Origin of the sequence: Bifidobacterium saguinibicoloris, assembly GCF_019331725.1 — a bacterium.
Classification (GTDB): Bacteria; Actinomycetota; Actinomycetes; order Actinomycetales; family Bifidobacteriaceae; genus Bifidobacterium; species Bifidobacterium saguinibicoloris.
Window position 1 is genome coordinate 57,672 of the sequence record NZ_JAHBBF010000005.1, and the last position, 57,671, is coordinate 115,342.

Here is a 57,671-nt window from a genome sequence, read left to right on the forward strand (position 1 = left end):
ATGCGAGGCCGCATCTCGTGCACCGCACCACGGGCATGTGATGCGGTCCGATGGAATCCTCGGCTACAGCACCTCGCCTTGGAACAGTTCGGCGTGTGTGCCGATGCGGACCATGCGAATCACGGTATGACCGGCGCGTTTCCAGTACAGCACCAGCACGTCGATATCACCGGCCAAATGGAACTCCCAATGCCCGTTGTAGTTGCCGCCGGCGTTGCCCAACACGTGCGGACGATACCCCTCGGGTAGTTCGCCGTCCTCACGTAGCATCAGAATGGCGTCGTCCAGATCATCCAGCAGTTCGGGATGAACGCGGCCCAGCCACTCGTAATCCGCATCGAAACGCGAATCGAACTTGATGATGTAACTCATTCGGCATGTCCCCTCAGCTTGCGCAGGTGCTCGCGCACATCATCCTCCGTACGGCATTCCACGGCGTCGTCAGGAATCAGCCCAAGCTCCTTGGCTTCAGCTTCCACCATCGCGCGTCGCGTCTCCTCGGTCGGCGTCAACCGCACGCCCGTATACCGGCGGGGCTTGAACGGCACGCCGTCCTCTTCGAGCGACTGACGCAGGAACATGTTCACCGCAGTGCTCAAGCTCATTCCCATGGACTCGTACAGGGCGGCGGCACGCGTCTTCACATCGTCATCGACATTGGCGATTACTTTACCCATAATAACCTCCCAACGGTAATCAGATGGTATAAATCATATACCAAAAAGGTAAACAAAGAGTATTGCACCGCCCAGCGAAAGCGAGATAATAAATAGCTATTCGGGTGTTTGTGTGGGTGTGAATCACCTGTCTGGCTTACTGCCTATTGGCGTCCAGGGAGTTGGAGGCAAAAGCTGATTGTCAGCTTCCCGTCATCCAAAATCACGCAGACGACAGCACCATCAGATTTTCTCAATGAAGTCTCCGGAACATGACTCCGGAAAGTGCTCGCCGGCCACCGCTCCGGCAAATCCCTCTGTCCTCAATGAAGTCTCCGGAGTATGACTCCGGAGATCGGAAACGGGCCGTCGCACCGCTGCCGCACTATGCGATTCCTCACCGAGACCAGAGTACGCCGAGACGAGCGCGACGATACGTGACACCCATCATCGACCTCCTTGCTGCTGCCTTGTGCGCGGCGTTGGATTCAGTATAAAGATGCCCCAAGCAACCGGTAAATATCTACCGGAAAAGCCCAAACAAAAATCCGGATGCCCTGTCTCCAGGACATCCGGATTTCTCAACATCGGCTCAATCAAGCCAATCTATCGGCGTGTCGCACGTGTCACGCACGCGCTGCGATCATCACCGCAATCGCAAGCCTCACGCCTTCTCGACCTCGGCGGCAAGCTCCTCGCCCGAGACCACGTCGAACGTGTCGGCCTTGGTTTCGGCGGCGATCAGGTCGCGGAACTGCTCGACCTTGGCGACGGCGTCGGCCGGCACGGTGAGCTTCAGCGCGATGCGGTCGGCCACGTCGAAGCCGGCGGACTTGCGGGCGTCCTGCACCACGCGGATCGCGTCGCGGGCGTAGCCTTCGGCCTCGAGCTCCGGCGTCAAGGCGGTGTCGAGGATCACGAAGCCACCGGTCGGCAGCGCGGCGGACACGGACACGGCCTCTTCGGCGGCGTCCTTCTCCTCCACGCGGTTGATGAGCTCGTATTCGCCATCCTCAAGCGCGATATCGCCCGAAGGCGTCTCGACGACGGGAGCGCCGGTCGCCGCATCCACATGCCACGCACCGGACTTGGACGCCTTGATCGCGAACTGGACGTCCTTGCGCAGACGCTTGCCGGCGACGCGCGCGTTGACGCGCAGCTCGTGCACGATCTTGAGCCCCTGCGAGGCGGCGTCCTCGAGCGTGCAGAACTCCACGTCCTTCACGTTGAGCTCGCTCTTGAGCACTTCGGCGTAGGCGCGCACGGCGTCCACGTCCTCCGCCACCACGGTGAGCTTGGACAGCGGCTGGCGCACGCGGATCTTCGCGGCCTTGCGCAGCGAGAGGGTGCCGGAGACGACCTCGCGCACCTTCTCCATCGCGGCGACGAGCGACGGATCGTCGACGAGCACGCGCCCCAGTTCGGTGTCCTCGCCGGTCTTCGCGTCCACCACGAACGGCCAGTCGGCCAGGTGCACGGACTCACCGCCGGTCAGGCCGCGCCACACGGATTCGGCCTCCATCGGGGCGAGCGGCGCGAGCACGCGCATGAACGCCTCGAGCACGGTGTACAGCGTGTTGAACGCGTTCTCATCCTTGGCGAGGAAGCGGTCGCGGCTGTTGCGGATGTACCAGTTGGTGAGCACGTCGATGAAGTCGGAGACGGCATCGCACGCGTCGGAGATCGCGAACTCGTCGAGGGACTTCTCGGCGGCGAGCACGAGACGGCGGGTACGGGCCAGCAGGTAACGGTCCATCTCCTGCAGGGCGGCCACTTCGTCGGCACGCAACTGACGCGCGTCGTAGCCGGCGGCGTTCGCGTACAGGGTGAAGAAGTAGTAGGAGCTCCACACGGGCAGCATGACCTGACGGACCGTGTCGCGGATGCCTTCGGCGGTGACGATGAGGTTGCCGCCGCGCAGGATCGGGGACGACATGAGGAACCAGCGCATCGCGTCGGAACCGTACTTGTCGAACACGCCGTTCACGTCCGGGTAGTTGCGCAGATGCTTGGACATCTTCTGTCCGTCGGAGCCGAGGACGATGCCGTGGCAGATCACGTTCTTGAACGCCGGACGGTCGAACAGCGCGGTCGCCATGACATGCAGCAGGTAGAACCAGCCGCGGGTCTGGCCGATGTATTCGACGATGTAGTCGGCCGGGAAGTGCTGTTCGAACTTCTCCTTGTTCTCGAACGGATAGTGGAACTGCGCGAACGACATGGAGCCGGATTCGAACCAGCAGTCGAGCACGTCGCTGATGCGGTGCATCGTGGACTTGCCGGTCGGGTCGTCCGGGTTCGGACGGGTGAGGTTGTCGATCCACGGACGGTGCATGTTGATGTTGCCGTCCTTGTCGCGCGGGTAGTCGCCGAAGTCACGCTTCAGCTCCTCGAGCGAACCGTACACGTCGACGCGCGGGTGCTTCGGGTCGTCGGACACCCACACCGGGATCGGGGAGCCCCAGAAGCGGTTGCGGGAGATGGACCAGTCGCGCGCGTTGGCGAGCCACTTGCCGAACTGGCCATCCTTCACGTTCTCCGGGATCCAGTTGATCTGCTGGTTGAGTTCGAGCAGACGCGGCTTGATCTTGGTGACGGACACGAACCAGGAGCTCACCGGCTTGTAGATGAGCGGCGTGGCGCAGCGCCAGCAGTGCGGATAGGAGTGGACGTAGCTCTTCTCCTGGAAGAGGATGGCGCGGTGCTCCTCCGGAATCTCGGCGAGCGGGCCGGACTGGTTGCGCAGGTCGCGCAGGATCGGCTTGTTCGCGTCGAACACGAAGAGGCCCTCGTACTCCGGGCACTGCGCGGTGAAGCGGCAGCCTTCGTCGAGCACGTCGGTGCTCTTGATGCCCTTGGCGTTGAGCGTGTTCATATCGTCCTCGCCGTAGGGGGCCTGGTGGACAAGGCCGGTGCCCTCGACGGTGTCGACGTAGTCGGCGGTGAAGATGGTGTAGCCGTTCGGGCCGGGCACGTTGCCTTCGGTCTCGGCCTTCTCGCCGGCGAAGTACGGGAAGACCGGCCAGTAGCGGCGGCCCTCCAGCTCGGAGCCCTTGAGTTCGCGCACGATCTCGTAGTTCTCGCCGAGCTCCTTCTCGTAGTGCGGCAGCAGGGCCTTGCCGAAGTAGAACTTCTTGCCCGCGTACTTGCCTTCGGTGGGCTTGACCTCGACGTAGTCGATGTCTGCGCCGACGACGATGGCGAAGTTGGTGGGCACGGTCCACGGGGTGGTGGTCCAGAACACGGCGTACGCGTCCTCGTCACGCATCTTGACGGCGATGGAGACGGTGGTGTCCTGACGGTCCTGGTACACGTCGGCGTCCATGCGCAGCTCGTGCGCAGAAAGCGGCGTACGGTCCTTCGGGCAGTACGGCAGCACGCGGTAACCCTGGTAGGCGAGGCCCTTGTCGTACAGCTGCTTGAACGCCCACATCACGGATTCCATGTACGGGATGTTCAGCGTCTTGTAGCCGTGCTCGAAGTCGACCCAGCGGGCCTGGCGGTGCACGTAGTCCTGCCATTCGCGCGTGTACTTGAGGACGGAGGCGCGGCAGGCGTCGTTGAACTTGTCGATGCCCATCTTCTCGATCTGGTCGACCGAGTCGATGCCGAGCTCCTTCTGCGCTTCGAGTTCGGCGGGCAGGCCGTGCGTGTCCCAGCCGAACACGCGGTTGACCTTGCGGCCTTTCATGGTCTGGTAGCGCGGGATGACGTCCTTCGCGTAGCCGGTCAACAGGTGGCCGTAGTGCGGCAGGCCGTTCGCGAACGGCGGGCCGTCGAAGAACACGAACTCGTTCTGGCTGTGGTCGCCGGAGGGGTTGCGTTCGACGGACTTGTTGAAGGTGTCGTCCTTGTCCCAGTAGTCCAGGACGGTCTCCTCCATGTGGGGGAAGCTGGGGTTCGGCGCGACGTGCGCGGTTTCGCCGCCCTCGTTCGCCTTCGGGTATACGTTTTCGCTCACCGTTGTTCTCCTCGGTGTTCTGTGTGCTCTGGTCCACCGTGGGCGGCATCGGTCCGTGGACGTCGAAGGCGCGTTCCGCGCGCCGGCCGTGATCGGAGTGGTCTTCCCGCGGCCGGAGCCTTCATGCTCCTTCGGCGCGACGTTCCGTCGTCGCTCCCGGCTACGAGGACGATGCCCGCCTCACGACGTTCCCGTCGTTTCGGCTTGGCACCGCGGTACCACCTCGCTTGTCGCATGCGTCTGGTCTCCCGGACGTGCGACCGCTTGAGTTCGGCTGTGTCGGGCCGATCCCGTCGGTTCTACTGGGTGCGGGACGCATGTGGTTGCGCGTCGCACCGTTCTTCCGAAGGCTCCCCGCTGATGACGGATCGTCGCCTTGACTTCGGTTCGCATCGTAGCACGCCGCATGCCCGGCGCAAGACGCGTCTCAGGCGCGGCACCTCGATTCGCCGGTTGCGCCGGGCGTAACGCCGGACGCAACACCGACGCTCATCCGTGCCGTCCGTCTACCGCTCCCCTGCCGCGACGGTGCCGACGCGCGTTGTGAATTCGTCGAGGAACCGCGGCACGTCCACTCCGACGGCCGCGTCGACGGTCTTTTCGGCGGTGTTGAGCCGGTCGTAGTCGCCGATGGTGCGCCCGCGCGTGGGCCCGTCCAGGTCGACTTTGAGGTTGATGGACAGTGTGGTGACGAGCGTGGGGTCGAGTGCGACGGCCACGGCGAGCGGGTCGTGCAGTCCGCAGCCGCCCATGCCGGGCGCGGTGACCGCGTATGCGCCGATGTAGTAGTCGGTCATGTCGGCGAGGAACCGGCCCGCCGGCGTGCCGGTCTCCCGCCAGCGTGCGGTCTCCCGTTTGGTGAGCAGGGTCTGCATGGTCACGTCGAGTCCGATCATGGTCACGTGCGCTCCGGAGCGGAAAATCCGGTCGGCGGCTTCCGGGTCCTGCGCGATGTTCGCCTCAGTCCACGCGTTCACGTTGCCGGGCACGGTGAGTGCGCCGCCCATCATGACGATGCCGCCGACGACCATGTCCTTGACGCGCGGTTCGCGTTCGAGCACGGCTGCGATGGTGGTCATCGCGCCGGTGGGCACGAGCGTGAGGTCCTCGCCGTATGTTTCGGCCGCGTCGATGATGAAGTCGATGGACGATTCGGTTTCGGCTTCGCGCGTGGGGTCCGGGATGTCGACTTCGCCGATGCCGTTGGTGCCGTGGATGAACGCGGAGCCGCGGCTCACGGTGAATGTGCCGTCGCCGCCGTTCGCCTTGTCGGCGGCGACGGGGTGGTCGACGCCCCGGTACACCTTGATTTCCGGATGTCCGAACAGTTCGGTGACGGCGAGCGCGTTGCGCACGCCCTGTGCGACGGTCACGTTGCCGTAGGTGCCGGTGATGCCGATGAGTTCGGCGTCGGGGCTGCCGAGCGCGTAGGCGATGGCGAGCGTGTCGTCGATGCCGGTGTCGAGGTCGAGGATGAGTTTGCGTGTCATGGCGTGTCCCTTTCCGCCGTCGGTTCCCGTTGCCGGCGTCGGTTTCAGGCTATCACCTCCAATCGGCTCTCCCCGTCCGGGGTGATGCGGCTGACGCTGATGCGTTCGGCGATCTGGTCCTTGAGCCAGTCGACGTGGGAGATGATGCCCACGTCGCGGGTGCGGCTGATGTGGCGCAGCATGTCCATCACGTCGGTGAGGTAGTCCTGCGAGAGGGTGCCGAAGCCTTCGTCGACGAACAGCGTGTCCATGCTGATGCCGCCGTTTTCCGCTTGGATGATGTCGGCGAGCGCGAGGGCGAGCGCGAGGGAGACGAAGAACGTCTCGCCGCCGGAGAGGGTTCCGGGGTTGCGTTCCTGTTCGTTGCGCCGGTCGAACACGGTGATGTCGAGTCCGGTCTTCTTGATGCCGGTGGTGGAGGGAGTGTCCTTGAGCCGCAGTTCGTAGACGCCGCCTTGGATGTCGCTCAGGAGTTCGTTGGCGCGGTCGAGCACGTCGCGGAACCGTTCGGTGACGGCGTAGGTGATGAGCGTGAGCCGGTTGGCTGCGCCCGACGCGCTTTTGTCGCCGTTGGCGAGGGCGGCCATGCGCTCAATGGGCGCGAATCGTGCGGTCTGCTCCGCCCATTGGCCGGCGAGGTGCTCCATCGTCTCGGCTTGTCTCCTCCACCTTTGCGCGAGTTCGGAGAGCGTTCCGACGCGGCGGCCGGTTTCGTCGGCGTGCCGCTGGGCTTCCTGTACGGAGGCCTCCAATGCGGTCATGTCGATGGCGGCGATCGCCTTCCCCAGTGATGTCGGTTCGCCGGCGTCGGTGTATGCCACCGGCATGCCTCGCGGAACGGCTGTGGGAGCCGTCTCCGGTTCTTTCACTGCTTCCGGTCCTTCCGCCGACCGGCTTGGCATGGCCGTGGCCTGCGCCATGGAGCGTGCTCCTGCCATGTCATCGGCGTATCCGGCGAGGCCGAATGCGAACAGATTCTCCTTGTCTGCGCCGGCGATGGTGTCCCGCAGTTCGTCGCGCGATCTGGCGAGGTTGGCCTCGGCTGCGTGCAGCGCATCCTCGTGGCGGCGGATGCGCTGTTGGAGCGTGGCACGCTCCCGTTCGTCCAGTCCGGCTGCGACGGCTTCGTCGATGGCGGTGAAATGCTCGCTCTCGTCGAGGACCTGATCGAGTTTCGCCTTGGATTCGGCGGTGGTGCGCGCCGCAGCGTCCGCTTGGGCTTGGGCTTGCGTGTGACGACGTTCCGTTTCGGCTCGTTCGTCGATGGCTTGCTTGAGGCGTTGCGCCTCCTGCTTCGCCTGCGTGGCCGCGTCCAGCTGTGCTTGGGCGGCGGCGCGCTCCGCCGCCACCGTCGCCGTGGTGTGGCCTTCGGCTTGTGCGGTCGCTTCCTTCGCGTTCCTGCCGGCTTCCTCGGCTTTCGTCTCGGCGACGGCGAGCGCGGCCTGGGTCTGACGCGCAGCCTCCGTGGCGGTGGCGATGCGTTGTTGGATGCCGCGGAGTTCCTCACGTCGTTCGCGCGCCTCGTCAAGTGCTTTGATGGCGGTTTCGAGTTCTGTGATGCGGCTGCGCGCCTGTCCGATGTCGAGGCCTTCGCCACGTTCCCGTTGCGATTCGAGGTCCCGTTCGGCGTCGCGCAATGCGGTTCGCGCCTGCTCCGCCTTGGCTTGCTTGACGGTGACGCGTTGCTTCAGCTCGTCGAGTTCCTTGGCGTCTGCCACGTTGTCGGGTACGGTCGCGGGATGGGGATGGTCGATGCTGCCGCACACCGGACAGGGTTCGCCGTCTTCGAGCGAGGCCGCGTATTGGGCGGCTCCCGATTGTCTGATGGCGGCTTCGGCGTTGTCCAGGGTGCGCTGCGCGGCCTGATGCGCGGCTTCCGCTTCGTCGCGCGAGGTTTCGAGCGCGGACATGCCCGCCGTGAGCCGTTCGGCCTGCTGCACGTGGTCGAGCACCCGCTTGGCATGGTCGAGCTGGGCCGTGAGCCCTTGTTCGCCGCCCAGCTGTTCGGCGAGCCGCTGCAGTTCCTGTTCGACGGATTCCGAATCCGGCAGTGCCTCCATCGTCTGCCGTGCCTGTTCCGCCGTGGCGCGGGCTTCGGCGAGCGTCTGCTTCGCCTGCGCATGCCGTGCCTGTGCCTGTTCGGCGGCGTCGATGAGTTGTTCGTGCGCGTCGGCGCGTTCCATAGCGGCGCGGGCCGCCGCATCACCGGATGCTTCCTTCAGCGCGTGTTCGAGACGGCGTTCGAGTTCGTCCCGGCTGGTCATCCGTTCCAGCTGCCGCTGCAGTTCCTCGGATTGTTCGGCGAGGTTCCGCGCTCTGGCCTGCGCCGACGCGTATTCGTGGTCGAGGTCGATGATCGGCTGCGCTTCGACGGCGCGGGACAGGTTGCGGCGGTCTTGCCCGATGCTCTCCTCATTCGCCTTGATGTTGAGGAGGGCTTGGGTGTCGCGCCGCTCGCGCTCCGCCCCGCCGCGCAATGCCGCGGCGTCCATATGACGTGTCCGCGCCCGGGCGAGTGTCCTCCCGGCCTGCGTGTTCGCCGCTTCGCCGTCATGGATCAGCGTGTCGCATTCGACGTCGACGCCGGTGACGACGCCGCACAGCGCCTCGCGTATCTCATCCGGTTCGCGTGCGGGATAGGCGAGTTTGCGGGCGTCCTCACGGTCCAGTCCCCATCGTGCGTTGGACAGAATCTCCAGATCGTTTCCGTCTGCATGCAGGCCACGTTCCTCGAGGATGCGCGCGGCGGTGGTTCTGGCGTCGGCGATGCCGCCGACGACGCGGATGCCGTCCTGATCCATTCTGGTTTTCATGGCTTTGCGGCGTTCAGCGAGTTCGTTCTGGATGTCCTCGTAGACGGTCGCGCCGAACAGGTTCTCGACGAGTTCGGTGCGTTTCTCGGGGGTCAGCGACAGGAACATGGCGAACTGGCCTTGCGCGAGCATGATGGTGCGCGAAAACTGTTCACGGTTCAATCCGATGATCCGCGTGATCTCCGGGCGTACGTCTCCGGCGCGTGCGATGATCGCCTCGGCGTGCCCGGCGCCTTCCGCATAGGTGAAATAACGTTCCGGATCGTTGGCCGGCTCGTCGATCAATGCGGCGATGCCGCGGTCGATTCTCATGAGCTTGCCGGTGGCGTTGCGCGGCGTGACGCCTTCCCCACGGGCTTTCGGCTGGTCGTATTTCGGCGTGCGGCGCACCTCGTAGTAGTCGTCGCCGGATTGGAAGATCAGGTCGACGTAGGTTTCGGCACGGCTGCCTGCGAGGAACCGGGAGCGGACGCGCTGACCGTCGCCGCCCGCGTCGAGCGTGTCCTTCTCGTTGCCGGAGATGTTGCCGTACAGGGCGAACGTCAGACAGTCGAGGATCGTGGTCTTGCCGGCGCCGGTCTCCCCATCGATGAGGAACATGCCGGAACGGGTCAGCGCAGTGAAATCGATGGCGTATTCGCCTTTGTAGGGTCCGAATCCTTGGAATTTCATGGCAATGAGTTTCATTGTTCAGCCTTCCTTCTCCGCGGCTTCGACGGCGATGCCGACGGCATCGCCTGCACCGTTGCCGCCGGCGTATTCGGCGTGCTTCGTCCGCACGGCGCTCACCGCCGATTCCAACACCTTCCGTTCCTCTTCACTGGGCTCCCGGCCGAGTTGATGCCGCACGAACTGGTCGAGCACGTCCATTTCCGAGGTCGCCTTGCGCAGGTCGACGGCACGCCGCCTGATCGCCTCGTCACGACGCTCGTACTTGATGGTCTTCTCCAGGGCATGCGCGTACCGGTCGTCGATCTTCTGGTAGATCCCTTTGGGGAATTCGGCGACATGCACGGTGGCTGACACCCAGTCGTCGTGATGCCGGTCGGCGAGATCACCCAGGATCTCGTCCACTGTGCCGTCCAGCCGCACGAACGCGGGTTCACCGGATTCCACGTCCACCGTGCGGATGTTCTCCACGCCATGATCGGAGACGTCGAACAGCACCACGCTTTTGCCGTTGCCCTCCACCGGCGGCGTGCGGCTTTCGGAGAACGAATAGGCGAGCAGCGATCCGCTGTAGCGGGCCTGCGGCGTGCGGTCGAAGTGGAACATGGTCTCTTCGGCAGGCGGGTCGGGCACATTCACCCGCTGTGGGCGATGCAGGTGGCCAAGCGCCAGATAATCGAGCCCGCTGTGGGAGAAGATGCCTGCCGGCACGCTGTCGACGCCGCCCACGGCGATGCCGCGTTCGGAATCGCTGGACGCGGCTCCGGAGACGAACGTGTGCGCCATGAGCACGGCGGCGAGGCCCGGAGCGACCGCACGCCGTTCGGCGAGATCGCGGGTGACGAGTTCCAAGGCGGCGCGCATCATGCCCTCATGCGAACGCGGGATGCGATAGTCGACGCCCGCCTGCTTCAGCAGCAGCTGGAGCGCGGGACGCGACGCGTCCGGATCGAGGTACGGGAGCGCGTATACGGCGAGCTCCTCGCCGTCACGCGTGACCATCACCGGTTCCGCGATGGAATCGACCTCACAACGCAGGTGCACGTTCGGACGCATCGCACCGGAGCCGACGCCGAGACGGTCCGCGGAATCATGGTTGCCGGGCGTGACGACGATCTCCAACGGCCGCCCGTCGACTTCAAGCAAGGCGAGCCGGTCGAGCACCGCACCGAACAGACGGACCGACTCGCCGGACGGCGTGGACAGGTCGTACACGTCGCCGGACACGCACAGCACGTCCACATGCTCGCGTTCAATCACGCCGATCAGCCATTCCAACGCCCTGCGCTGGTAGTCGAGCAGACTGACGCCTTTGAATCTGCGCCCGATATGCCAGTCGGAGGTGTGCAGCACTCTCATATCGGCTCCTTTCATTCCACTGGGAGACCACTCGTCACGCCGATGCGCCGAGCGACCACCGTTCCGTTGCTTCATCCACCGTAACCGGACAATCATCGGCCGGTAGATATGTACCGGTTTTTCGCGTCATCGGGTTTCCATCGGACGGCATACGGCGTGTCGCACGTGATGGGAGCAATGTTCCGGATGCTTTTCCACCGAGTCATTCGCCGATGCGTCCCCAATCCTGCAGGGCGAAGCGGGGTGGAATCTCGCCGTTGTTCACGTAACGGTCGATCTCCCACTCCTGCGGGCAGCGGGCCATGACGTCGGCGAGATAGCCGATATTGATCGCGAAGTGGCGCGGACAGTAGTAGAAGGTCTCCACGCTCGTGGCGCCAGGGTCCTTCGAAAGCGCTTTGATATAGTATTCCGGCGTCTCACGGCAGCCGTAGTCACTGTTGCGTTCCGTGTCGTACAGGTCGGCGAAGTCGTCGTCCTCGTCGGTGTAGCCGCCGTACTCGTAGACGCAGTGGGGGCGGCCGTCATCGCCGTCGTCCTCGTCGTCGACGGGTGGCAGACCGATGTCGTCGTGCTTGAACTCGTCGAGTAGATCATCCAGGTACAGCACGCCCGGCAGCAGCAGTCCGGGCTTCGCCGCCATCGGCAGGTTCATCGCCGTCAAGGCGCTCATCGTGGTCATCATCATTCCCTTTTCCATGTCCTTGCCACTTACGATTCATGCGTCTTCGCGGTACGGTTCACGCGTTCCGCCGGTCGTCGTCACGCGTCACCTCGCGCAGGGTTGCGACGGCGGCACGTTCCTTGGCGAACGCAGACGTGTCACGCAGGGCGACGAGCCGTCGCAGTTCCCCGCTCCACGTGTCGATGTCCGCACGCAGTTGCGTGTCGGTGTAGCCGGTCTCGGATTCGTAGCGTTCATGCCCGTTGAGACTGTGGTAGCCGTTTGCGGGGTCATGCTCCACGCCGGTGTCCGCATCGATCGGACGGATGCGGATGGTCATCGCATCCTCCTCTCCCACGATGAGTTCGATGACGGTGCCGACGAATGCGGGCAGCACGATGCCGGTCGTGTGCTCGATGACCGCGAAGCTTCCGCGCAGCGATTCGTCCGGATCGTCGGTGAGCAGGCCGTCGCGGCACGCGACGTCCAGGTCGAGCACGTCCCACAGCTTGTCCGCGTGCGTAGTGACCGGCGAATCCGGCATGCCCGGCATCGCCTCGCGGAAGCCGATCTTCGCCAACGGCGACGTGACGCCGTTGCATAGGCGATACGCGAGGTAGCGCATGTTGAACTGGCCCCGCGCCGGCGTACGATCGTCCGTGACCACGCATCCGAGCGTGTCGGTGATGGTGAACGGTTCGATCCACTTGCCGCACCACTCGCCGTTCCCGTCCTGAGGGAACCGGAAGTAGGCCACGTCGAACCTGAGCGGCGTCTCGCGGACGCGTACCCTGAGCAGTCGCTGCACCTGGAGCGCGTTGCCCGGATAGCAGAGTTTGATGCGCGCCAGCCTGCGGTTCGTCCCTGTGGGAATCGGGTGGAAGTGCTTGTTCTTCGACATGTCCAACAGCATGGTGACCGTTCCTTTCCTACCTACCGGCGATTCGGCTCTTCCGGACCATTCGTGCGTTCTGCACATCTCAACCGGACAAGAGACGAAAACATGCGACACGCCTCGTTCTTCGCTGTTTCTCGAAGAGAACGCACGTTGTCCGGTTGAACTGTGTGTCCGGCGGGAGACGGCGGACGGCGGGATTCGTCACGACGAGCACGACGATGGAAGGTGACGCGATGAGGGAGGCTCCTCAGGCACGACGGGCGGAACGACCGAAGGCGACACGGTTCCTTCCCGACGGCAAGCCACTCATGCGGGCGGTAGACTGGGCGGCAGTCACACCTGTGCAAGGAGGCGGCATGTCCAGGCGGAAGAAGGGCACGGACGACTGGGATAAATCGAAGACCCGTTACTATATCGACGAATATTTCGGAGAGACCCGGCATAAGCCGAAACGCCAGTTCGGGCCGAAAGCGATCGGCTTCATCGCCGCGCGGATTCAGGCAGGGTATAACAAGTACGGTCCCACGCTGCCGGAAGGCGCTCCGACGTCACCCGACGACTGCATGAACGCGTTCTGGGAGAAGAAAGCCGCTTATCTGCACAAGAAGATGCACACCAGCGGGATGAGGAGCGATCAATCGTTCGAATCTTGCGTGACCAAGACCATCAACGGATGGTTCCTCAACCTGTACGCGGAAACCGTTTCCGGCAGAATGCGCGAGGTGGTCCGCGGCCGTCTCAGCAAAGCCAAGGACCGGTTCACCAACGACAATCCCCAACACTACTGGGGCCTGGTCGAAGGACCGGACACCCCGTCCGCAGCACGCGAGATGGACCTGCACAAGGTCGTCTCGCAATATCCCATCGACATCGATCTCGAAAGACTGATGGACCCCAACCGCAAACGCAACGTCAATTATGGCGCAACCGGTCAGATGGAGAATCTGCTGGCGGGCGTGCTCGAAGCCGCCGACGGCACGCTGCCGCTCGATGTGCTGTTCCATCTCGTCCAATACCGTCTGCCGATGCTGGCGGAAACCACACTGGTCGATATCACGGATGAGGACGGCAATCCGATGGACATCGCCGACGACGCCACTTCCGCGGAGGATATCGTCATCGAGGCGTCGGTCGACGACGCACGTGAACGGCAGATCAGGTACATCCTCTCACTCCTCGAAGAACACGAACATGATCGGCAATGGGTACGCCGATACATCAGCAAACACCTGGAAGTACGCAGAATGCTTCTCGACCTCGGCATCGACCCGGACGAACGGAAGGCCTGATTACCATGAACAATGCACAGTCCTTTACCGAGCTGCTCGGCATGTACGACCAGCTGAAAGACACCGACACGGAGCTCATCATGCCCAGCGGCGATGATGTCGACTCCCCCGAACGCATCGAACGCCAACTGGCCGAAGGAGTGAAGCGCGGCCAACTGTGGATCGCCGACCAAGGCGACGATTCCCTGTACGTGCTCGTCGCGGAGGTGAACGACGATCCGCGCATGGCGACCGTCATCCCCCTGTCGAACGATCTGCATAGCGAGACCGACGATTCGCTCGTCGTCGGCAACACGCCGTTGGACATCGAGATGGTCGCTTGGCCCGGTCTGCAGGCCATCATCCCGGTCCGGCTGCTCTACAAACCGTTGAAGGAGTTTCCCGAGAGTGCCGTCAAGGCCATCGAGCACGACGACCTGCGGTTCGCGAAGAAGACCGACGCGATCCGCCGCGGCCACGACAACGAGGAGCGCGACTCCCCGTTCGTGGAGAACCGGGAGGACATCACCGCGATTCTGCTCAAATGGCATGCCATGTGCTTCGATCTGCCGAAACTGCATGAGGAGGATGAGGATGCGGAGGCTTCCATGACCCCGGAACGTGGCACGTATGCCAAGGCGCTGATCACCGTGCTCCAGCTGCCGTTCGATCAGGTGGACGACGTGCTGGACGGCGTGGTCCCGTTGACGGATGAGCAACGTGCCAGTCTTGCCGACGCCGGCGTGCAGGTGCCGGACGCACCGAAACGCACGTTCCATCTGCCCGCCGATCTTCTGGTCGAAGTGGAACAGCCGGCCTGGCGCCGGGATGCGGACGAGTACGCGCATCGCATGGACGGGGACGCCCGCGTCAATCTGGCACAGGACGCGTTCACGCTTGCGGCACGTCCGAATGGTTACGGTCGTGCAGCCTGGCGCGGAGCATTGCAGGATGCCTACCGCAATCGTCTTGCCGAAAACGACGATCTGGACTGACAACAGCCGGAAAGGAGGGGAACGAGCGACATGGCCAAGCTGTCACGGAAGTGGGTCGTCCGGCAGGCGGACCGGATGCTTGCCGTTGCGCACGAAAGGCATCCGGACACCTTCCTCAAGGATTGTCTTCATGATCCGATGAAGGACATACCCCTGCATTGGAGCGATGAAATCACCATCACAACCTCCAAGGCGTCGTCTGAGGAACGGAACAGCACTACCGGCGAATGCGTCTCTGGATTTTGCCTGCCACAGCACAAGACAGCGGACGGCAAGGCCTTCATCGAGGTGCATACCGTTTTCTATCCCAGAGACTGTTTCACCATTCTCCACGAGCTCGGACACCACCTGCAGAACTCGGACATCGATCTCTTCTGCGCCCTACGCGCCCTTGACGACAAGGCGGATCAGAAACGCGCCGAGGAGGCGGCATGCAACATGTTCGCTTCCAAAGCGTTGATGCCCGATTCACTGATTCCGGAATTGGGCACCCACCGTTGGGATGCCACAGCGGTGGACCGCCTCTTCCATCTCGTCAAGGCATCGCGCGCAGCGACGGCGATACGGATCGCCGGCCTGTTGCCGCCGGGCGCGTGGGTCACGTTCATCGACCAATACGGCCGCCCGAAACTGCGCGCGTACTCGGACGGCCACACCGAATACGACGGCATCGAGATCATGCCGGCGGAACAGCTGGTGCTGGATGCGTTCGACGACCGACGTAGGGAACCGTTCAGGAAGTGTCGCCCCGGCGAACACCGTAACGAAATGACCGTTTGCATTACGGACCTCGACAAACCCTGTATCCCGAGCACGCCGCCCGAACACTGCACGCGTATCAGCGTCGCCCTGTCGCCCATGTCGAAAAGCGGCACTTGCACGTTCATCATGGGAGGCCACTGAGGACGGGGCATGCAGCTGCACCGACCCCGCGTCCACGCCACCCACAGACACCACAAATCAACACAAACGCTAGGATGGGTGGGTACGTTTCTTTCCGACGATTCCATCGAACGACGAGGTGACCGATGACCGTTCCGCAGCGTGTGCTCGACATCATGCACTCCCCCGACCTGTACCTGTGCGGGGACCCGGAAATGGACGAGGCACAGCATGAGCAGATGCGTCTGCTGCACCGGCTCAACGCGAGCGAGCCGTGCAGCGAGGAGCGCGACCGGCTGCTGCACGAGTTCTTCGGCGAGGTGGGCGAGGGCGCGTGGATCGAGCTGCCCGTGCACGCGAACTGGGGGTGCAACACGCATTGGGGCGCGCACAGCTATGCGAACTTCAACCTCACGTTGGTGGACGACGGCGAGATCTTCATCGGCGAACATGTGATGATCGGCCCGAACGTGACAATCGCCACCACCGGGCATCCAATCCGCCCGGACCTGCGCGAGCGGGCGGCCCAGTTCTCCGCGCCCGTGCATATCGGACGCAACGCATGGCTGGGCGCGAACGTGACGGTGATGCCGGGTGTGACGATCGGCGAGAACACGGTGGTGGGCGCATGCAGTCTGGTGACTCACGACCTTCCGGCGAACGTGGTGGCGTTCGGCACGCCGTGCCGCGTGGTGAGGGAGATCGGCGAGAAGGACCGCGACTTCTACCGTCCCGGCATGCGCATCCCGGAAGGCGTCTGACGGGCCGTCGGCCGTTTCGGCACGCCGACCCGTCCGACGGCCCCATATCTTGCACTCCGACCCGTCCCGACGCCCTGCCCTACAGGATCGTCTCCATGCCCACCTTGTAGGGCTTCAACCCCATGGCCTCGTAGAACGCCTGTGCGCCGGGGTTGCACGACCACACGTTGAGGGTGACGTTGTAGCAGCCGCTCGCCTTGGCGAAGTCGATGACGTGATGGTAGACGGCGGTGCCCACGTGCTTGCCACGAGCGGCCTCGTCGACGCAGATGTCGTCGATGTACAGAGTCGTGATGTCCGTCAACACATGGTTGCCGGGGTGACGCTGGAACACGCAGAACGCATAGCCGTAGAGGGTCGCGTCATCGGCGTCGGCGAACGCGCCGAAGACCGGGCTTTCGTCGTCGGCGACGATCGACGCGAGCTCGTCGTCGGTGTATTTGGTGGCGTTGGGTTTGAACAGGTCGGGCCTGCCGTTGTGGTGAACGTCGGCGACCTGACGCAGCAGACGGTGGAGTTCAGGGATGTCGCGCTTCTCGGCGCGGCGGATGTGCATGTCGTTCATGGCGTTCACCTGCCTTTCGCCTTCGGGGTCCACGCCAGGTCGTTCAACAGGTCGCTGACCCAGTCCATGACCTGTTCGCCGGGCATGGGCTTGTCGCCGAGGGACCCGGCGAACGGCGTAGGGATGATCATCTGGTGGGTGACCGGACGGTACTGGAATCCCTTGTAGATGCGCGACATGCGCATGAGCATGGATTCCGGCGGGTCGACGCGGCCCACGCGCAGACGATTCGACTGCGCGAGGATCTCGGAGATGCCGAGCTTCCTCGCCTTGAACTTCAGGCGGGCCACGCCGAAGAGCATCTCGAACTCCTCGGGCAACGGGCCGTAACGATCGACGAGCTCCTCGGCGAGGTCCTTGAGGTCCTGCTCGTTCCGCGCGGAGGCGAGCTTGCGGTACGCTTCGAGACGCAGCTTGTCGGAGTCGATGTAGGAGACGGGGATGGACGCCTCGACCGGCAGGTCGATGGACACGTTCACCGGCTCGGCCGCCTTGTCCGGCTCCTTGTAGGCTTCGACGGCCTCGGAGACCATGCGCACGTACAGGTCGAAGCCGACGCCTTCGATGTGTCCGGACTGCTGGTCGCCGAGCAGGTTGCCGGTGCCCCTGAGCTCCAGGTCCTTCATCGCCACGTCGAAGCCGCTACCCAACGCCGTGTTCTGCGCGATGGTGGCGAGCCTGTCGTGCGACTGCTGGGTCATCGTCTTGCTCGGGTCGTACAGGAAGTACGCGTACGCGCGTTCGCGGCCGCGGCCCACGCGTCCGCGCAGCTGGTGGAGCTGCGAGAGGCCGAATCGGTCGGCGTGGTCCACGATGAGCGTGTTGGCGTTGGAGATATCGAGGCCTGTCTCGATGATCGTGGTGCAGACGAGCACATCGATGTCGCGGTGCCAGAAGTCGCGGATGATCTGGTCGAGCTGCTTCTCGCCCATCTTGCCGTGCGCGATGCCGACCTTCGCCTCCGGCACGAGCGTGTGGATCTTCTCGGCGACGCGTGCGATGTCCTCGACGCGGTTGTGCACGTAGAACACCTGTCCTCCGCGCAGCAGTTCGCGGCGTACTGCCGCGGTGACCTGCGCGTCCTCGTACGCGCCCACGTACGTCAGCACCGGCAGGCGGTCCTCCGGGGGCGTGGCGAGCGTGGACATCTCGCGGATGCCGGTCACGGCCATCTCGAGCGTGCGCGGGATCGGCGTGGCGGAGAGGGAGAGCACGTCCACGTTGGTGCGCAGCGCCTTCAGCGTCTCCTTGTGTTCGACGCCGAAACGCTGCTCCTCGTCGATGATGACGAGGCCGAGGTCCTTGAACTTGATCTTCGGGTTGAGAAGCTTGTGCGTGCCGATGACCACGTCGACGCCGCCTGAAGCGAGCCCCTCGATGGTCTCCTTGATCTCCTTGGGCTTCTGGAAGCGGCTCATCGCCTTGACGGTGACGGGGAAGCCCTCGTAGCGTTCGGTGAACGTTTCATAGTGCTGCTGGACGAGCAGCGTGGTGGGCACGAGCACGGCCACCTGCTTGCCGTCCTGGATGGCCTTGAACGCGGCGCGCACCGCGATCTCGGTCTTACCGAAGCCGACGTCGCCGCAGATGAGGCGGTCCATGGGGCGCGGCTGCTCCATGTCGTGCTTGACCTCGTCGATGGTGGTGAGCTGGTCGGGCGTCTCCTGGTACGGGAACGCGTCCTCCAGCTCCTTCTGCCACGGGGTGTCCGGGCTGAACGCGAAACCGGGCGTGCGCTGGCGGGCCGAGTACAGTTTGACCAGGTCGTCGGCGATCTCCTTGACGTGTTTGCGCGCCTTCGCCTTGGTGGCGGCCCAGTCGGAGCCGCCGAGCTTGTTGAGTTTCGGCGCTTCGGCGCCGATGTATTTGCTGACCTGGTCGAGCTGGTCGGTGGGGATGAACAGTTTGTCCGCGGGCGCGCCGCGTTTGCTCGGCGCGTATTCGATGACGAGGTATTCGCGTGTGGTCCGGTTCGCGCCGGTGCCGATGGTGCGTTGGCGCATTTCGACGAAGCGGCCGATGCCGTGCTGTTCGTGCACGACGTAGTCGCCCGCCTTGAGTTCCATCAGGTCGATGGCCTTGCGGCGGCGTTTCGGCGTCTTGACGACGCCGACGGCGGACGTGCGTCCGGTGAGGTCGCGTTCGGTGAGCAGGGCGACGTGCGCGGCCTTGTCGACGAAGCCGTCGATGGCCTGGGAGCGGATGACGTCGAACCGGGTGATGCCTGTCTCGTTGACTGCGCGTTTGAGACGTGCGAGCGTGCCTTTCGCCCCGGCGGTGACGGTCACGTGGTATCCGGCGTCGATGAGGCCTTCGATGCCGGCGGCGGCCTTCGATTCGTCGCCGCGGTATTCGGCCGGGTTCTGCGCGTCGATGCGCACGTGTCCGGGACGGTTTTCGTCCACGGAGAATCCGGTCAGGTCGATGACGTCGTGGCCGGTCAGGTGCAGCGAGCGCACGGTCTCCTCGAAGTCGAGGAAGTTGGCCGTGTCGAAGGTGATGGGGGCGCCGGCGCCGTGTCCGGAGGCGGCGACGTGCCAGCTGGCGGCGAGGAACTCGTTCGCCGTCTTGGCGAGGTCCTCGGCGGAGCGGCGCAGCTTCTCCGGATCGGACAGGAGGATGACGGCGTCCTTCGGCAGCATGGACAAGACGGGTTCCATGTCGTCGATGAGCGCGGGCATGAGGGATTCCATGCCTTCCACAGGGATGGCGTCGGCGATGGAGGCGAGCATGTCCTCGGCGTTGGGGATGGAGCCGATGAGCGACTTGGCGCGGGCGCGGACCTTGTCGGTGAGCTGCAGTTCGCGGCAGGGCGTGGCCCAGATGGTCCGGATGCCGTCGCCGTACGTGCGCTGGTCGGAGGCGTGGAACTCCCTGATCTGGTCGATTTCGTCGCCGAAGAATTCGATGCGCACCGGGTGCGGCGCGGTGGGCGGGAACACGTCGAGGATACCGCCGCGCACCGCGAATTCGCCGCGGTCCATGACGAGGTCGACGCGCGTGTACGCGTTTTCGACGAGTCGTTTCGACGCCTCGTCGAGCGGCAGGTCCTCGCTTTGGGTGAAGACGAGCGGTTCGACGTCCGCGAGGCCGGCGACGACCGGCTGGATGAGGGAGCGCACCGGCATGACGAGCATGCGGATGGGACCGAACATCGGGTCCGTGGCGCTTGGATGCTTCAGTCTCCGGAACACGGCCATGCGGCTGGCGACGGTGTCGGCGCGCGGGCTCAGCCGTTCGTGCGGCAGCGTCTCCCACGCCTCGAGCTGGGCGATGTCGCCCGGATCGCCGTCGTACCAGGAGCGCAGGGCGCCGACGGTCTCCTCGGCCTCGCGGCCGGAGGCGACGACGAGCACGACGGGTCGGGCCGGCTTGCCATCCACACCTTGGGCGATTGCCGCGGCCAAAGCGGGGCGGACGCCTTCGGGCGCGCCGACGACGACGGAGCCGTCGATGTCGTCGGTCTCGTCGACGTCGCCCGTCGCGACCCTACGGAAGGCAGGATCGTGCAGAAGCGCGTCGAGAACGCCGGCGAGCGCGCCGTTCACCGGGTCGGAGCCGGTCGTCTCAGCGGCCATTGAACTTCTCCTGGGTCTTGGCGAGTCCGTTGAAGATGATGTCCTCGGCGGCGTCGGCGCCGTCGGCGAGGAAGTCGGGCAGCTGCTTGCGCTGGTCGGGGCCGAAGCCGCCGAGCACCCAGTTGATGGTGTTGTCGTGCGCGTTGGCGCCGCGGCGCGCATGACCCACGCCCATGCGCACGCGCGCGTACTTGGGTGTGTTCAGGGAGCGGTCGATGGATTTGATGCCGTTGTGGCCGCCGGCGGAGCCGCCCGCCTTGACCTTGATGCGGCCGAAGTCGAGGTCCATGTCGTCGTGGATGACCACGATGTGGTCGGGCTGGATCTGGTAGTAGGCGCTGATGGAGGCGACCGCGTTGCCGGATTCGTTCATGTAGGTGAGCGGCTTGGCGAGGAAGAACTTCACGTTGCGGCTGTTGAGGTTCATCACGCCCTTGCCGAGCATGGCGAGCCCCTTGTGGTCGGCGAAGTGGACCGACCAGCGTTCGGCGAGCACGTCCGCCGTCATGAAGCCCATGTTGTGCCGGGTGTCCTCATACTTCTTGCCGGGGTTGCCGAGGCCCACGATCAGCCAGAAATCCGATGCCATATGCGTTGCTCCTTACTGCGCCTTACTCGTTTTCGACCGAACAGATTGTACCCACCGACGCCGTCAACATCCGTTCCCCGCCGCCTCCGCCGTCTGGGACCTTCACGTCTTCCGCCCTTCGGCAAGCAACGAACGGCATCGCACCGCATCCATCGCCGGCACTTTGGCATGACGGAACGCTGCCGCATCCCTGGTGACGATGACGTCGGCGGCATTGTCCTCGGCGATGGCGCGAACAAGCCCGTCCTCGAAATCCGGTTCATCGGATTCGTAGGACATACGGGCGTGACGCGCCAGCAACGGGCATACGTCGAACAGTTCCATCAGCGTGCCGATGTCCTTGCGGGCGTCCCGTTCGTCACCGTAATGACGCCGCAGCACGTAATAGACGTCGTTGAGCGACGACACCGCGATCAGAAGCTCCACATCGGCCCGGGAAGCGCAATCCAGAAGCAGATCCACGCACTGGCCGTGGAACGGGACTCGGGCGTCGTTGCAGAAGTCCAGCAGCACATTGGTGTCGAGCAGCAGCTTCATGCCGCTCCCTCCCCGAACCTGGCCATACGTTCACGCGCGAGCAGCTCCTCGTCGGAGGTCCCGTCCTTCACCGCCGGCAGATGCCGATTGGCGAAATATTCGATGATCTCCAGTTTCCGCCGACGCTCGCGCTCTTCCATCAGGGCAAGCGTCGCCTTCTCGAACTCGGGCAGCTCACCCGTATCGGCCATATAGTCGGTCAGGTCCCGTATCAGATCCGAATACGTGCGCCCGTTACGCTTCAGCACCTTCTCGGCGTCGCGCTTCCTGTCGGCATCGACACGCGCCGTCACCATCGCCGTGGTCATGCGCATCACCTCCGGAACCAAGTCGTATTACAGTAATACAACTATCGCCGAAGAGCGGGACAGCACATCCCCAGCCTCCCTGATCGCACTCCTCCCCGGAACCCGCTCATCCAATCCTGTATCGCATTCCATGCAGGACTTCTTGGTCACAGGTCCAGATACCAGTAGGACATGTCGTGCATCATGCCGGTCGCGTCGGTGGCGGCGGCGGGCAGAAGGCCGAACCGGCTGAAGCCGAACCGGCGCATCAGGGCCGTGGAGCCGTCGTTGTCGGCGAAGATCACGCCGATGACCTTGCGCATGCCGCGTCCACGCGCCTCGTCGAGAAGCCGACCCAGCAGGAACGTCCCCACTCCCCTGCGACGCCAGGCGGGCGCGATGTAGTACGCGAGGTCGGTCACACCGTCGTATCCGGCACGGTCGTAGAACACGGACAGCGCGCCGAACGCCACCACCTCGCGGACGCCCGCGTCGGACTCGGCTTCGACGACGAACACACCGTACGGAGGCTCATGGGATTCCACCCATGCACGGCGCTGCTCCTGCGTGCGCGGCGTCAGGTCGGCGGTGGATCCGCCCTCCACCACGGACGCGTTGTAGATGTCGGTGATGGCGGGCAGATCCCGCACCCCCGCGGCTCTAAACAGGTAATCGAACATGAAACCAAAGCATATCAACGGTTTTGAACGCCATATAAACAGAAGGTATGCGACGCGCGGCCACGGCGCCTCCATGCCGCTGTACATTCGGGAGCACGACGCGCGGAAGGGCGCGGGCCGAAGCCATCGGCCCGCGGGACGTCGACCGATCGTCCACGCGCGAACCACCCGAACCCACCTGAAAGAAGGCACACGCTATGACCGACACGGCATCCAGCGGCTACGACGAATACCACGATCCGAAATACGCCTACGTACCCGGCGGCGCGTACCCGACGCTCGAGGCGAGGACGCCGGACGACTACCTCGCGTCGGCGCTGCGCGCGGAACGCTACATCGCCTCCCGGCAGTGCGAGGACGCGGACGGACTCCACTGGACGCCGGACGAGGAGGGCGACAACGTCTGCCTCACCCTCTACGCCGGCTCGGCCGGACTGGCGTTCCTCTACAGCCAGCTCGCCCGCATCACCGGGAACGACGACTACCGGGACATCGCCATCCGGGCCGCCAGGCACGTCGCCGCGCACTGGAAGGACATCGTCGGCGTGCACACCCATGTGTTCACGCACGACACCAGCACCATGCCCAGCTACGAGGTGGCCGAGGTGGGCGCCGCCGCCGAGGTGCTGCTCGACCTGGGCGAACGCTATGACGTCCCGGACCTCGTCGAGGCGGCGAAGACCATCGGCCATTGGTACGCGGACACCGCGCAGCGGGACGGGCACGGCGCGTACTGGACCGGCACCACCCCGCTCACCTTCGACGGCGGCGTCATCCTCTATCTCATCCGTCTGGCGCGCAGCGTCCACGAGGAATGGCTGGACACGCTGCTGCGCGACGCCGCCGAATGGTTCCTCGCCCAAGGCGACCCGGCCGGCGAAGACGGGCTTAAGTTCAACGGCTACAAGACGTTCCGCACCTACGAGACGCTGAACTTCGCGTACGGCACGTCCGGCTCCGGCTACCTGCTCACGCTCCTGTACGACGCGCTCGGCGACGAACGCTACCTCGAGGCGGCGAAGGCGTGCGAACGCTACCTCGCCACGCAGTTCATCCCGCAGGAGAAGGGCGCGCTGCTGCCCTACCTGCTGAACGGCGACGAACCCACGTTCTACTATCTGGGCCACTGCCACGGCCCGGCCGGCACGTCGAAGTTCTACTACCGACTGTATGAGGAGACCGGCGACGAACGGTACCTCAAGGTCATCGAGGACATGGTGGACGGCCTGGAATCCTGGGGCGCGCCGGAACACATGTCCAAGGGCCTGTGGAATACGCCGAACCAGTGCTGCGGCGTGGCGGGCCTCGCGCAGTTCTTCATCGGCCTGTACGCGGCGGACGTGAACGGGCACCGCGCACGCTGGAAGAAGCTCGCCGAACGCACCGCGGCCGTGCTGCTCGGCTGGGAGTACCAACGCCCGGACGGCTCCTCCGACTGGCCCGTGGCATGGCGCCGCGTCTGCCCGCAGGACATCGGACCACGCATCGGCCTGATCGACGGCACCGCCGGCGTGGCCGCCGTGCTGCTGCAGCTGTACACGCTCGAGCACGGCGAATACGAGTGGCCGCGCTTCGTCAACGATCCGTTCCCCGCACGCGCCGTCACCACGTTCAAGGAGTAACGTCCGCACGGGTAGGGCGGCCGCGCGGACGGCGGCAGCCCTACCCTACCGCTCGTCCATCGGCACGTAGTCACGTTCCGTGGCACCGGTGTACACCTGACGCGGACGGCCGATCTTCGTGGCCGGATCGGCCAGCATCTCACGGTATTGGGCGATCCAGCCAGGGATGCGGCCCAACGCGAACAATGTGGTGAACATGGCCGGATCGAAGCCGATGGCACGGTAGATGAGCCCGGTGTAGAAATCGACGTTCGGGTAAAGGTGACGCTCCACGAAGTACTCGTCGTGCAGCGCGATGTCCTCCAGTTCGATGGCCACGTCGAACAGGGCGCGCTCGTCCGCCGGCAGCTTGATGGTGTCCTCGCGGTCCATGATCTTCTGCAGGTACTTCTTGGCGATGGCGGCGCGCGGATCGTACGACTTGTACACGCGGTGGCCCAGACCGGAGATGCGGTGGCCCTCGCGCTTCGCGTCCTCGACGAACTCGCGCACCGACTTGCCGGAATCGCGGATCGCCTTCAACTGACGCAGCACGGCCTCGTTCGCACCGCCGTGCAACGGACCGGACAGGGCGTTCACGCCGGCGGCGACCGCCGAATACAGGTTGGCGTGCGCGGAGCCGGCGATGCGCACCACGGACGTGGAGCAGTTCTGCTCATGGTCGGCGTGGATGATGAGCAGACGGCCCAGCGCGTGCACGTACAGCGGATCGGATTCGAACGGCTCGTACGGCACGGCGAAGCACATCCTCAGAAAATCGTCCACGTAGCCGCGCGCGTAGTCCGGGTAGAGCATCGGCTCGTCACGCCGGCGACGGAAGATGTAGGAGACGATGGTGCGTACCTTCGCCATGATGATGATGGCGGATTCGTCGAGCTGGTCGGAGTCGGTGATGTCCGTGGTGTCCGGGTAGAAGGTGGCAAGCGCGTTGACGGCGGAGGCGAGCACGCTCATCGGATGCGCGGTGCGCGGGAACGAGCCCATGAACGTGCGGAAGTCCTCGCCCACCATGGTGCGGTGGTTGATGTCGGAGACGAACTTCTCGTACTGCTCCTTGTTGGGCAGTTCGCCGTGGCGCAGCAGCCAGGAGACCTCGAGGAAGTCGGATTCCTCGCACAGCTGCTCGATGGGATAGCCGCGGTAGCGCAGGATGGAGTGCTGGCCGTCGATGTATGTGATCTTCGATTCGCATTGCGCGGTGGTGAGGAATCCCGGGTCGAGCGTGACCCAACCGTCGTTGCGCAGCTTGGAGACCACGATGCCGTCGGGGCCGGCCGAGGCCTTCACCACCGGCAACGTGTATTTGCTATCGTCCACATTCAGCTGTGCTGTGGCCATGGATACCTCGTTCCTGTCAAGTGTTGCCGGTCACATTAGACCGCCTGTGTTACCGCCACGGGTTCATGGTCGATACGCGGTCACGGGTACGCGGGTGCGCTGGTGCACGCGGACCTGCGCGGGGCGTCGCGTGGAGGCTGGCGTGCGGAACCGCACGGAAGACGCGAAGGCCGGCGTGCGCCCCATCGTAACAACGTGGGATGCACGCCGGCCTTCGGCGTCTCATACGGCGGGAACGCGGAGCGGCGTCGAGTACGCCGCCCGTCGCGCGTCACTCGTCGCGCGTGGTGAGGATGACGGGACCGTTCTCGGTGATGGCGATCGTGTGCTCGCTGTGGGCGCCGCGGGAGCCGTCCTCGGCGCGCAGGGTCCAGCCGTCCTTCGGATCCTGGTAGATCTCGTCGGTGGTCTTGAGGAACCACGGTTCGATGGCGATGACGAGGCCCGGACGCAGCTTGTAGCCGTGGTGCGCCTTGCCGTCGTTCGGCACGTGCGGGTCGCCGTGCATGATGTGGCCCACGCCGTGGCCGCCGAACTCGAGGTTGATCGGGTAGCCGTATTCGCGGGCGATGTCGCCGATGGTGGAGGACACGTCGCCCAGACGGTTGCCGGGCTGCGCGGCCTCGATGCCGGCGGCGAGCGCTTCCTCGGTGCACTTGATGAGGCGCAGGTCCTCCGGGTCCTTGTCCTTGCCGACCACGAAGCTGATGGCCGAATCGCCCACCCAGCCGTCGACGCTGATCGCGAGGTCGAGGGAGACGAGGTCGCCGTCCTTGAGGTTGTAGTCGTAGGGGACGCCGTGGAGCACCGCGTCGTTGACGGAGGTGCAGATGTAGTGGGCGAACGGTCCGGTGCCGAAGTCGGGCGCGTAGTCCACGTAGCAGGATTCGGCGCCCTTGCGGTCGACGATCTTCTTGTGGACGAATTCGTCGATGTCGAGCAGGTTGGTGCCGACCTTCGTGTATTCCTTCAGCTCGCGCAGGATGGAGCCGACGAAGCGGCCGGCGGGCTTCATCTCCTCGATCTCACGAGGGGTCTTCAGTTCGATCATGGGGTGTTCCAGATTCTTTCTACCTTGATCCGGCGGGCCGATGCCCTACCGGGAATGGTTCTCACGATAGTGCGTCGTATCGTCAAATCGGCCCGCGTATGCGAAACGGGGACCGGCGGAAGGCCGGCCCCCGTTGGGGTCATGCGCGCGTCGCGGCGGACGTCACTCGACGGTGTTGCTCGGCACCTCGATGCCGTTGCCGAACTTGACGTCGCGGGCGGCGGCGACACGGCTCGGCAGGCCGTAGATGTCGATGAAGCCGTTGGAGGACTTCGAGTCGAAGCTGTCGCCGGAATCGTAGGTGGCGAGGTTGTAGTCGTACAGGGAGGTGTCGGAGCGACGGCCGGTGACGACGGCGCGGCCGCCGTGCAGCGTCATGCGGATCTCGCCGGACACGTACTTCTGGGTGTCCTCGATGAACGCGTTGAGGGACTGGGTGGCCGGGCTGAACCACTGCGCATCGTAGACGAGCTCGCCCCAGCGCTTGTCGATGTCGCGCTTGATGCGGTGCTGCTCGCGCTCGAGGCAGCAGTTCTCGAGCTCCTGGTGCGCGGTGATGAGGGCCACGGCGCCCGGGGCCTCGTAGAGCTCGCGGGACTTGATGCCGACGAGACGGTCCTCGATGAGGTCGATGCGGCCGATGCCCTGGGCGCCGGCGCGGCGGTTCATCTCCTCGATGGCCTGCAGCGGGGTGACGTCGCGGCCGTCGATCTTGACCGGCACGCCCTGCTTGAATTCGATGACGACCTCGTCCTCGACCGGCGGGAACGCCGGGTCGTCGGTGTAGGAGTAGCAGTCCTTGGTCGGGCCGTTCCACGGGTCCTCGAGGAAGCCGGTCTCGATGGCGCGGCCCCACACGTTCTGGTCGATGGAGTACGGGCTCTTCTCGGTCTGGGTGATCGGCAGCTTGTGCTCCTTGGCGAACGCGATTTCCACGTCGCGGGTCAGGGCCAGATCGCGGATCGGGCTGATGGCCTTGAGGGTCGGGTCGATGGAGGCGATGGACACCTCGAAGCGGACCTGGTCGTTGCCCTTGCCGGTGCAGCCGTGGGAGATGGTGTCGGCGCCGAACTGGTGGGCGGCGCGCACGAGGTGCTTGGAGATGAGCGGACGGGAGATGGCGGAGACGAGCGGGTACACGCCTTCGTACATGGCATTGGCCTTGAGGGCCTTCATGCAGTATTCGTTGGCGAACTCGTCGCGGGCGTCCACCACGTACGCCTCGACGGCGCCGCAGGCGAGGGCGCGCTGCTTGATGGTCTCGAGGCTCTCGCCGCCCTGGCCGACGTCGAGGGAGACGGCGACGACGTCCTTGCCGGTGCGCTCCTTCAAGTAGGAGATGGCGACAGAGGTGTCGAGGCCACCGGAGTAGGCCAGTACGAGTCGGTTGTTATCAGCCATGGAATGCCCTTTCTGCGAAACAAGCTGATGCAAGTATATACATACGTCTGCATATTTATGCACGGCGTGTCCGGCATACGTACCGGACACGCCGTGATGGACGCCGACGGACTCCAATCGGACTCCAATCGGACTCCAATCGGACACCAATCGAACACCAGTCGGACGCCGATCGGACGCTACTTCGACGCCAACGCGAGCAGCCAGTCGGCGCGGGCGGCGGCGGTGTCCTCGTCCTGACAAATCACCATGACCGTGTCGTCACCGGCGATGGTGCCGAGCACGCCGGCGATCGGCTGCTTGTCGACCACCGACGCCACGTACTGGGCGGCGCCGGACGGCGTATGCACCACGATGAGGTTCCTCGCCGCCGCCACCGAGGTGACGAGACCGCTGAGCACGCGGGACATCTGTGCCTCCGCCTTGGCGGCGTCCGGCTGTTCGCCGTCCGCGTCATGCCCCACCGCATAGGCCATGGTGCCGTCAGGCAGACGCTTCTTGAACGCGTTCATCTCATCGAGGTCGCGGCTGAGCGTCGCCTGGGTGACGGCGATACCCTCGTCGGCGAGGATGGCCGAAAGCTGCGACTGCGACGTGATGACGTGCGTGAGCAGCACCTCCTCGATGGCGCTCAGCCGCGCCGCGCGCGTGGCCGGACGCTGCAGGGACGCGTTCGCGTTCGCCTCGCTCATGCAAGCAGGCTTTCGTCGCCGCGGGCTTTGCCGGCCAGCCAGGTGAGCAGCGCCTTCTGCGCGTGCAGGCGGTTCTCGGCCTCGTCCCACACCACGGACTGCGGACCGTCGATCACCTCGGCGGTGACCTCCTTGCCGCGGTAGGCGGGCAGGCAGTGCTGGAACAGCGCGTCCGGCTTGGCGAGGGCCATGAGCTCCGCGTTGACCTGGTAATGCCAGAACGGCTTGGAGCGGATGGCGTATTCGGCCTCCTCGCCCATGGACACCCACGTGTCGGTGAACACGCAGTCGGCGTCCTTGACGGCCTCCTTCGCGTCGGTGGTGACGAGGATGGAGCCGCCGTTCTCCTTGGCGATGCGTTCGGCGTCGGCCACGATGTCCGGGCGGGGCAGGTAGCCCTGCGGTCCGGCCACGCGCACGTGCATGCCGGCGACGGCGCCGCCGAGCAGATAGGAGTTGGCCATGTTGTTAGCCGCATCGCCCAGGTAGGCGATGGTCTGGTGCTTCAGGTTGTCGACGCCGCCGCGGTGTTCGGCGATGGTCTGGAAGTCGGCGAGAATCTGGCAGGGGTGGAAGTCGTCGGTGAGGGCGTTGACCACCGGATGCGTGGAGTATTTCGCCATCTCCTCGACGCGGTCCTGCCCGAAGGTGCGCCACACCACGCCGTAGGCCATGCGGTCGAGCACGCGGGCGGTGTCCGCCACCGGCTCGCCGCGGCCCAGCTGGGAGCCGGACTTGTCGATGACCAGCGGGTAGCCGCCGAGTTCGGCCACGCCGATGGAGAAGCTGGAGCGGGTGCGGGTCGACGGCTTGTCGAACAGCACGGCGATGGCCTGCGGGCCTTCGAACGGACGCTTGTAGAAGCGGTCCTTGTGGAATTTGATGGCGAGTTCGAGGACCTGCTTCTGCTCCTCGTGGTTCAGGTCGTCGTCACGCAGCATGTGACGCAGTTCGGGGGTCATGATGGTTTCCTTCCGTTCTTCCGTGATGGTCGGGTCGGCGGCTCAGTCGTTGGGCAGGTCGGCGGGCACGTCCTTGAGGATGGCGAGCGCGGCGTCCACGTCCTGTTCGGTGACGATGAGCGGCGGGGCGAAGCGCAGCGCGTCGGCGCGCACCGCGTTGACGATGAGCCCGCGTTCGAGGCACCAGTTCATCACGGCGTGGGCGCACGGGTGGGATAGCTGGACGGCGTCGAGGAGGCCCCTGCCGCGCACGGAGACGTACAGCGGGTTGCCGGTGGCCATGAGTCCTTCGCGCAGTTGGCGGCCGCGCTCCTCGGCGTTGGCGACGAGCCCGTCCTGCTCGATGACGTCGAGCGTGGCGAGCGCGGCGGCCGCGCCGAGCGGGTTGCCGGCGAAGGTGGAGCCGTGGGAGCCGGGGGTGAACAGGGCGGAGAGCTTGGCTCCGAAGGCGATCATGCCGCCCATCGGGAAGCCGCCGGCCACGCCCTTGGCGAAGGTGACGATGTCCGGGGTGATGCCGCCGGAGAGGTCCTCGCGCTGGAACGCGAACCAGGAGCCGGTGCGGCCGATGCCGGTCTGCACCTCGTCGATGATGAGCAGCGCGTGGTTGATGTCGCACATCTCACGCACCTTCTTGACGTAGTCGGCGCCCAACGGCTTGACGCCGGCCTCGCCCTGGATGAGCTCCATGATGACGGCGGCGACCGGCCCCTTGCCGTAGTGGCCCATGCCGGTCTCGCTGAACGCCTCGTACAGGGCGAACGGGTCGCCGGCGCGCACGAATTCGATGTTCGGCACGAGCGGTTCGAACGATTTGCGGATGGCGGGCTTCCATGTGGCGGAGAGGGCGCCGAGCGTGCGGCCATGGAACCCGTTGGTGAGCGCGATGATGCGCGCCGGCTTGCCGCCCATGGAGGGCGCGGCGCCGGGCAGCGTGCGGCCGTAGAGCTTGGCGAGCTTCAGGGCCGCCTCGTTGCCTTCGGCGCCGGAGTTGCCGAAGTACACGTGGGAGCCTTCGGGCGCGCCGGCGAGCTTCACGAGCTTCGCGGCGAGCTCGATCTGCGGCTCGGTGGCGAAGTAGTTGCTCACGTGGGCGGCCTTCGCGGCCTGTTCGGCCACGGCCTTGACCCACTTGGGGTGCGCGTAGCCGAGCGAGTTGACGGCGATGCCGGCGAGGAAGTCGAGGTATTCGTTGCCGTCGACGTCCCACACGTGCGCGCCTTGGCCGTGGTCCATCACGCGCAGCGGCGTGCCGAACACGTTCATGTGGACCTGGGAGTACTCCCCCAGCCATTTCGAGTCCTCGGGACCCAGTGTTTCCTTGGTGACGTCAGTAGACATAGGAGCTCCTCATCTCGATGCCGTCCTCGGGCACGACCATGGTGCCGATGCCGGCGGACGTGAATATCTCGTTCAGGATGGAATGCGGCTTGCGGCCGTCGATGATGTGCGCCTGGGGCACGCCGCCGTCGATGGCGCGCACGCAGGCCTCCATCTTGGGGCGCATGCCGGATTCCAGGTCAGGTAGCATGTCGCGCAGGTTCTCCACGCCGATGCGGCCGATCAGGGAGTTGCGGTCGGGCCAGTCGGCGTACAGGCCGTCGACGTCCGTCAGGATCACGAGCTTGTGCGCGCCGACTGCGGCGGCGAGCGCGGCGGCGGCGGAATCGGCGTTCACGTTGAGCACTTCGGTGGCGTCGTCCTCGTTCGGCGCGACCGACGAGACGACGGGGATGCGGCCGGCGTTGACGAGGTCCTCGACGGCGGAGGCGTCGACGGAGACGACGTCGCCGACGAGGCCGATGTCGGTGGGCTTGCCGTCGATGACGGGCTTGCGCTGCATGGCGGAGAACAGGCCTCCGTCCTCGCCGGACAGGCCGACGGCGAGCGGGCCGTGCGCGTTGATGAGGCCGACGAGCTCGCGGGAGACCTTGCCGGTGAGGACCATGCGCACCACGTCCATGGCCTCGGGCGTGGTGACCCTGAGGCCGCCCTTGAATTCGGATTTGATGCCGAGGGCCTTGAGCATCTGCGAGATCTGCGGGCCGCCGCCGTGCACGACGATCGGGTGCAGGCCCACCTGTCGCAGGAACACCATGTCTTCGGCGAAGCATGCCTTGAGATGCTCGTCGATCATCGCGTTGCCGCCGTATTTGACGACGATGCGCTGTCCGGCGAACTCCTCGAGCCATGGCAGCGCCTCGATGAGCACCTCCGCCTTCTGGTCGGCGCGCAGATCGGTGTGCACGTCGAAATGGAATCCGGGTCCCTTCAGTTCAGTAGCCATACGCTTCTTTCAGCTTTCGTGGTTCAGCTTTCGTAGTCCGCGTTGATGTGGACGTATTCGTGGGTGAGGTCGTCGGTCCAGACGGTCGCTTCGGCGTCGCCGGCGTTCAGGTCGATGTCGATGTGGACCTCGCGCGGGGTCATGTCGACCTCGCTGCGGTCGCGTCCGGCACCGCCGTTCTCGCAGATGCGCACGCCGTTGACGTCGACGGTCACCTTGTCGGAGTCGTACGGGGCGACGTCGGGCGGCACGGTGCCGAGCGAGGAGACGATGCGGCCCCAGTTGGGGTCGTTGCCGCTGATCGCGCACTTCAGGAGGTTGGACGCGGCGACGGCGCGGCCGCACGCGAGGGCGGCGTCCTCGGTGGTGGCGCCGGTGACGGTGATGCGGATGTCGTGGCTCGCGCCTTCGCCGTCGCCGATGATCTGGCGGGCGAGCGAGGCGCAGGCGTCCTTGACGAGCGTGTTGAACTCGTCCTTGTCGGGTTCGACGCCGCTGGCGCCGGATGCGAGCAGGAGGACGGTGTCGTTGGTGGACATGCAGCCGTCCACGTCGATACGGTTGAACGAGTGCTCGGCGGCATTGGTGAGGGCGGCCTGCATCTGGCCGGGGGTGACGACCGCGTCGGTGGTGATGACGCACAGCATGGTGGCCAGCTGTGGGGCGATCATGCCCGAGCCCTTGACCATGCCGCCGATCCTCCAGCCGTCCTTGCTTTCCAGCGTGACGGTCTTCGGCTTGGTGTCGGTGGTCATGATGGCGTGCGACGCGTCGGCACCGGCCTCCGGGGTGGCGGCGAGGGCCTCGTGGGCCGCGGCCGCGCCGGAAAGGACGTTGTCGAGCGGCAGAAGCTCGCCGATGAGTCCGGTGGAGCAGACGGCCACGTCATCCGGCTGCGCGCCGACGAGCGCGGCGACCTTCTCGGCGGTGGCCTTGGACTGCGCGTAGCCCGCTTCGCCGGTGCACGCGTTGGCGCCGCCGGAGTTGAGGATCACGGCCTTGACGTGGCCGTCGGCGACGACCTTGCGGGACCATTGGACGGGCGCGGCGCAGAAGCGGTTCGAGGTGAACACGCCGGCGGCCGCGTCGAGCGGGCCCTCGTTGACGACGAGGGCGAGGTCCTTCTTGCCTTCGACTGCGGAAATGCCCGCCGCCACGCCGGCGGCGGAGAAACCTTTCGCGAATGTGACGCTCACGGTGCGACTCCGATCTTGGTAAGTCCCTGGTCCTCGGGCAGGCCCAGGGCGATGTTCAATGATTGGACAGCCTGTCCGGCGGTGCCGCGGTTGAGGTTGTCGATGGCGGCGAACGCGATGATGCGGCCCGCGCGGCGGTCGGTGACGACCTGGATGTGGGCGGCGTTCGAGCCGATGATGTTGCCGGTGGCGGGCAGGCTCCCTTCGGGCAGGAGGACCATGAAGTCCTGGCCTTCATACGCCTTGGCCCACACGGCGCGAATCTCCGCGTCGCTCATCGCGGCGGCCTTCGCGGTCATCTTCGCGCTGACGGTGGCGAGGATGCCGCGCGACATCGGCGCGAGGACCGGCGTGAAGCCGAGGGTGAATTCGCTTGCCGCGGCGGCGGACTTGCCGGCCGCGTGCGCGAGGTTCTGCAGAATCTCGGGGATGTGGCGGTGCGTGCCGCCCACGCCGTACGGCAGGGCGCTGCCGAGCGCCTCGGCGGCGAGCAGGTTGGTGCGCTTCAGGTTCTTGCCGGCGCCGGAGTAGCCGACGACGAGGTCGGCGACAAGGTCCTTGGGCTCGACGAGCCCCTCGGCGACGGCCGGCTGGATGGCCAGCGTGGTGGCGGTGACGTTGCAGCCGGGTCCGGCGATGCGCTTGGCGCCGGGCAGGGCCTCGCGCTGGCGCGTGTACGCGCCTTCGGCGGTCTTGCCGGTGATGAGCTCGGGCATGCCGTAGGTCCAATGCTCGTAGAAGTCGCCGCCGTAGAAGTCGTCCCACGCGCTCTTCTCCTCGAGCCGGTGGTCGGCGCCGAGGTCGACGACGACCGCATCCGGGTCAAGCTGCGCGGCGAGCCTGCCGGAGGCGCCGTGCGGCAGGGCCAGGATGATCACGTCATGGCCGTTGAGCACCTCGGGGGTGGTGTCCTCCACGGTCAGGTCGGCCAGCTGCGGGATGTGCGGCATATGCCTGCCGAGCTTGTCCCCCACCGAGGAATGCCCGGCGACGCACGTCACCTCGAAATCCGGGTGGGCGGCCAGAATGCGCAGCGCCTCACCACCTGCATAGCCCGTGGCACCCGCCACGGCCACCGTATACTTCGCCATATCACGTCCTTATCACACAAGACAACAAGCACGAGTATACGCACCTATGCAGACTCTTGCATAATTATGCAATCACATGTCGGGATGCCTGCGCATGGACGGGCGGCAAGGCGCGGGCGATGCGCCCGGAACGCCCGTCAGGCACTCATCGAACCAGAGGAGTCTCCGGAACCGGAACCGGCGGAACCGCCGGAATCCAGGCCGTACATGTTGAGAAGCTGCCGGGTGAGGTCGCTCACGTCGATGCCGTTGACCGTCATCCACACCCACAGGATGGTGGTGAGCACGTTGACGACGATGGCCGCGATGGCGAGGCCCCGCCCCTTCATGTGGAAGGTCTTGGTGCGCCACAGGGAGATGCAGCCCATGATGGCCGGCATCACCGGCACGCTGAAGATCACGGCGAACACGAAGGCGAGGATGGCGTAGGAGTCCCAGCGCCCGTACAGCGGGTTCTGGTTCGGGTCGTCGACGTCGATGCCGTAGAAGCGACGGTTCCCCCGTCCGTCACCGGCGCGTCCCGACGCACCGGGTGCGCCGGGTGCCGGGTACGCCGGCCCCTGCGGCGCGGGATAGGCGTTCGGCGTGTTCGCGCCGACGCCGGCGTTGCCGCCGGCATGCGACGGCGCCGACGCGGCGTCATCGCCCTTGTCGTCCGGATCGGGCGCGCCGTACAGGTACGGGTTGTAGTTCGGGCCGAACTGGCTGCGCATCGCACCGTAGTCGAGATGGGCGTACTGCCCGTAGCGGGGTTGCGTCTGCTGCTGCGTCACCGATGACGTCGGTTGCGACGGTTGCGACGGAGAGGGGGACGGCGCCGACGGTTGAGACGGCGCGGCGGGACCGGACTGGACCGGAGGCACGGACGCGCCTGCGGATACGACGGAACCCGATGGGCGGCCATCCGGCGCGGTGCCGTTCCCTCCCTGCTGCGAGGGGTCGGTCGGTTGCTGTTCGGATGCGCTCATCGGGTTCCTCCTGTGTCGTCCTTCATCGTAGCCCATCGGTTTCGCCGGCGGCCTATTCGGCCCATGCCGGCGAAACCTCACGGCTTTGCGTCGTGGACGACGTGCCGCGCGTCAGGCGCGCAGCTGGGCGCCGAGTTCGGCGGCCTTGTCGACGATGGCCTTGCGGATCGCCTCGCTGTCCTCGGCGGACAGGGTCTTGGAAGGCGAACGGAAGACCACGGCGAACGCGAGGGACTTCTTGCCTTCGCCGAGGGCGTCGCCGGTGAACACGTCGAACAGCTCGATGGATTCGAGGTTCGCACCGGCGGCCTCACGCACCACGACCTCGAGCTGGGCGGCGGTCACCGTGTCGTCCACGGTGAAGGCGAGGTCCTGCTTGACGGGCGGGAACGTGGAGATCGGCTTGGCCTGGACCGGCTTGCCGTCCAGCGTGGAGAACAGCGCGGTCAGGTTGAGTTCGAACGCGGCGGAGTGTTCGGGGAAGCCGAGCGCCTCGTTGACGTGCGGGTGCAGTTCGCCCACGAGGCCGACGGACACGTCGCCGACCATGACGTTCGCGAAGCGGCCCGGATGCCACTGGGCGGGCACGTCGGCGGCGGCCGGCTGCTTGAGCTCGATGGCCGCGCCGAGACGGTCGGCGATGCGGCGCACGGCCTCGACGGCGTCGGACCAGTCGACCGGACGCTTGCCGCCCAGCCAGCCGGAGTCCTCCGCCAGACCGGTCAGGATGCCGGCCACATGGTCGGGCTGGTCCGGCAGGCCGGCATCGAGCGCGGCGAGCTGCTCCTCGGTCGGCTTGACGCCGCCGGGCAGGGCCGGGATGGCGGGCGCGTCCGGGTTCCACAGGTACACGTGGCCAAGCTCGTAGAGCGAGATGTTCTCGAGGCCGCGGCGGATGTTGCGCTGCACGGTGGCGGCGAGCGTCGGCAGGATGTGGCGGCGCAGAAACGGACGGTCGCCGTACAGCGGGTTGGCGATCTCGACGCTGACCTTCTTGGTGGCCTCCGCGTCGTAGCCGAACGCCTTGTAGTCGGCGTCGCCCACGAACGGGTAGCTCAGGGCCTCCACCATGCCGTATTCGGCGAGCTCGTCGGCCACGCGGCGGCGGCGCAGCTGGTCCGGGGTCAGGCCCACGAGGCCCTCCACCGGGGCGGGCGGCACGGTGACCGGAATCTCGTCGTAGCCGACGAGACGGGCCACCTCCTCCACCAGGTCGCACGGCTCGTTCAGGTCGGGACGCCAGCTGGGCGGGGTGACGGAGAATTCGCCGTTGCCGCCGCCGGCCACCTTGCAGCCGATGTCGGTGAGGATGTCGGAGATCTCGTTGATCGGGGTGTCGAGGCCTGCCACGCGCTTGACCTCGGAGGCCTTGAAGTGGATGGCGCGGCGGCGCACGGTGTTGTTCACGTCCGTCGGATGCTCGCTGGGTTCGCCGGAACCGTACTTGACGAGCAGTTCGGCGGCCATCTGCGCGGCGGCCGGCTGCAGCTGGAAGTCTACGCCGCGTTCGAAGCGGCGGGACGCCTCGGACGGGATCTTGTGGCGGCGGGCGGAGCGGGCGATGGACACCTGGTCGAAGTGCGCGGCCTCGAGGAGGATGTTCTTCGTGTCCGCGGTCACTTCGCCGTACAGGCCGCCCATCACGCCGGCGAGGCCGATGATGCGCGAGGCGCGCTGGCCGTTCGGCGAATCGGTGATGAGCAGGTCCTCGGGGCTGAGCTCATGCTCCTTGCCGTCGAGGGTGGTGAGCTTCTCGCCGGCGTTCGCGCGGCGCACCACGATCGGCGGTTCGAGCTTGTCGAGGTCGTAGGCGTGCATGGGCTGGCCCAGGTCGAGCATCACGTAGTTGGTGACGTCCACGGCCAGGGAGATGGAGCGCATGCCGGCGCGGATGAGGCGGCGGCGCATCCAGTTCGGCGTGTGCGCGTTCGGGTCGAACCCGCGGATGACGCGCGCGTAGTAGCGGTCGCAGCCGGGCACGCCGTGGATCGGATTGTTGTCCTCGATGTCCACCTGGACCTCCGGGACGGTGCCGGAGGCCTCGCCGGCCGGTTCGGGGGTCTTCTCATTGAGCTCGACCACCGGATCGGTGAACGCAGCGCCGGTGGAGTGGTGGTATTCGCGGGCCACACCGCGGTAGGACAGTGTGTAGCCGCGGTCCGGGGTGATGTTGATCTCGAGCAGCGGCTGGTCGAGGTGCAGCAGGTGCATCGCGTCGTCGCCGGGCTTGAGGGCCTCGTATTCCTCCTCGGTGAAGCCGTAGTGGCGCAGCAGGATGATGCCGTTGTGGTCGTCGCCGAGACCCAGCTCGCGCTCGGAGGCGCACATGCCGTTGGAGATGTGGCCGTAGGTCTTGCGCGGCTCGATGCGGAAGTCGCCGGGCAGGACGGCGCCCGGAAGCGTGACGACGACCTTCTCGCCGGCGGCCATGTTGGGCGCGCCGCAGATGATGCCGCGCGGCACCTTGTTGCCGTTCTCGTCGGTCTCGTTGTATTCGGGGCCGACGTCCACGTGGCACCAGTTGATGATCTTGCCGTTCTTCTGCGGCTCCGGGGTGGCGTCCACCACGTAGCCGACGACGATCGGGCCGGTCACCTGGGAGGAGTGGATCTCCTCCTCCTCGAGACCGACCTTCACCAGATCCTTGGCGAGCTGCTCGTAGGTGAGGTCGGCGGGGACCTCGACGTGTTCCTTGAGCCAATCGATGTCAACCATAGGCATGGGTAATCACTCCCCCATCACAAACTGTTCGGCGAAACGCACGTCGCCCTCGACGAGGTCGTGCATGTCGTTGATGTCGCTCCGCAGCAGCAGCGTGCGCTCCATGCCCACGCCGAACGCGAAGCCGGTGTACTCGTTCGGGTCGAGCCCGGCGGACTTGAGCACGTTCGGGTTGACCATGCCGCAGCCGCCCCATTCGAGCCAGCCCGGGCCGCCCTTCTTGTCCGGGAACCACAGATCGAGTTCGGCGGAAGGCTCGGTGAACGGGAAGTAGCTCGGGCGCAGGCGGGTCTTGGCCTCCGGGCCGAACATGGCGACGGCGAGCTTGTCGAGCACGCCCTTGAGGTCGGCCATGGTCAGGTGCTTGTCGACGGCGAGCGCCTCGCACTGGTGGAACACCGGGGTGTGGGTGGCGTCGAGCTCGTCGGTGCGGAACACGCGGCCCGGGCTGGCGATGTACAGCGGCACGCCGCGGGTGAGGAGGGCGCGGACCTGGTCGGAGGAGGTCTGCGTGCGCACCACCATGTTGGAGCCGACGAAGCCGGCCGCGTCCTTGGCCTGGTTGCCCTTGACGTAGAAGGTGTCCTGCATCTGGCGGGCCGGATGGTCCGGGCCGAAGTTGAGGGCGTCGAAGTTGTACCATTCGGCCTCCACTTCGGGGCCGGCGGAGATCTGCCATCCCATGGAGATGAAGAAGTCCTCGACGTCCTCCATGAGCTTGGCAAGCGGGTGACGTGCGCCCAGGGGCTTGCGGTTGACGGGCAGCGTCATGTCGACGGTCTCGGCGGCGAGCGCGGCGGCCTCGGCGGCCTCCTTGAGCTCCTTCTCCTTGGGGCCGTAGGCGCGGCCGAAGTCGGCGCGCAGCTTGCCCATGAGCTTGCCGGCTTCCTTCTTCTGGTCCTTGGGCAGTGCCCCGATGGCCTTGCTGGCCTGCGTCATCGCCGAATCGGCGCCGGCGTATGCGGTCTTGATGGCCTTCAATTCCTCCAGCGTGGAGGCGTTCTGGATTTTCGCGATGCCTTCGGTGACCGCATCGGTCACCGCTTGCGCATCGAATAGCGCTTCTGCCACGAGCACCCTTTCCTTTATATCTGCTTCACTGACGTGCATAGCACGTGGGGCAATGCGCGAAAACATGCATTTCCCAAGCGTTGTCCAACTTCACATTGTCACGGTACGACTCGACATGGCCGCCCGGTTCCATCACGTGGTCGCGGTGCGTCCGGCGCATGGCCGGCACGGGACCGGCATGCGACCGACCCGTCCACGGCGGTCTCACCGCCCGCTCATGGCGATGCTCATGAGCATGACGGCGGCGGAGGTGCCGAGGTTGAGCGATTCGGCCTTGCCGTAGATCGGGATGGACACGATGCGGTCCATGCGCTCCAGGATGGCGGAGGGCAGTCCCCTCGCCTCGTTGCCGAACAGCACGGCGTCGCCGCGCACGTCCTTCGCGCCGGCCTTGCCGCCCGTCTTGCCCTTGCCGCCCGTCTTGTCCGCGGCGCGTTCGGCGAGCAGGTCGGGCAGCGATTCCGGCTTGCGCTCCGGCGTGCCGTACACGTCGGCGGCGACGGTGCGGAGGCCGGCGCGTTCCATCCACTTGAGGTAGGTTCCGGTGTCCATGCGCAGCACGGGGATGTGGAACAGGGAGCCGGCGGTGGAGCGGATGACCTTCGGGTTCAGCGGGTCCACGCATTCGTCGACGAACACGACGGCATCGCATCCGGCGGCGTCGGCCGCACGGATCACGGTGCCGGCGTTGCCGGGGTCGCGCACCTGCCAGAACGCGGCGAGGAGCGGGCGTTCGGCGAGACGGACGGCGGTGATCTCCGTGCGGAGCGTTTCGATGTCGCCCACGGCGACGACGCCCTGTGCGTCCTTGCTGATTTTGGCCATCACCTCGCGGGTGACGTGATGCACGTAGATTGGCGACTTGCGGGATTCCTGCGACTTGTCGACGATTGCGGCGAGCGTGTCGGGTACGTACGGCTCGCCTTCGGGCGTGACGTCGACTGCGACGTACAGGTCGCTCACCACGTCGGGACGCCACGTGACGGCTTCGCGCACGGACTGCGGTCCTTCGATGAGGAAGCGGCCGGAGCGTTCGCGGCCGGCCGGGCGCGCGAGTCCGGCGACGCGCTTGATGCGGTCGGATTTCGGGTTGTCGATCACTGCATGGTTGATGGGCATGCCCTCCACCCTACCGTCACGCCTACCGCGGCGAGGCCGCGCCCGCACCGGCACCGAGCCCCATGGCCTCGAGCCCGGCCGCGCGCCCCACGGTGCTTTCCCTCACGAGCAGACGCGAGTCGACGACCCGCGCCCGGTGCCGATGCGCGGCGCCGTCCCCTCGGATCTCGCCGACGAGCAGTTCGGCGGCGGCCACGCCCATGTCGTCCCACTGCGGGGCGATGGTGGTCAACGGCATCGGACCGTCCCAGGTCATCGTGTTGCCTTCGCAGCCCATGACCGCCACCTGTCCCGGCACGTCCACGCCCGCGGCCATCAGCCCTTTGATGACGCCTATGGCGGTGGCGTCGGTGATCGCGATCACCGCGTCCGGACGGTCCACCGGGTCGCGATGGGCCAGAGCCTCCCCCACGGCCATGCCGTCGGCCTCGCCGTTGCAGTCCTCGACGGTCGTCCATTCCACGCCGATTCCCGGATGCTCCGCAACGACCTCCCCGATGCCGAGGCACCGCTCATGCGCGGATTGGATGTCCTCGGCGGGCGCGACCACCATGATGCGTCGACGGCCCAGTTCGATGAGATGCCGGGCCGCGAGCCGTCCGGTCTTGCGGTTGTCCGCCGCCACGCTGCACAGCTTCGAACCGTCGCCCAGATAGTCGACGACGACCGTGGGGATGGACAGCCGGTAGTGCGGCGTCCACGTGGAGCTCGGATACGGCACGATGAGCATGCCGACCATCTGGCTGCCTTGGAAGTAGTCGAGGTAGCGGTCGGTGAGCACGCCGTCGTTGTCCGTGCCGGCCACGAACAGGTCGAGGTCGTTCGCGCGCGCCACGCGTTGCACGCCCGTCGCGATGCCGGCGGTGCTCGCATGGCTGTAGCCGGTCACGACGAGCCCGATGGCGGGGTTCGCGCCGCCGGCCAGGATGCTGGCGTTGCGGTTGGGCACGAATCCCAATTGCGCGATGGCGCCGGCGATGGCCTCGCGTTTCGACGTCGACAGCTTCTCCGGGTGGTTGAGATAGTTCGATACCGTACCTCGTGACACGCCCGCCCGGTGGGCGACGTCCATGATGGTCACACGTCCCATGCCATCCGCCTCTCCTGTTCGCCGCGGACATCGACGCCGCGGACATCGACGTCCTCGTCCGCTGACGCCACACCACTATACTCAAGAACGATAATTGAGGGCTCTTTCCATGCAGGGAAAGGGCCCTCGTGTTGGTGGCGCGCGGCGCGCCCGGAGGAGAGTGGACGCGCCGCGCACGATTATCGGTTCCGGCCGGGCATCATCGTCCGGCCGCGTCAGGCGGAAGCGGGCTACTTCACGGTGAAGCCCTGCTCCTTGCCGTAGGCGACGAGCTTCTCCTGCCATTGGGCGAAGCCCTGTTCGAGCGTCGTGCCGCTGCCTTCCGCGTAGGCCTTGCCCACGGTGTCGGAGTAGACCTTGTTGGCGTACGCCTGGTACGGCAGGAACGGGAATCCTGCGGTCACCGACTTCTCGGCCTCGGCGAGCACCTCGTTGATCTTCTGGCCGCCGAAGTAGTCGTCGGTCTTGCCGAGCCATTCGGGGTCGTCGAGGGTGTCGAGCACCGCAGGGAAGGCGCCCATGTCGACCTGGATCTTGTGGCCGCCGCCGTAGCCGATGTACTGGAGGAACTTGTAGGCCAGCTTCGCGTTGCGCGAGCCCTTGACGATCGAGTATCCGCCGCCGCCGGACTCGGAGTTCGTGGAGGAGCCGTCGCCCTTGGGCGCGAGCGCGACGCGGAACTTGCCGGATGCGGAGCCCACGCTGCTCTTGAGCGTGATCGGCATCCAGCCGCCGGCGAGCACCACTGCGTTCTTGCCGTCGGCGAGCGCACGGTACCAGTCGTCGGTCCACCAGGAGGTCTTGGTGTCGATGAGATGCTCGTCGATCATCTTCTGCCAGAAGTCGATGTAGCGCTGCGTGCCCTTGTCGCCGGTCAGGTCGATCTTCACGTCGGATTCGCCGACGCCGAAGGGCTGGGCTCCGGCGGACCACATCATGCTCATCGCGTTGCCGGCCTCGGAGCCGCTGTCGGCGGTGATGTAGTAGTCGTCGCCGAGGGCGTGGATCTTCTTGGCGGCCTCGTAGAACTCGTCCCAGGTCTTCGGCGGTTCGGTCACGCCGGCCTTGTCGAAGATCTCCTTGTTGTAGAACATGGCCAGCGGCCCCATGCCGCCGGGCATCGAGTAGACCTTGCCGTTGACCGTCACGCCGGCCTTGGCGCTGTCCGTGAACTTGTTCATGATCGAGCCGGCACCGTACTGGTCGAGGTCCTCGAGGGCGTCGGAGAGCACGAACTGGGTGATGGCGTCATAGTTGAGCTGCACGATGTCCGGTGCGCCCGATCCCGCGGACAGCGCGTTGTTCAATGCCGAATACTCCTCGTCGGACGAGCCGGCGTTGACGACCTTGACCTTGACGCCCGGATTCTCCTTTTCGAAGCCTTCGGCCATCTTCTTGACCGCGGACTCCCAGGACCACACCAGGATCTCGCCCTGGTCGTCGGATCCGGCGGCGGACTGCGCCTCGCCGCAGGCGGCGATCGGCGCCACCGCCATCACCGTGGCCGCGGCGGCGGCCACGAGGCGGATTCCTCGTCGTGTGATGTTCATCGGAATACTCCTTTGTATCTCTGGTATCTCTTTTTCATTGTCGTATGCATCGGCATCCTTGTACCGCGTGCATGCGCCGTATGTGGTCCGCCGTGCCGGCCCGCCCGATGGGGCGGCCGCGCCCGGCGTGTGCGTGGGGGCTCAGACGGTGATGTCGTATCGTCCAGGTCCGACCCAGTCGTTGCGTCCGCCCGCGTTCACCAGGGCCTTGGAGCCCGTGGGGACGTTGAAGGACACGTGCAGCCTCCCTTCCCGTAGTCGCCATCGGAGATCGATCCGCCCGTGGGGGCCTTCGTGCGCGACGTGCGCCTCGGTGACTCCCCCGCCGGGATGCGGGTCCACGGCGAACGCGTCCCATCCGGGTTCGAGCGGTTTCAGGCCGCCGAGCTCGTCGTGCATCCATTCGGCGACGACGCCCAGCCAGTAGTGGTTGAACGAGGTCATGCCGCCGGGGTTGATGCTGCCGTCGGGGCGGATGGAGTCCCATCGTTCCCATGTGGTGGTGGCGCCCATCGTCACCTGGTAGAGCCAGGAGGGGCAGGTGCGGCAGGTGAGCACGCGGAACGCGGTGTCCCGGTGGCCGCTTTGGGCGAGCGCCCGCAGCAGGTATGGGGTGCCGGCGAATCCGGTGCCGACGTGGTGGCCGCCTTGTTCCACGAGCCGTGCGAGGCGTTCGCCCGCCTGGGATGTCCATGCGGGGTCGTCGCGGCGCAGCCCGAAGACGATGGCCAGCGTGTAGGCGCATTCCGTGTCGGAGGCCATGGCGCCGTCGGCGCGGGTGAACGCCTCGGCGAAGCCTGCGCGAATCCGGTCCGCGAGCGACGCGTATGTCGCGGCGTCGTCGTCATGGCCGAGGATGCCGGCCATGCGCGCGACCAGTTCGGCCGAGTGCATGGCGAACGCGGTGGCGACCAGGGGTTTCTCGGTCATCGCCTGTTCGGGATGGTCGGGCGGGGCGGTGGGGTCGAGCCAGTCGCCGAATTGTCCGCAGACCTGGTCGGGTTCCCGGCGCCATACGCCGTCGGGGTCGAGCCGGCTCGCCACGTCGTCCATCCATGCCCGGGCCGCGGGATAGTGCCGGGCCAATCGGAGGGCGTCGCCCTCCTCCTGGTAGACCGCCCATGGGACCAGTACGGCGCTGTCACCCCAGATGGCGATCGCGTCGGCCTTGCGCCAGTCGGGTATGGTGATGAAGGGGATGAACGGCGGCACGGTGCCGTATCGTGCGATCTCGCCGTCGAGGTTGCCGAGCCAGTCGGAGAGGAAGTCTCCGGCGGCGGCGAGACGCAGGGCCGTGGGCGAGAACATCGCGATGTCGCCGGTCCAGCCGAGCCGTTCGTCGCGCTGCGGGCAGTCCATGGGGAACGAAAGGAAGTTGGAGCGCATCGAACGCACGATGTTGTCGTGCAGGCGGTCGAGGTCCTCGTCGGAGCAGGAGAACCAGCCGCGGCGTTCCATGTCGGTGGTGTACGCGCATGCGGTGAGGTCGTCCGGGGAGAGTTCGTCGGCGGGCCATCCGCTGATCGCGGCGTAGCGGAAGCCGTGCATGGTGAACGTCGGCTCCCATTGGGCGGCGGGTCCGGCGGACACGTATTCGTCGGTCTGGATGTCCTCGCGGCGCAGGGGCCGCAGGGCGAGTCCGCCGTGTTCGTCGAGCACTTCCGCATGCCGGATGGTGATGACCGTTCCGGGTTCCGCCTTTGGTATGGACAGGCGGATGCGCTGGCTGCAGTTGACGCCGAAGTCCACGATGAACGTACCGTCGTCCCGCTTGCGGATGTCGACCGGCCGGTGGCGTCCGACGAGGCGGATCGGGTTCTGTTCCAGCGCGGTGAGTTTGAGCTGGTCCAGCGGCAGTTCGGTGACGGGGGTCCAAGAGTCGTCGGCGGGCGCGGACGGGTCGCACCAATGCGGGTCGTCCAGGCGGGCGTCGAATCGTTCGCCTTCGTACAGTCCGCTGCGGACGATGGGGCCTTTCCTCGCCTTCCACGTGCCGTCGTAGGCGTTGGAGACGATCTGATGGAGGGAGCCGTCGGCGTACATGACGTCGATCTGCGCGTAGACGCCGAGCCGGTCGCCGTAGTAGTCCACGACGCCGCCCGCGTAGCCGTACCGTCCGCGGTACCATCCGTCCGCGAGTCTGAAGCCGAACGCGTTGTCGCCTTGGCGCAGGTATGGGGTGACGTCGTAGGTGAGGTACGGCAGGCGGTCGTCGTAGTCGACCCAGCCGGGGGCGAGCACGTCGTCGCCAACGCGTTCGCCGTTGACCCACGGTTCGAACAGGCCGTAGGCGCTGACGTACATGCGCGCCGCGACCGGCTTGCGTTCGATGCGTACGTCGCCGCGGACCAGCGGGGCGTGGCGCCCGTCGGTCCATGGTTCGGGCCATGCCGGTCCGACCATGGCGCCGCGCCACTGCCAGTGGTGCAGGATGCCCGGTTCGAAGCGCACGCTTGCGCCGGTGCCGACGGCATCGCCGGCGGCTGTGCCGGGACCCGTTTCGTCCGCGTCTTCCGACATGGGAATCACGGTCACCGTCACCTGTTCGTGCGTCTTCGCTTCCGTGAACGGCCATGCGTGCAGTATGTTGTCGCCGGCGGGCACACGGGTCTCTTCGACAACCGGCTTCTCGCCCGGCATTGCGCGGGTGGCGCGGATGATGGCTTCGGCGCCGTCCGGCAGCGGGACGTCCTCGTCGTACGTCCAGCTGATGCGCGGCGCGCCGGTGCCGATGCCCAGCACGTCGCCGGCATGATGTTCGACGGTGACCCGCCGAATGCCGGGGAGCCTTCCCCTTGTTGTCGTCCGTTGTTGCGTCATCGCAATCACCTCCTTTTTGGAGCGCTCCATTGGAACGCTCCAAATATAACGCCAATCGTTCGACGAAGTCAATCCGGCGTGTCGTGGAATGAGACGCTAGACCTCCGCGCATGCGGAGCGCAATCACGCCGGCCCCTACTTTCACAGCACCATGCGCATCAATCATCGGATGACATCGGATGCACACACTCCCCGCCTCGCATCAGGCTGGCCTATTCCCTCACTCGTCATCCGCCTTTACGGTCAGCATACGTTCCACCAAGTCGATCATGAGATCCTTTTCGCCGGGGTCGCTCACCGCGATCAACAGCGTGATGGCGGCGAGGTCGTTGTTGGTGACGACCGGCTTGCCGCCATCGTCGAAGGCGTCGGCGTTCCCATCAAGGAACCCCACGAACGACGCCGCCGCCATACGTTTATTGCCATCGGCGAACGGATGGTCCTTCACCATGAAATACAGCAGATGGGCGGCCTTCTCCTCCACGGTCGGATACAAGTCCTGTCCGGCGAAGCTCTGATACACGGCACCGATGATGCGCTCAAGCGCATCCCCGCGCTCCTGCCCAAGCAGGGAATCATCAGGATATTCCTCCCGCAGACGGACCACCAGCGCCCGCGCCTCCGCGGCCGTGAACTTCCAGACCGGTTTCATCCGGGGATTCGGCGCGAGAGCATGCGCATCATAGTCACGAAGCATATCCAACCCAGGCAGGTAGCTCGACACCACATCGGCGATTCCGGAGGCGAGCCGGTCATCGCTGCGGGCCAGCACCTTGACGACCCTCTCCAGCTGGTTCAGACGGCGCTCGTTGACGGCGTAACCCGCCATGAGATATTGACGCAACACGCTGGTGGCCCATCGGCGGAAGCTAGTGGCACGCCTTGAGTTAACCCTGTACCCCACCGAAATAACCATGTCCAGGTTGTACACATTCACTGTGCGCCTGACCCGACGGGTGCCTTCGACACGAACTTGTTCCATTTTGGAACAAGTTGACCCATCAAGCTCGCCATCGGAAAGAATATTGGACACATGTTTTCCTATGGCCTGACTTTTCGTGCCGAATAATTCCGCCATCTGCGCCTGGGTCAGCCACACGGTATCACCTTGCACGTTGACCTCAAGCTGCACCGAGCCGTCATCGGATCGGTAGAGTTCAATGTCCTTGCCTGTCATCATTCGCTCCAATCGTTTCACGCCCATCGAAGGCTGCTGCCCATCGATTACGAACGAGTCTACGAATCGGCCCAGCGACCGGAACATATCTACCGGTTTCCGACCTTGACAGCGTGTCGCAATACGGCGAACCGCATTGCGGACCGGCACACCCGCCCGGATGGCTCGCGCGCCTCCGAACGCGGGCCCGTGCCGCCGAAGCCGAAGTCCGCCATCATAATCCCGTTCCCGCATCCAGGTTCTTCCGATTCTCGGCGTCCCGCTGCTGCATGGCGAAGATATGCTTCTGTGTTTCGATTTCGGCGCGCAACTGCTCTTCCGTCGGCAGGTAGAGCTTGTATTTCGCCGCGAAAAGCTGGTCGCTGTCATGCAGGACCGAATATCGGGCGATGTCTTCACTGGTTTCGGAACACAATACGATGCCGAGCGTCGGATTGTCCCCCGGTCCGCGCATCCGTTCGTCGTACATGCGCACGTACATGTCCATCTGGCCTACATCCTGATGGGTGATTCGAGTGGTCTTCAGATCGATCAGCACGAAGCATTTCAGTATGTAGTTGTAGAACACCAGATCGATGTAGTAGTCGTTCTCGTCCGTGTGGATGCGCTGTTGCCGTGCCACGAACGCATACCCCTTGCCCAGTTCCAACAGGAACTTCTGCAGGTTCGCGAGAATGCTGGATTCCAGCTTGGATTCGGTGAAATCCGTTTTGGGGTCGAGCCCCAGGTATTCGGCCACCACAGGGTTCTTGATGAATTCCAGTTTGTCCTGCTGGTACGGCTCGGTCTTGGATTCCATCTCACGCCGCACGCGATCGGGATGCTGAGACAGCAGCATCCGCTCATAGTATTGCGTGTCGATGTTCCGGTTCAGCGTGCGTGAGCTCCAGTTCTGCGCCAGCGCCTCATGTTCGTACCAATTACGGGCTTTGGCGTCGGTGACGCGAAGCAGGCTGCGATAATGCGTCCATGTCAGCAGACCGGATTGTGCACGCAGTGCGTTCACAATCTCCGGGAACGCACGGTAGAACTGCACGCAGTAGTACAGTGTCCGCCGATTCAATCCCTTATGTCCGACTCACGCCCGCGATCACGCGCCTTGGAAGGAGAAATGCCAGTAGCCGGTGTACACGGCCACGCCGAGCGCGATGAGCGGAATCGCCAGCGAGATCACGCAGAACACCGCGTCGATCGGATGCAGACGGCTCACGCGCGCCGCCGAACGCGGGCCCGTGCCGCCGAAACCGCGCGCCTCCATGGCGGTGGCGAGCTTCGTGGCGCGGCGGATGGACAGGACCAGCAGGCCGAACGCCTGCGAAAGCCCGCGCCGCACGGCGTTGCCGTCGCCAAGACCACGCGAGCGACGGGACAATCCAAGCGCCCGCCAATCGTCCTGCAGCAGCGTGAACATACGCATGCCGGCGAGCCCGCCGTACACGAACCGGGGCGAGAAGTGCAGAATCTGCACGAGACCATCGGCCAGATCGGTGGGGTCGAGGCCGAGCGCGAGCACCACGCCAGGCACGGCGATGGCGAGCACGCGCAGGAACGTGGCGAGCGCCAGATACGTGGAGCCTTCGGACACCACGATCCATCCTGCGGAGAACCAGATGTCGCCGGAGGTGCGGCCGTACAGGAACACGGAGACGAAGCCGCCCACGGCGGCGATCCACACGGGCCAGGTGCTGCGGCATACACGCAGCGGGTTCACGCCGCCGATCCACAGCAGCAGCACCTCGAGCCCCAATGCCACGGAGGCGGACACCACGTCGAGGCTGACGAACATGGGGATGCACATGAGCAGCGCGCCGATGATGCGCGCCACCGGGTTCACCTTCGCGATGAACCATGAGGGGGATGCGGGCCGAGCCGGTTCGCGGCGCGCCTCCGGCGGGGTGACGGGCACCGTGCCATCCGGATGCGCCGTCCGTCTCGCCGCCGTGGGGGAACCGTCCGTCTCGCCAGGGTGGCCGGCGACGGACACGGACGTATCGGCATCGGCCGGACGGACCGTAAGCCTGATGGAATCGCTCATCGCGACGTCTCCCCCTTCGCGAAATCGAACATGATGCGCCGGGCGTGCAACGCCTCGACGAGCGGCTCGTCGTGCGTGACGACGATGACGGCGGAACCCTGGTCGCGCACGGCGGCGATGAGGTCGACCATCTCACGCCATGTGGCGTAGTCCTGGCCGAAGGTCGGCTCGTCCATGACGAGAATCCTCGGCGCGCCGGCGAGCATCGAGGCGACGGACAGGCGGCGCTTCTCGCCGCCGGACAGCGTGTACGGGTTGGCGGGCGCGAACCGGCTCAGGTTCATGCGTTCGAGCATGCGGTCCGCGATGGCGTACGCCTCCTCTTGGCTCGCACCGCGTGATTTCGGTCCGATGGCGACCTCGTCGCGCACGATCGGCGCGGCGAACTGGTGTTCGGGCTCCTGGAAGACCATGCCGATGCGGCCGAGCAGTTCGCGGCTCCTCCATGCGTACGGTTCGTCGCCGCGGGTGCCTGCGGCGATATCGCCGCGGATGCGCACATGGCCGGCCAGCGGCTTGAGCAGGCCGGCAAGCGTCAGAGCGAGCGTGGATTTGCCGGCGCCGTTCGGCCCCATGAGGGCCGTGACCTCGCCGGCGAAGAATTCGAGATTGATGTGCGAGCCGAGCGCGATGCCGCGTCCGAAGCCCAGATCCTCGGTGACGAGCACGGGTTCCTCGCCGTCCGCACGGACCGTGTCCGTGGCGGACCGTCCGTTGCGCGGAACGCCGCCATCCTCCGTGTCGAAGGAGGCGAGCCGGACGTCGCCGTGACGGCCGGGGCCGCGGTCCGGGATGGGCCGTCCGGGCACCCACGCCCCGCCTTGCGCGAGCAGGTCGCCGTATTCGCCGAACACCTGTTCGGGGGTACCGTCGGTGATGACGCCGCCCACGTGGGAGTCTGGGTCGGGATGTCCGATGACGACGACGCGGTCGATGAGGTCCATCCATACGTCGATGTGGTGTTCGACGACGACCATGGTCTGGCCGGTGCGTTCGAGCACGTCGTGTACCGCGTCATGCACTTCGGTGACGCCGTCCGGGTCGAGGTTCGCGGTGGGTTCGTCGAGCAGCAGGAGGCCCGGCTGCATGGCGAGCACGCCGGCGAGCGCGAGACGCTGCCGCTGCCCGCCGGACAGGTGGCGCGTGGACCGGTCGAGGTCGATGTCCTTGAGGCCGACCAGGTCGAGCGATTCGCGCACGCGCCGCCAGGTCTCGTCGCGTGGGACGTCGAGGTTCTCGCAGCCGAAGGCCGCGTCGTCGCCCACGCGTTCGAGGATGATCTGCGAATCCGGGTCCTGCAGGACGAGGCCCGCCTTGCCGCGTGCGACGCCGGCTTCGACGCCGTCGATGGTGAGCGAGCCTTCCTGTTCGCCTTCGTCGGATCCGCCGAGCACGCCGGCCAGTCCGGCCATGAACGTGCTTTTGCCGGCGCCGGAGGCCCCGAGGAGCAGCACGTGCTCCCCGGGCTGGATGGTCAGATTGATGTCACGCAGCGCGAAGTCCTTGCGCGTGGTGTGGCGCCAACCCCATCCCTTCGCTTCGACGCCGGCGGGGGTGATGCGCATCAGACGCGCGCCTCGGCACGGCCGGAGGCGAAGCGGTCGAGCGCGCCGGTGGCGGCGAGCGCACGCTGCACGCCGAGCATGACGACGCCGATGATGATGCCGGAAAGGATGGAGGTGACGAGGTAGACGGCCACGTAGCCGGCGCTCCAGGCCGGGTGGGTGGCCCAGTAGTAGGCCCAGCAGCCCACGGCGGCGAGCGCGCCGGACAGCATGATGGTGCCGATGTTCCACTTCTTCCACATGAAGATCGCGAAGGCGATCTCGGCGCCGAGGCCCTGCAGGATGCCGACGATGAGCGAGCCGCCGACGCCCCACTGGTTGCCGAGCGTGAGCTCGAGGAACGCGGCGAGCGTCTCGGCGAACAGGGCGGCGCCCGGCTTGCGCACGATGATCGCGGCGAGCGGGCCGGCGAACAGCCAGAAGCCGTTGAGCAGGCCTTCGAAGCCCGGGGTGACGGCGCCGAAGATCTCCAGCGGGACGGCGCAGACGACGTCCCAGCCCCAGAAGATGACGCCGGATGCGACGGCGATGACGGCGGTGACGACGATGTCGACGACGCGCCACTTGTAGTTGGCCTTGGCCACTTCAGCCATGGTTGTGCCTTTCCTCTCTCAACAAGGCACGGGTGAAGGTAAGAGCGACAATTCCGCGGCCGGCATTGCCCGGCGGCGTCCCATCGGTCGAAACCCGTTCAGGTCTCCTCTCAGCCGCCTTGTGGCAGCTCCCGTGTCAGCTCCTCACCATAAATGACGTAGCCGACGAAATCAAGACTCCGTCGGCTACGTCACATGGAGCGTCCGTGGGGACGCGTCACCTGCCGAGCTTGGCGAGCAGCAGCGCCTCGGTGATGACGTTGTTCTTGAGTCCCGACAGCGAAATGGACTCGTTGGGGCTGTGCGCGTTGGCCTTCGGATCCTCCGGTCCGGTGACGAGCACCTGCGCGGAGGGGAAGAGGCGCTGCAGTTCGGGGATGAACGGGATGGAGCCGCCTTCGCCCTTGTTGATGGGGGCGACGCCGAACGCCTCCTCCATCGCCTCGAGCGCGTCCTTGGTGGCGACGGCGTCCGGATCCATCGCCCAGCCCATGCCGTTCTCGAGCTTCACGACCTCGATCTCGGCGCCGAACGGCGGGTTGGAGACGAGGAAGTCGGCGAGCGCGTCCTGCGCCTCTTCGGGCCGCTGGTTCGGGGCGGTCCTCAGGGACAGGCGGAAACGGGTCTCGGGGCTGATCACGTTGAACGAGCCCTCGACCGGATGCGCGTCGAAGCCGATGACGGTGAGGCTCGGCTTGGTCCACAGGCGGGAGGCGAGCGAGCCGGAGCCGGCGAGCGTGTAGGAGTCGACGATGCCGGCGTCCTCGCGCACGGTCTTCTCGTCGAGGTCGCGCTGGAGTCCGCCGATCGGCTCCTCGGCGGCGACGCCAGGCACGGCGAGGTCGCCGTTGCCGTCGTACAGGGAGGAGATGAGCATCGCGGCGAGCGTGTTGGAATCGAGGATCGGACCGCCGTACTGGCCGGAGTGGACCGGGTGCTTGAGGGCGCGCACGGTCACGTCGACGCATGTGTTGCCCCTGAGCGAGGTGGTGAGGGACGGGATGTCGGCGGACCAGTTGCCGGAGTCGGCCACGATGATGACGTCGGAGGCGAATTCGTCCTTGTGGGCTTCGATGAACGGGATGAAGCTGGGCGATCCCATCTCCTCCTCGCCTTCGATGAAGATCTTCACGTTGACGTGCAAGTCGTCGCCCAGGGCCTTGAGGGCGCCGGAATGGATGGCGATGCCGCCGCCGTCGTCCGCGGAGCCGCGGCCGTAAAGGCGGCCGTCGACCTCGGTGCCGACGAACGGGTCGGTGTCCCATGCGGCCGGGTCCGGCACGGGCTGCACGTCGTGGTGCGCGTACAGGAGCACGGTGGGGGCGTCCGGGTCGACGATGCGCGAGCCGATGACCTCCCATGCGCCCGGGGTGCCGTCCGGGTTGGTGGACTGGACGACCTTCGCGTCGACGCCGACCTCGCGCATCTGTTCGGCGACGAATTCGGCTGACCTCCTCATGTGTTCGCCGGTGATGCCCTTGGCGGACACCGAGCCGAGCGCGATCTTGCGGTTGAGCACGTCGACGATGCGGTTCCAGTCCGCCTCCACGCGCGCGCGGATCTCGTCCACGGTCGGTTGTGCCATCGATGACCTCCTTATATATAGGTGACGGTGCTGCGCCGACGCCGCCCGGCCGTCGCACGCGGGGCTCCGTAGCCCCCGTATGACGCCGTTCCGCGGCCATGGCGCGTCCAGACGCCACCGTAACCTGCAAGCATGACATGGAACCCGTTCAAGAAGAAGGAGACGGCCCAGGAGCCCGTCGACGCCGCGGCGTCGAAGCCGGTGAAGAAGGACCGCACGAAGAACGCCCCCACCCCGAAGATGAAGGACGCGCAGGCCGCCGGCATCCGTCCGCTGGTGCCGGCCGACCGCAAGGCCAGCGCGAAGGCCGCGAAGGCCCGTCTGCGCGAGCGTGAGAACGTCGAATACGAGGCGATGCAGAAGGGCGACCTCAACCACATGCCCAAGTCGGAGCGTCTCCCTTGGCGCATCTACATCCGCGACTATGTGGACGCCCGCTTCAACATCGGCGAGTTCTTCATCCCGGTGGCGTTCGCCATCCTCATCGGCTCGATGGTCATCACCACCGTGGCCCAGAGCGCCATGGCCTCAATGGTCATGATGATCCTCATGTACGCGTACCTGCTCGGCGTCGTCATCGACGTGTGGATCATGTGGCGCGGACTCAAGAAGAAGCTCATCGCCAAGTACGGCGAGAAGTCCGTGGCCAAGGGCACCCGCTCCGCCTCGTACGCGTGGAGCCGCGCCATCCAGATCCGCCGCTGGAGGCTCCCGAAGCCCCGCTACGACAAGCGCGGCCACTGGCCGGAGTGATTCCGGCGACATCGGACGCACCCCACCCATGCAAGGCTCCCGCAGCCGGCCATCCGCCGGCTGCGGGAGCCTTGTTCGTCCGGCGGCGAACCCGCCCGCGCCGGCTACCATGGACGATATGACCGAAGAGCACACGAACGAAGCATTCGACATCGTCATCATCGGCGCCGGCCCGGGAGGATACTCCACGGCGCTGCGCGCCGCCGAACTCGGCAGGAAGGTGGCGCTCATCGAACGCGACGCCACCCTCGGCGGCACCTGTCTCAACCGCGGGTGCATCCCCTCCAAGGCGCTCATCACCGCCACCCACACCATCGACACCGTCCATCGGGCCGCCGAACTCGGCGTGCAGGCGCGCGTGGACGGCATCGACTACGGCACCCTGCGCGACTACCGTCTCCACGTGGTCGACACGATGACCGGCGGACTGGCCGCGCTCCTCGCGCACCGCGGCGTCACCGTGCTGCGCGGCGAAGCCGTCGACCTCGCCGTCATCGCCGGAACGCCGGCGGCCGAAGCGGCCGGAGCATCCGAAGACGGTCCCGCCGCCAATCTCGCCGTCACCATCCGCGCCACGGACGGCACGGCCGTCGAACGCTACCGCAGGGCCGGCAAGGCCGAACCGCTAGCTGAAACCGTCACCGTGACCGCCGGCGACGTCGTGCTCGCCACCGGCGCACACCCGCGGCCGCTGCCCGGCAACCCGTTCCACGGCGCGCTCATCGACTCCACGCAGGCACTCGAACTCGACGAATTCCCCTCCTCCGCCGTCATCGTCGGCGCCGGCGCCGTCGCCATCGAATTCGCCTCCATGTGGAACGCCGCCGGCGTGGACGTCACCATCCTCATCCGCAAGGACCGCGTCCTGTCCGGCTGGAACCGGCGCACCGCCGTCACCCTCACGCGCGAACTCATCCGCCAGGGCGTCCATGTCGTGAAGGGCACAGCCGTCACGCGCGTGGAAACCGGAGCAAACCTCGGCGCCACCGTCCACTACACCATCGGCGACGACCCCGCGGAACACCAGGCGTACGGCGAGATCGTGCTCGCCGCCATCGGCCGCGACCCGAACACCGGGTTCGACTGGCTCGCCCGCGCCGGCGTCACGCTCGACGGACACGGCTACGTGGTCACCGACCCACTCGGACGCACGCACGTGCCGAACGTGTGGGCCGTGGGCGACATCGTCGCCGGACACGCGCTCGCGCACCGCGCGTTCGAACAGGGCGTCACCGTGGCCGAGGCCATCGCCGGACTCGACCCGAAGCCGGTGGACGAGACCACCGTCCCCCAGGTCGTGTTCTCCCATCCGGAGGCCGCCTGCGTGGGCCTCACCGGGCAGGAGGCCACGGCGGACCCGGACCTCAACGACGTCACCGAGACCTCGTATCCGATGCTCGGCAACGCGCGCATGCTCATGAGCGGCGTCGGCGGATCCATGACCATCGTCAGCGGCGCACGGGCCGACCGCCCGGACACGCCCGTGGTGCTCGGCGTGCACATCGTCGCCCCCGTCGCCTCCGACCTCATCGCCGAAGCCGAACAGCTCGTCGGCAACCGCGTGCCGTTGAGTGAGGCGGCACGGCTCATCCACCCGCATCCCACGTTCAGCGAGACCCTGGGCGAAGCCCTGCTCAAGGCCGACGGGCGCCCGTTGCACACGCGTTGAACGGCCTGCGGGCACGCATGCTGATAGAATCTGTGGCCAGTATGCGCAAATTCGACATCCAAGCGAGGAAGAATGGCTGACAAGGACGAGAAGAAGGACAAGAAGCCGGGGACGATCAAGCAGATCATCCAGATCTTCAAGTACACGTACAAGGAGGACAAGCAGCTGCCGTGGCTGCTCGCCGGCGTGATCCTCGCCCCGGTGGTCGTGGGCGTGGTGCTCGGCCTGATCTTCCAGTGGAACTGGCTCAACTGGATCTTCATCATGGCCGCCTTCATCATGCTCGGCCTCCTGTTCGGCACGATGACGCTCACCAACCGCGCGGACAAGGTCGGCTACCGTCAGCTCGAAGGCCGTCCCGGCGCCGCCATCAGCGTGCTCAGCAACATGAACAAGGCCGGCTTCACCTTCCCCGAACAGCCCGTGTGGATCGACGCGCGCACCAAGGACGCCATCTGGCGCGGCACCGGCTACAACGGCATCTACCTGCTCGGCGAAGGCAACTACACGAACGTCAAGCGCAACATGGAGCGTCAGGAGCACGCCATCAAGGGCGTGACCGCCGGCTCCTCCATCCCCGTGTACCGCATCATCGTGGGCACCGGCGAGAACGAGACCCGTCTTAAGGACCTGCGCAAGACCATCACCCGCCAGAAGAGCTACGTACCCACCAACCACTCCAACGCGCTCATGAGGAAGCTGCACCCGCGCCGCCGCTTCATGCTCACCAAGGAGGAGCTCGGCGTGCTCAACGACCGCCTGCGCACCCTCCAGCAGAAGTCCGGCTACGGCATCCCCAAGGGCATCGACCCGAACCGCATGCAGAAGGTCAGCCGCCGCGCCATGCGCGGACGCTGACGCCGTTCCCGGCGCACAAGGCGAAGACAGGACCCCGGTCATCCGCGGATGGCCGGGGTCCTTCGCGTATCCGGCCGCACGCGTCCGCTTTCTGGACGGACACCGGCGGCGTCCATCGCCCGGCACACCCCGCCGAAACGCGCCATCGCAACGATTGACAACCTGCGTTACCGGCCACGAAACATTCTCGTAACCGAAGTTTCGAGCGGGCGAAACGCGCGCACCTATGCTTTTACCCTGTAAGTCATCTCGATAAAAGGAGCGATCGTGGCTGAGAACAAGATCTTCGCCCATACGCCGGAAGAGGCCGAGGCCCTCATCAACAAGGAAGGCGTCGAGTACGTCTCCGTCCGTTTCACCGATCTGATCGGCGTGCAGCAGCACTTCACCGTTCCGGTCAGCGAGTTCCTGGACAACGCGTTCACCGACGGCATGCCGTTCGATGGTTCCTCCGTGCAGGGCTTCCAGGCCATCAACGAGTCCGATATGAAGCTGGTCCCGGACGTGACCACCGCCTTCATCGATCCGTTCCGCAAGCACAAGACCCTCGACGTGGCCTTCTCCATCGTCGACCCGCTGACCGACGAGCCGTACTCCCGTGACCCGCGTCAGGTCGCCGGCAAGGCCGAGGCCTACCTGAAGTCCACCGGCGTCGCCGACACCGCGTCCTTCGCCCCGGAGGCCGAGTTCTTCATCTTCGACAAGGTCCGCTACGAGAACTCCGCCCAGCGCTCCTTCTACGAGGTGGACTCCATCGAGGCCCCGTGGAACTCCGGCGTCGACACCGAAGAGGACGGCACCCCGAACATCGGCTTCAAGAACCGCGTCAAGCGCGGCTACTTCCCGGTGCCGCCGATCGACCACAACCAGGACCTGCGCGACGACATGGTCGCCAACCTGCAGAAGGTCGGTCTGCAGCTCGAGCGTTCCCACCACGAGGTGGCGGGCGCCGGCCAGCAGGAGATCAACTACCGCTTCAACACCCTGCAGCACGCCGGCGACGACCTGATGAAGTACAAGTACGTCGTCCACGAGACCGCCGCCCTCGCCGGCAAGTCCGTGACCTTCATGCCGAAGCCGATCGCCGGCGACAACGGCACTGGCATGCACTGCCACCAGTCCCTGTGGAAGGACGGCAAGCCGCTGTTCTACGATGAGCAGGGCTACGGCGGCCTGTCCGACATCGCCCGCTGGTACATCGGCGGTCTCATCAAGCACTCCTCCGCGGTCGTGGCGTTCACCAACCCGTCCCTGAACTCCTTCCACCGTCTGGTCCCGGGCTTCGAGGCCCCGGTCTCGCTGGTCTACTCGGCCCGCAACCGCTCCGCCGCCATCCGCATCCCGCTGGCCGGCACCTCCCCCGCCTCCAAGCGCATCGAGTTCCGCGCCCCGGATCCGTCCTGCAACCCGTTCCTGGCCTTCTCCGCCCAGATGATGGCCGGCCTCGACGGCATCCTGAACCACATCGAGCCGCCGGCTCCGGTGGACAAGGACCTCTACGAGCTGCCGCCGGAAGAGCACGCCAACATCAAGCAGGTGCCGAGCTCCCTCGGCGAGGCGCTCAACGCCCTCGAGGAGGACAACGACTTCCTCACCGCCGGCGACGTGTTCACCCCGGATCTCATCGAGACCTGGATTGAGCTCAAGCGCGACGAGATCGACCAGGCCCGTCTGGCCCCGACCCCGCTCGAGTACGAGCTGTACTACCACATCTGATCGTCCGCTTCGGCCCCATCCGGGCCGATCCGCATCGGATGCATGTCGAAAGCCCCGCACGGTTCACGCCGGCGGGGCTTTCCCGTATA

General features: G+C 66.0%; 45 protein-coding genes. 9 read left to right on the top strand and 36 right to left on the bottom strand.

Annotated elements, in window-relative coordinates:
- Positions 1-63: 63 nt before the first annotated feature.
- The 8 genes from KIH78_RS04890 to KIH78_RS04925 all read right to left on the bottom strand — a co-directional run bounded on the left by KIH78_RS04890 (position 64) and on the right by KIH78_RS04925 (position 12,525).
- Positions 64-372 (bottom strand): type II toxin-antitoxin system RelE/ParE family toxin, encoded by a 309-nt coding sequence (locus KIH78_RS04890; RefSeq protein ID WP_214315622.1) that lies wholly within the window; start codon positions 370-372, stop codon positions 64-66.
- Complete coding sequence (locus KIH78_RS04895) at positions 369-677, bottom strand: type II toxin-antitoxin system RelB/DinJ family antitoxin (protein ID WP_214315623.1); 309 nt, start codon at positions 675-677, stop codon at positions 369-371. The genes KIH78_RS04890 and KIH78_RS04895 overlap by 4 nt, the downstream gene beginning before the upstream one ends.
- Before the next feature lie 643 nt (positions 678-1,320).
- Positions 1,321-4,617 (bottom strand): mupirocin-resistant isoleucine--tRNA ligase, encoded by a 3,297-nt coding sequence (gene ileS, locus KIH78_RS04900; protein ID WP_219131505.1) that lies wholly within the window; start codon positions 4,615-4,617, stop codon positions 1,321-1,323.
- 506 nt (positions 4,618-5,123) lie between these two features.
- Positions 5,124-6,107, bottom strand: coding sequence for a nucleoside hydrolase (locus tag KIH78_RS04905; protein WP_219131506.1), 984 nt, complete (start codon positions 6,105-6,107; stop codon positions 5,124-5,126).
- Between the two features lie 44 nt (positions 6,108-6,151).
- Positions 6,152-9,607 carry an AAA family ATPase gene (locus tag KIH78_RS04910; protein WP_219131507.1) on the bottom strand — a complete coding sequence of 1,152 codons (3,456 nt, stop codon included), beginning with the start codon at positions 9,605-9,607 and terminating at the stop codon, positions 6,152-6,154.
- Positions 9,608-9,610: 3 nt separating this feature from the next.
- Positions 9,611-10,948 carry a metallophosphoesterase family protein gene (locus KIH78_RS04915; RefSeq protein ID WP_219131508.1) on the bottom strand — a complete coding sequence of 446 codons (1,338 nt, stop codon included), beginning with the start codon at positions 10,946-10,948 and terminating at the stop codon, positions 9,611-9,613.
- Between the two features lie 202 nt (positions 10,949-11,150).
- On the bottom strand, positions 11,151-11,636 hold the full coding sequence (locus tag KIH78_RS04920; protein ID WP_219131509.1) for a hypothetical protein: 486 nt from the start codon (positions 11,634-11,636) through the stop codon (positions 11,151-11,153).
- Between the two features lie 52 nt (positions 11,637-11,688).
- On the bottom strand, positions 11,689-12,525 hold the full coding sequence (locus KIH78_RS04925) for a hypothetical protein (protein WP_219131510.1): 837 nt from the start codon (positions 12,523-12,525) through the stop codon (positions 11,689-11,691).
- A gap of 203 nt (positions 12,526-12,728) precedes the next feature.
- Between KIH78_RS04925 and KIH78_RS04930 the strand changes: the two genes are divergently transcribed.
- The 4 genes from KIH78_RS04930 (at position 12,729) to KIH78_RS04945 (ending at position 16,416) form a co-directional block, all read left to right on the top strand.
- Positions 12,729-13,799: a hypothetical protein gene (locus tag KIH78_RS04930; protein WP_219131511.1), complete on the top strand. Its 1,071-nt coding sequence runs from the start codon at positions 12,729-12,731 to the stop codon at positions 13,797-13,799.
- Positions 13,800-13,804: 5 nt separating this feature from the next.
- The gene (locus KIH78_RS04935; protein ID WP_219131512.1) at positions 13,805-14,773 is read left to right on the top strand and encodes a hypothetical protein; all 969 of its coding nucleotides are present in this window, start codon (positions 13,805-13,807) and stop codon (positions 14,771-14,773) included.
- A gap of 30 nt (positions 14,774-14,803) precedes the next feature.
- Positions 14,804-15,676, top strand: a complete 873-nt coding sequence (locus tag KIH78_RS04940; protein WP_219131513.1) for an ImmA/IrrE family metallo-endopeptidase — start codon at positions 14,804-14,806, stop codon at positions 15,674-15,676.
- 125 nt (positions 15,677-15,801) lie between these two features.
- A complete protein-coding gene (locus KIH78_RS04945; protein WP_219131514.1) occupies positions 15,802-16,416 on the top strand; it encodes a sugar O-acetyltransferase in 615 nt (204 codons plus the stop codon).
- Between the two features lie 79 nt (positions 16,417-16,495).
- Here the strand turns inward: KIH78_RS04945 and KIH78_RS04950 are convergent, their stop codons facing one another.
- The 6 genes from KIH78_RS04950 to KIH78_RS04975 all read right to left on the bottom strand — a co-directional run bounded on the left by KIH78_RS04950 (position 16,496) and on the right by KIH78_RS04975 (position 22,652).
- Positions 16,496-16,981 (bottom strand): GNAT family N-acetyltransferase, encoded by a 486-nt coding sequence (locus tag KIH78_RS04950; RefSeq protein WP_219131515.1) that lies wholly within the window; start codon positions 16,979-16,981, stop codon positions 16,496-16,498.
- A gap of 5 nt (positions 16,982-16,986) precedes the next feature.
- Entirely contained in the window at positions 16,987-20,559 is a 3,573-nt protein-coding gene (mfd, locus tag KIH78_RS04955; RefSeq protein ID WP_219131516.1) for a transcription-repair coupling factor, read from the bottom strand.
- Positions 20,549-21,148: an aminoacyl-tRNA hydrolase gene (gene pth, locus KIH78_RS04960; RefSeq protein ID WP_214315161.1), complete on the bottom strand. Its 600-nt coding sequence runs from the start codon at positions 21,146-21,148 to the stop codon at positions 20,549-20,551. The genes mfd and pth overlap by 11 nt, the downstream gene beginning before the upstream one ends.
- A 102-nt stretch (positions 21,149-21,250) precedes the next feature.
- Positions 21,251-21,685 (bottom strand): PIN domain-containing protein, encoded by a 435-nt coding sequence (locus KIH78_RS04965; RefSeq protein ID WP_214315162.1) that lies wholly within the window; start codon positions 21,683-21,685, stop codon positions 21,251-21,253.
- Positions 21,682-21,993 (bottom strand): type II toxin-antitoxin system RelB/DinJ family antitoxin, encoded by a 312-nt coding sequence (locus tag KIH78_RS04970; RefSeq protein WP_214315163.1) that lies wholly within the window; start codon positions 21,991-21,993, stop codon positions 21,682-21,684. The genes KIH78_RS04965 and KIH78_RS04970 overlap by 4 nt, the downstream gene beginning before the upstream one ends.
- Positions 21,994-22,139: 146 nt before the next feature.
- Complete coding sequence (locus KIH78_RS04975) at positions 22,140-22,652, bottom strand: GNAT family N-acetyltransferase (RefSeq protein ID WP_219131517.1); 513 nt, start codon at positions 22,650-22,652, stop codon at positions 22,140-22,142.
- 197 nt (positions 22,653-22,849) lie between these two features.
- On the opposite strand from KIH78_RS04975, the gene KIH78_RS04980 reads away from it, so the two are divergent.
- Positions 22,850-24,274 (top strand): lanthionine synthetase LanC family protein, encoded by a 1,425-nt coding sequence (locus KIH78_RS04980; RefSeq protein WP_219131518.1) that lies wholly within the window; start codon positions 22,850-22,852, stop codon positions 24,272-24,274.
- Between the two features lie 45 nt (positions 24,275-24,319).
- Here KIH78_RS04980 and KIH78_RS04985 read toward each other — a convergent pair whose 3' ends face one another.
- From KIH78_RS04985 to KIH78_RS05090, 22 genes are all read right to left on the bottom strand, one after another.
- On the bottom strand, positions 24,320-25,612 hold the full coding sequence (locus tag KIH78_RS04985) for a citrate synthase (RefSeq protein WP_219131519.1): 1,293 nt from the start codon (positions 25,610-25,612) through the stop codon (positions 24,320-24,322).
- A gap of 271 nt (positions 25,613-25,883) precedes the next feature.
- Positions 25,884-26,663 (bottom strand): type I methionyl aminopeptidase, encoded by a 780-nt coding sequence (map, locus tag KIH78_RS04990; protein ID WP_214315170.1) that lies wholly within the window; start codon positions 26,661-26,663, stop codon positions 25,884-25,886.
- Positions 26,664-26,825: 162 nt separating this feature from the next.
- Positions 26,826-28,064 carry an argininosuccinate synthase gene (locus tag KIH78_RS04995; RefSeq protein WP_214315172.1) on the bottom strand — a complete coding sequence of 413 codons (1,239 nt, stop codon included), beginning with the start codon at positions 28,062-28,064 and terminating at the stop codon, positions 26,826-26,828.
- Between the two features lie 179 nt (positions 28,065-28,243).
- A complete protein-coding gene (gene argR / locus KIH78_RS05000; protein WP_214315174.1) occupies positions 28,244-28,756 on the bottom strand; it encodes an arginine repressor in 513 nt (170 codons plus the stop codon).
- The gene (gene argF, locus KIH78_RS05005) at positions 28,753-29,718 is read right to left on the bottom strand and encodes an ornithine carbamoyltransferase (protein ID WP_214315176.1); all 966 of its coding nucleotides are present in this window, start codon (positions 29,716-29,718) and stop codon (positions 28,753-28,755) included. The genes argR and argF overlap by 4 nt, the downstream gene beginning before the upstream one ends.
- A gap of 42 nt (positions 29,719-29,760) precedes the next feature.
- On the bottom strand, positions 29,761-31,059 hold the full coding sequence (locus tag KIH78_RS05010) for an acetylornithine transaminase (RefSeq protein WP_219131520.1): 1,299 nt from the start codon (positions 31,057-31,059) through the stop codon (positions 29,761-29,763).
- The gene (gene argB / locus KIH78_RS05015) at positions 31,049-32,005 is read right to left on the bottom strand and encodes an acetylglutamate kinase (protein WP_214315180.1); all 957 of its coding nucleotides are present in this window, start codon (positions 32,003-32,005) and stop codon (positions 31,049-31,051) included. The genes KIH78_RS05010 and argB overlap by 11 nt, the downstream gene beginning before the upstream one ends.
- Positions 32,006-32,028: 23 nt before the next feature.
- Positions 32,029-33,201, bottom strand: a complete 1,173-nt coding sequence (gene argJ / locus KIH78_RS05020) for a bifunctional glutamate N-acetyltransferase/amino-acid acetyltransferase ArgJ (RefSeq protein ID WP_219131521.1) — start codon at positions 33,199-33,201, stop codon at positions 32,029-32,031.
- Positions 33,198-34,292: an N-acetyl-gamma-glutamyl-phosphate reductase gene (argC, locus tag KIH78_RS05025; RefSeq protein WP_219131522.1), complete on the bottom strand. Its 1,095-nt coding sequence runs from the start codon at positions 34,290-34,292 to the stop codon at positions 33,198-33,200. The genes argJ and argC overlap by 4 nt, the downstream gene beginning before the upstream one ends.
- 137 nt (positions 34,293-34,429) lie before the next feature.
- Entirely contained in the window at positions 34,430-35,065 is a 636-nt protein-coding gene (locus KIH78_RS05030) for a DUF4190 domain-containing protein (protein WP_219131523.1), read from the bottom strand.
- Positions 35,066-35,371: 306 nt separating this feature from the next.
- Positions 35,372-37,981 carry a phenylalanine--tRNA ligase subunit beta gene (gene pheT / locus KIH78_RS05035; protein ID WP_219131524.1) on the bottom strand — a complete coding sequence of 870 codons (2,610 nt, stop codon included), beginning with the start codon at positions 37,979-37,981 and terminating at the stop codon, positions 35,372-35,374.
- 6 nt (positions 37,982-37,987) lie between these two features.
- Positions 37,988-39,091 carry a phenylalanine--tRNA ligase subunit alpha gene (pheS, locus tag KIH78_RS05040; protein WP_214315190.1) on the bottom strand — a complete coding sequence of 368 codons (1,104 nt, stop codon included), beginning with the start codon at positions 39,089-39,091 and terminating at the stop codon, positions 37,988-37,990.
- Between the two features lie 165 nt (positions 39,092-39,256).
- Positions 39,257-40,171: a TrmH family RNA methyltransferase gene (locus tag KIH78_RS05045; protein ID WP_219131525.1), complete on the bottom strand. Its 915-nt coding sequence runs from the start codon at positions 40,169-40,171 to the stop codon at positions 39,257-39,259.
- Positions 40,172-40,193: 22 nt separating this feature from the next.
- A complete protein-coding gene (locus KIH78_RS05050) occupies positions 40,194-41,261 on the bottom strand; it encodes a LacI family DNA-binding transcriptional regulator (protein WP_219131526.1) in 1,068 nt (355 codons plus the stop codon).
- Between the two features lie 230 nt (positions 41,262-41,491).
- Positions 41,492-42,811 (bottom strand): ABC transporter substrate-binding protein, encoded by a 1,320-nt coding sequence (locus KIH78_RS05055; protein ID WP_214315196.1) that lies wholly within the window; start codon positions 42,809-42,811, stop codon positions 41,492-41,494.
- Between the two features lie 141 nt (positions 42,812-42,952).
- Complete coding sequence (locus KIH78_RS05060) at positions 42,953-45,631, bottom strand: alpha-L-rhamnosidase (RefSeq protein WP_219131527.1); 2,679 nt, start codon at positions 45,629-45,631, stop codon at positions 42,953-42,955.
- 220 nt (positions 45,632-45,851) lie between these two features.
- A complete protein-coding gene (locus KIH78_RS05065) occupies positions 45,852-46,811 on the bottom strand; it encodes a virulence RhuM family protein/type II toxin-antitoxin system death-on-curing family toxin (RefSeq protein WP_219131528.1) in 960 nt (319 codons plus the stop codon).
- 211 nt (positions 46,812-47,022) lie between these two features.
- The gene (locus KIH78_RS05070; RefSeq protein ID WP_219131529.1) at positions 47,023-47,871 is read right to left on the bottom strand and encodes a PDDEXK nuclease domain-containing protein; all 849 of its coding nucleotides are present in this window, start codon (positions 47,869-47,871) and stop codon (positions 47,023-47,025) included.
- A 27-nt stretch (positions 47,872-47,898) separates the two neighbouring features.
- Positions 47,899-48,843, bottom strand: coding sequence for an energy-coupling factor transporter transmembrane component T family protein (locus KIH78_RS05075; protein ID WP_219131530.1), 945 nt, complete (start codon positions 48,841-48,843; stop codon positions 47,899-47,901).
- Positions 48,840-50,408, bottom strand: a complete 1,569-nt coding sequence (locus tag KIH78_RS05080) for an ABC transporter ATP-binding protein (RefSeq protein WP_219131531.1) — start codon at positions 50,406-50,408, stop codon at positions 48,840-48,842. The genes KIH78_RS05075 and KIH78_RS05080 overlap by 4 nt, the downstream gene beginning before the upstream one ends.
- Positions 50,408-51,001, bottom strand: a complete 594-nt coding sequence (locus KIH78_RS05085; protein WP_214315204.1) for an ECF transporter S component — start codon at positions 50,999-51,001, stop codon at positions 50,408-50,410. The genes KIH78_RS05080 and KIH78_RS05085 overlap by 1 nt, the downstream gene beginning before the upstream one ends.
- 217 nt (positions 51,002-51,218) lie before the next feature.
- The gene (locus KIH78_RS05090) at positions 51,219-52,586 is read right to left on the bottom strand and encodes a dipeptidase (RefSeq protein ID WP_219131532.1); all 1,368 of its coding nucleotides are present in this window, start codon (positions 52,584-52,586) and stop codon (positions 51,219-51,221) included.
- Between the two features lie 132 nt (positions 52,587-52,718).
- On the opposite strand from KIH78_RS05090, the gene KIH78_RS05095 reads away from it, so the two are divergent.
- The 4 genes from KIH78_RS05095 (at position 52,719) to glnA (ending at position 57,582) form a co-directional block, all read left to right on the top strand.
- Positions 52,719-53,339: a DUF3043 domain-containing protein gene (locus tag KIH78_RS05095; RefSeq protein ID WP_214315206.1), complete on the top strand. Its 621-nt coding sequence runs from the start codon at positions 52,719-52,721 to the stop codon at positions 53,337-53,339.
- A 118-nt stretch (positions 53,340-53,457) separates the two neighbouring features.
- Positions 53,458-55,008: an FAD-dependent oxidoreductase gene (locus KIH78_RS05100; RefSeq protein WP_219131533.1), complete on the top strand. Its 1,551-nt coding sequence runs from the start codon at positions 53,458-53,460 to the stop codon at positions 55,006-55,008.
- A gap of 72 nt (positions 55,009-55,080) precedes the next feature.
- Entirely contained in the window at positions 55,081-55,866 is a 786-nt protein-coding gene (locus KIH78_RS05105) for a DUF4191 domain-containing protein (RefSeq protein WP_214315208.1), read from the top strand.
- Positions 55,867-56,133: 267 nt separating this feature from the next.
- Positions 56,134-57,582, top strand: a complete 1,449-nt coding sequence (gene glnA / locus KIH78_RS05110; protein WP_214315209.1) for a type I glutamate--ammonia ligase — start codon at positions 56,134-56,136, stop codon at positions 57,580-57,582.
- Positions 57,583-57,671: the final 89 nt, after the last annotated feature.

What these genes read in the sequence shown, in the direction of transcription:
- KIH78_RS04890 (WP_214315622.1), bottom strand. Translation starts at nt 372, where the DNA reads ATGAGTTACATCATCAAGTTCGATTCGCGTTTCGATGCGGATTACGAG.
- KIH78_RS04895 (WP_214315623.1), bottom strand. Translation starts at nt 677, where the DNA reads ATGGGTAAAGTAATCGCCAATGTCGATGACGATGTGAAGACGCGTGCC.
- KIH78_RS04905 (WP_219131506.1), bottom strand. Translation starts at nt 6,107, where the DNA reads ATGACACGCAAACTCATCCTCGACCTCGACACCGGCATCGACGACACG.
- KIH78_RS04910 (WP_219131507.1), bottom strand. Translation starts at nt 9,607, where the DNA reads ATGAAACTCATTGCCATGAAATTCCAAGGATTCGGACCCTACAAAGGC.
- KIH78_RS04915 (WP_219131508.1), bottom strand. Translation starts at nt 10,948, where the DNA reads ATGAGAGTGCTGCACACCTCCGACTGGCATATCGGGCGCAGATTCAAA.
- KIH78_RS04920 (WP_219131509.1), bottom strand. Translation starts at nt 11,636, where the DNA reads ATGATGATGACCACGATGAGCGCCTTGACGGCGATGAACCTGCCGATG.
- KIH78_RS04925 (WP_219131510.1), bottom strand. Translation starts at nt 12,525, where the DNA reads ATGCTGTTGGACATGTCGAAGAACAAGCACTTCCACCCGATTCCCACA.
- KIH78_RS04930 (WP_219131511.1), top strand. Translation starts at nt 12,729, where the DNA reads ATGGAAGGTGACGCGATGAGGGAGGCTCCTCAGGCACGACGGGCGGAA.
- KIH78_RS04935 (WP_219131512.1), top strand. Translation starts at nt 13,805, where the DNA reads ATGAACAATGCACAGTCCTTTACCGAGCTGCTCGGCATGTACGACCAG.
- KIH78_RS04940 (WP_219131513.1), top strand. Translation starts at nt 14,804, where the DNA reads ATGGCCAAGCTGTCACGGAAGTGGGTCGTCCGGCAGGCGGACCGGATG.
- KIH78_RS04945 (WP_219131514.1), top strand. Translation starts at nt 15,802, where the DNA reads ATGACCGTTCCGCAGCGTGTGCTCGACATCATGCACTCCCCCGACCTG.
- KIH78_RS04950 (WP_219131515.1), bottom strand. Translation starts at nt 16,981, where the DNA reads ATGAACGACATGCACATCCGCCGCGCCGAGAAGCGCGACATCCCTGAA.
- mfd (WP_219131516.1), bottom strand. Translation starts at nt 20,559, where the DNA reads ATGGCCGCTGAGACGACCGGCTCCGACCCGGTGAACGGCGCGCTCGCC.
- pth (WP_214315161.1), bottom strand. Translation starts at nt 21,148, where the DNA reads ATGGCATCGGATTTCTGGCTGATCGTGGGCCTCGGCAACCCCGGCAAG.
- KIH78_RS04965 (WP_214315162.1), bottom strand. Translation starts at nt 21,685, where the DNA reads ATGAAGCTGCTGCTCGACACCAATGTGCTGCTGGACTTCTGCAACGAC.
- KIH78_RS04970 (WP_214315163.1), bottom strand. Translation starts at nt 21,993, where the DNA reads ATGACCACGGCGATGGTGACGGCGCGTGTCGATGCCGACAGGAAGCGC.
- KIH78_RS04975 (WP_219131517.1), bottom strand. Translation starts at nt 22,652, where the DNA reads ATGTTCGATTACCTGTTTAGAGCCGCGGGGGTGCGGGATCTGCCCGCC.
- KIH78_RS04980 (WP_219131518.1), top strand. Translation starts at nt 22,850, where the DNA reads ATGACCGACACGGCATCCAGCGGCTACGACGAATACCACGATCCGAAA.
- KIH78_RS04985 (WP_219131519.1), bottom strand. Translation starts at nt 25,612, where the DNA reads ATGGCCACAGCACAGCTGAATGTGGACGATAGCAAATACACGTTGCCG.
- map (WP_214315170.1), bottom strand. Translation starts at nt 26,663, where the DNA reads ATGATCGAACTGAAGACCCCTCGTGAGATCGAGGAGATGAAGCCCGCC.
- KIH78_RS04995 (WP_214315172.1), bottom strand. Translation starts at nt 28,064, where the DNA reads ATGGCTGATAACAACCGACTCGTACTGGCCTACTCCGGTGGCCTCGAC.
- argR (WP_214315174.1), bottom strand. Translation starts at nt 28,756, where the DNA reads ATGAGCGAGGCGAACGCGAACGCGTCCCTGCAGCGTCCGGCCACGCGC.
- argF (WP_214315176.1), bottom strand. Translation starts at nt 29,718, where the DNA reads ATGACCCCCGAACTGCGTCACATGCTGCGTGACGACGACCTGAACCAC.
- KIH78_RS05010 (WP_219131520.1), bottom strand. Translation starts at nt 31,059, where the DNA reads ATGTCTACTGACGTCACCAAGGAAACACTGGGTCCCGAGGACTCGAAA.
- argB (WP_214315180.1), bottom strand. Translation starts at nt 32,005, where the DNA reads ATGGCTACTGAACTGAAGGGACCCGGATTCCATTTCGACGTGCACACC.
- argC (WP_219131522.1), bottom strand. Translation starts at nt 34,292, where the DNA reads ATGGCGAAGTATACGGTGGCCGTGGCGGGTGCCACGGGCTATGCAGGT.
- pheT (WP_219131524.1), bottom strand. Translation starts at nt 37,981, where the DNA reads ATGCCTATGGTTGACATCGATTGGCTCAAGGAACACGTCGAGGTCCCC.
- pheS (WP_214315190.1), bottom strand. Translation starts at nt 39,091, where the DNA reads ATGCACGTCAGTGAAGCAGATATAAAGGAAAGGGTGCTCGTGGCAGAA.
- KIH78_RS05045 (WP_219131525.1), bottom strand. Translation starts at nt 40,171, where the DNA reads ATGCCCATCAACCATGCAGTGATCGACAACCCGAAATCCGACCGCATC.
- KIH78_RS05050 (WP_219131526.1), bottom strand. Translation starts at nt 41,261, where the DNA reads ATGGGACGTGTGACCATCATGGACGTCGCCCACCGGGCGGGCGTGTCA.
- KIH78_RS05055 (WP_214315196.1), bottom strand. Translation starts at nt 42,811, where the DNA reads ATGAACATCACACGACGAGGAATCCGCCTCGTGGCCGCCGCCGCGGCC.
- KIH78_RS05060 (WP_219131527.1), bottom strand. Translation starts at nt 45,631, where the DNA reads ATGACGCAACAACGGACGACAACAAGGGGAAGGCTCCCCGGCATTCGG.
- KIH78_RS05065 (WP_219131528.1), bottom strand. Translation starts at nt 46,811, where the DNA reads ATGATGACAGGCAAGGACATTGAACTCTACCGATCCGATGACGGCTCG.
- KIH78_RS05075 (WP_219131530.1), bottom strand. Translation starts at nt 48,843, where the DNA reads ATGAGCGATTCCATCAGGCTTACGGTCCGTCCGGCCGATGCCGATACG.
- KIH78_RS05080 (WP_219131531.1), bottom strand. Translation starts at nt 50,408, where the DNA reads ATGCGCATCACCCCCGCCGGCGTCGAAGCGAAGGGATGGGGTTGGCGC.
- KIH78_RS05085 (WP_214315204.1), bottom strand. Translation starts at nt 51,001, where the DNA reads ATGGCTGAAGTGGCCAAGGCCAACTACAAGTGGCGCGTCGTCGACATC.
- KIH78_RS05090 (WP_219131532.1), bottom strand. Translation starts at nt 52,586, where the DNA reads ATGGCACAACCGACCGTGGACGAGATCCGCGCGCGCGTGGAGGCGGAC.
- KIH78_RS05095 (WP_214315206.1), top strand. Translation starts at nt 52,719, where the DNA reads ATGACATGGAACCCGTTCAAGAAGAAGGAGACGGCCCAGGAGCCCGTC.
- KIH78_RS05100 (WP_219131533.1), top strand. Translation starts at nt 53,458, where the DNA reads ATGACCGAAGAGCACACGAACGAAGCATTCGACATCGTCATCATCGGC.
- KIH78_RS05105 (WP_214315208.1), top strand. Translation starts at nt 55,081, where the DNA reads ATGGCTGACAAGGACGAGAAGAAGGACAAGAAGCCGGGGACGATCAAG.